The sequence below is a fragment of the Lentzea sp. NPDC006480 genome (assembly GCF_040611995.1).
Classification (GTDB): domain Bacteria; phylum Actinomycetota; class Actinomycetes; order Mycobacteriales; family Pseudonocardiaceae; genus Lentzea.
Window position 1 is genome coordinate 1 of record NZ_JBEXPJ010000047.1, and the last position, 51,929, is coordinate 51,929.

Consider the following 51,929-nt stretch of genomic DNA (forward strand, 5'->3'; position numbering starts at 1 on the left):
ACTGGAAGATCCTGACCTTGCTGCAGGCCGACGGGCGCCTGTCGTTCACCGCGCTCGGCCGCGAGGTGTCGCTGTCCTACCAGCTGGCGAGAAGATCGAAGTGGAAGCCGGCGACGAACAAGAAGAAGGCGAACCAACGGACGTGGTAGCCGGGGTTCTCGCGGTCGAGCAGCCGTGCCAGCGGGCGCAGCACGACGAACCCGAACGTCGCTCCCAGCAGTGAGCCGAGCAGCGAGACGACGTAGAACGCGAAGCCAGGGACGTAGATGAAGGGCAGGAACACGAGCAGCCACGGGTGAGCCATGACCGTCGCGATCGTCCGTTCCATCAGGCTGTCACTGACCAGTCCCGCGATGACGAACGCGGTGATCGCCAAGAGCACGAGCAGCTCGACGTTCTCGCTGACGCGGTACCGCTCGCGGAACTCCTCCTGCCGCTTGAGCTGCCCGAGCACGAGCGACGCCTTCGCCGTCCGCGACGCGCCGCGGATCGGAATGCCGCTGTGAACCAGTGCTGCCGGAAGTCGCGCCAGGCGTCCAGCGTGGCGAGCAGCCGCAGCTGACGCAGCCGGGTGGTCGCCACCCCTGCGGATCCGCCAGCCCATGTCCGCAGCCGCGGAGGTCCGATGATGTCCAAGAGCACGACGAGCCCCGCCAGGAACTGGGTGGCTTTGCGCACGCGGCCCCACCACACGAGCGGCATGCCCCACAGCACGACCTGCTGCATCGATGTGCCGGTGCTCCAGAGCCGCCAGGCCTCCCAGAGATCGACCTGCATCAGCCCAGATCTGCCCACCGCACGCGAACGCGGTTCGTGATCGGCTCCGAGTCGGAGGTCTGCACGAACTCCAGCCACGGTCCGGGCTCCGGTCGCACCGACGCCCAGCCCTCACCGCTGCGCACCACCGGATGCCCGGTCGCCTGAGCGGAAGCCAGCGGATCCGGCGAGTCGACGACGACCGCGGCGATCACCCCGGTGTACTCGGGCCGCGGCTCCAGCACGCAGAACTCGTTGCCCTGCGGATCGCGCAGCACCACCCAAGGCACGTCACGCTGCCCGATGTCCGCGTGTTCGGCGCCGAGCTTCAGGGCCCGCGCCACGATGTCCGCCTGATGTTCGGGCGACGACGAGGCCAGGTCGAGGTGCACCCGGTTCTTCTCGATCTTCGGGGCGTCGCTCCACACGAACGTCAGCTCGATCTCGTCACCGGCGAACTCGGACCAGAACGCGGCCAGAGCGGAGGGATCGGCTGCGTCGAACGTGATTTCCACGCGTGCGAGGGTACTGTCTCGCGGGTGGCGAAGCTGGTGCTCGGACCGCTCCTCAGGTTTGTGAACGAGACGTCCGCGACCGTCTGGGTCGAGACGGACGCCTCCTGCGAGGTCACGATCGCGGGCCACACCGGGCGCACGTTCCAGGTCGGCGGCCAGCACTACGCCCTGGTGAGACTGGAGAACCTGGGGCCGCGCACCGAGTACGACGTCAGACTCGACCAGGAACTCGTCTGGCCGGAACCCGGCAGCAAGTTCCCGAAACCCGTCATCCGCACCGGTGAAGTCACCAGGATCGCCTTCGGGTCGTGCCGCGCCGCGCCGAACCAGCCGGTCGGCCCCGACGCCCTCGACGCCTTCGCGCAGCGGCTCATGCGCACGCCGGAACAGGACTGGCCGCAGGCGCTGATCCTGTTGGGAGACCAGGTCTACGCCGACGAACCCACCGAAGCCACGAAGCAGTGGCTCAACGAACACCGTCACGGCACGCAGGAACCCGACGGCGAGGTCGTGCACTTCCGCGAGTACGCCCACCTCTACCACGAGACCTGGGGCGACCCGGAGATCCGCTGGCTGCTCTCGGTCGTGCCCTCGTCGATGATCTTCGACGACCACGACGTGCGCGACGACTGGAACACCTCCGCGGTGTGGCGCCATGAAATGGCCGACAAGCCCTGGTGGCGCGACAGGATTCGCGGCGCCATCTCGTCGTACTGGGTGTACCAGCACCTCGGCAACCTCGGCCCGGACGAGCTCGCCAGGGATCCCTTGTACGCCAAGGTGAAGGCCCAGGGCACCGACGTGCTGCCGCTGTTGGAGGAGTTCGCCGAAGAGGCGGACAAGGAGACAGGGGGCCGCAAGTGCACGTGGTGGAGCTTCCGCCGCGACTTCGGCCGCGCCCGGCTGCTGATGATCGACACGCGCTGCGGCCGCATCCTGGAGAACGACGAGCGGAAGATGGTCAGCGACGCCGAGTTCGAGTGGCTTGAGCGAAACTCCCAGGGCGACTACGACCACCTGCTCATCGGCTCGTCGCTGCCGTGGCTGATGCCGCACGCGCTCAGCCACTTCCAGTCCCTCAACGAGATCGGCGCGCGCAAGAAGGGCTGGCAGGGCAGAGCGGCGGAGAAGATCCGGCAGGCGGCGGACCTGGAGCACTGGCCGGCGTTCCGCGAGTCGTTCGACCGGCTCACCCGCATGATCGAGAAGGCGGCGAACAACGGCGCCGCAACGGTTTGCGTGCTCTCCGGCGACGTCCACCACAGCTACGTCGCCGAAGCCGACTTCCCCACGCCGACGAAGGCGACGGTGACACAGCTCGTGTGCTCGCCGGTGCACAACGAGCCGCCGAACGTGTTCCTGCCGATCTTCCGGCTGTCGTGGTCGGCTACCGCGGCCTGGGTGTTCCGCCGCCTCGCGACGCTCGCCGGCGTGCCGAAGGACCTGATGCGCTGGCGCAAGACCAGCGGCCCGCACTTCGGGAACTCCGTGGCACTGCTGGAGTTCGACGGCCGCCGCGCCCGTTACCGGCTGTTGTCGGCGACGGGGGCGGAGACCGCCAACGTGCTACTTGGTCGCGAGCCGCAGTAGCGCCCAGAGCTGCGCGATCGCGTCGTGGTCACCGATCACCTGGACCATCCGGTCGGGCAACCGTCCCCACAGCCAGCGGTACATCGTCATCGGGTTCGCGGAGACCTGAGCGTCGGCGACGTGCACGTCCTCCGGATCGACCACGCGCCACGCCGACGCCCCCTGCGGACCGCAGCGCGTGAGCCACAGGTGGTCCTGGACCTGGATCGTGACCAGGCTGTCCCGCGACCCCCGCACGCCGAGCACGTCGAGCTTGTGCCCCAGCCACAACGTGAGCACCTCGTCGACGCCGTCGATCGCGACCTCGTCGGTGACCGGGCCGACCTCCATGCCCGCGGCGCCCTGGACGTCCATGCGGTGCACCGTCGTCTCGTGCGCGAGCCGTCGCCGCCAGAAGCCGTAGTTCTGCTGCACCGGCCACCAGGTCGCGCACGGCTCGTCCTCCTCGTGCGCCTCCAACTCCGCGAGCACGGCCTCCGCGCCCGACCGCATGAACTCCAGCGGATCCTCGCCCTCCGCCGGGAACTCCTGCCATTCCCCGGCTTCGGGCTCGCGGCCGAGCCGGATCCACTCCAGTGCCGACCGGTAGCCGCTGCCGACGTGCCGGACCGTCTCCCCGAGATTGAGCCCGGGACACGCGGGCACGCCCTTGTGCGGTGGCTGGCCGATCGCGGACATGGCGAGCAGTTCCGCTTCACGACGCAGCACTTCCAGAGCGTTCACCGCGGGGCCTCATTTTTGGCCTCGTTCATCGCGCGGTCGACGAGCGTCACGAACTGATCGGTCTGGCGCACCAGGTCGTCGGCCGTGCGCGCGTTGACGTGCCTTGTGATGCCTGCGAGCACAGCAGCACGCGTTGACGACCACGACGCGAAGAACGTGGCCCACTCGCTCATCTCCGGCGCCATCGTGGCGAGCAGCACCCACGCGCTGGTCGGTTTCGAACGCCCGCGATGGGGTCGTCCGCGTAACGCGAGCACCGCGGCGGCAGCACGCAACGCGGCGAGATAGGCCGTCGCGAACCGCTCCGGCGGCTCGGGCGTGCGTTCGGACTCGGCGAGCGACTCGCGAGCCTGCTGCAGCAGCGCGAGCGCGGATGCGGGCGGTAACGGGATGGGGAAGTCGATTGCAGTCATCTCGGCCTCCTCGTGGCGTCGGTGAACGACGTCTCCGCCGAGGGGAAGCCGGCGGCTCCCGGAGGTGGGGTGCTTCCCCCACCCCACCTCCGGGGCATGGTGCGACTCGAACACATGTTCGAGTCATGTCCAGCGTAGCTCCCGGCCGATGGATTCCTCAACCCGCCCCACCACGTACGGGCCAGTCGTGGTCTGATGGTGATGTGAGTGCGCTCGAACACCCCGGAATCCGCAAAGTCGCGGAAGCCCTGCCGGCCGCCACCGCCGAACGCATCGTTGTGCTGCCGGACGCCGTGCGGACAGCGGCAGCCGCGGCGGACGCGGTGGGCGTGCAGGTCGGCGCGATCGCGAACAGCCTGCTGTTCGCTGCGGTGCGCGACGGCGTGGCGGCTCCGCTGCTGGTGCTGACCTCGGGCGCGCACCGCGCGGACACGTCGATGATCGCCGAACTGGTGGGTGCGGACGCGGTCAGACGCGCCGACCCGGAGTTCGTGCGTGAGCACACGGGCCAAGTGATCGGCGGTGTCTCGCCGGTCGGGCATCCCGGGCCGATCGAGACCGTGGTGGACAGGGCCCTGTCCGGCTACGAGGAGATCTGGGCCGCGGCGGGCCATCCGCACGCCGTGTACCCCACGACCTTCGCGGATCTGGTGGCACTGACGGGCGGGCGCGTGGCGGTGGTGTCGGCATGACGGCCTCGCCGCGCCTGGAGCGCATCGTCGAGATGTCCGCCTCCGAGCTCAACGTCCGGCTCGGCGAAGCACTCTCGTTGTACGTGACGGCGATGAACTACCCGCCCGGCACCGTCGAGCAGCGCGCCCCGATGTGGCTCGCGCACATGATGCGCGAGGACTGGCGCTGTGTAGTCGCGCTGGGGGAGCAGGACGAGCTCGTCGGCATCGGCTACGGCTACCGCGGCGCGGCCGGGCAGTGGTGGCACGAACAGGTGCGGCGCGGGTTGATGGCCGTCTCGTCGCCCGCCGTCGTCGACGACTGGCTCACCGACTACTTCGAGCTGACCGAGCTCCACGTGCTGCCGCGGGCCCAGGGCCGCGGCCTCGGCGAGGACCTGTTGCGCCACCTCATGGAGGGCGTCAGCCCGTCTCGCGTGCTGCTGTCGACGCCCGAGGGCCCGAGCAAGGCGTGGAAGCTCTACCGCCGTGTCGGCTTCGTCGACGTGCTGCGGCACTACCAGTTCACCGGCGACCCGCGCCCGTTCGCGGTGCTCGGCCGCGCGCTCCCGTTGGCCTGACTCGTTCTGAGCGCCACCCCCGAGCTGCTCGCGGCTCGGGGGTTTCTGCTGTTCAACGCTCAGTGGTTGCGATCACTGAGGCCCAGCCCTACGCTCACCAATATGCAATATATTGGATATGGGTCACTGAAGGAGCGAGCCGCGGCCGAGATCAGGTCGGCGATCGTGCGCGGCGACCTGGAGCCGGGCACGGCCATCAAGGACGTCGAGCTGGCCGAGAAGCTCGGCCTCTCCCGCACCCCGGTCCGCGAGGCGCTCGCGACGCTGACCGACGAGGGCCTCGTCGAGACCAAGGCGCACGCCTACACCAGGGTCACCGCGCTGGAAGCGGAGCCGGTGCTCGACGCGCTCACCGTCGTGCAGTCGATGCACTCGCTCGCCATGGGCCTGGTCATCGAGCGGAAGTCGTTGACACCCGACGACATCGCCGCGATGCGCGCCGCCAACAAGGCCTTCAAGAAGGCACTCGACGCCAACGACGCCGTCGCCGCGCTGGCCGCCGACGACGAGTTCCACGCCGTGGCCATCCGCTGCTGCGACAACTTCGCGATCACCGCGACCATCGACCGCTACACGCCGCTGATCCGCCGCGCCGAGCACAGCCGCTTCTCCTCGGCTCACGCCCGCCACTCGGTCACCCAGCACCAGCAGATCATCGACGCCTGCGAGCAGGGCGACTCCGTGCTGGCCGCCAGCCTGGTCGACCAGAACTGGGACACGCTGAAGGACGAGCTGTGAACAGATTCCCGCTGCTCTTCGGTCCCTCGCCGGTCCACCGCCTGGACCGCCTGTCCGCGCACCTCGGCGGCGCCTCCGTGTGGGCGAAGCGCGAGGACTGCAACTCCGGCCTCGCCTACGGCGGCAACAAGACCCGCAAGCTCGAATACCTCGTCGCCGACGCACTCGCCACCGGCTGCGACACGCTGGTGTCGATCGGCGGCATCCAGTCGAACCACACCCGCCAGGTCGCGGCGGCCGCGGCGCGAGCGGGACTGAAAGCCGTGCTGGTGCAGGAAAGCTGGGTCGAGTGGTCCGACGTCGGCAGCGACCGGGTGGGCAACATCCTGCTCAGCCGCATGATGGGAGCCGACGTCCGCCTGGTGGACGCCGAGTTCGGCATCGGCGTCAAACCGGCCTGGGAGAAGGCCATCGAGGACGTCCGCGCGGCGGGCGGCAAGCCCTACCCGATCCCGGCCGGCGCCTCCGACCACCCGCTGGGCGGCATGGGCTTCGCGAACTGGGCCGACGAGGTCCGCCAGCAGGAAGCCCAGCTCGGCGTCTTCTTCGACACCATCATCGTCTGCTCGGTCACCGGCAGCACCCAGGCGGGCATGGTCGCCGGTTTCGCCGGCGACACCAACCGCCGCGTGCTGGGCATCGACGCCTCCGCCAAGCCCGCCGAGACCCTCGACCAGATCACCCGCATCGCCCACAACACCGCCAAGCTCCGCGAGGTCACGGTGTCCGAGAAGGACATCCTCCTCGACGACCGCTTCCACGCCGGCACCTACGGCATCGCCGACGAGTCCACAGTGGACGCCATGCGCCTCGGCGCGAGCCTGGAGGGCATGATCACCGACCCGGTCTACGAGGGGAAGTCGCTGGCGGGTCTAATCCACCTGGTGTCGTCGGGCGAGATCGACCGCGACTCCACGGTGCTCTACGCGCACCTCGGCGGACAGCCCGCCCTGAACGCGTACAGCTCGCTCTTCCCCGCCTAGCCCCGCCTCACCGAGTGTCACTCGGGCGGGTGAACCTTGTCCCGATCGCCCCAGGTCAGCGTCTTGTTCAGCATGGCGGGCGAAAAACGATGTCCTGATTCGCCAGTTCGCTCCCCCCGCATATATGCGGAGCGCGGGCGTGCGGACCGGGGAACGCGGACTGGGAACAGGAGACACGGACTGGGAACACGGAACGCGAACTTGGGGACGCGGACTGGGACACGGACTAGGAACAGGGGACGTGGGCTGGGAACGCGGGCAGGCAACGCGGACTGGGGACGCGGACTGGAGACGCGGACTGGGGGCGCGGGCAGGCGACGCGGACTGGGGACGCGGACTGGGGACGTGGGTTGGCGACGCGAGCGGGAGCGTGGACTGAGGACGCCGGCTTGCGACGCGGGCCGGGAGTGTGGTCCGGGATGCGGGCTTGGGAGCGTGGTCGAGGGACCTGCGGGGTGCGCACCGGCGGCGCTGGGCGCGTAGGTTTGTCGCGTCGGTCCGTGGGGGAGAGCCGAGGAGGGTTCGGTCAGGCTCGTAGTCGCAGGCCTTTCGGGGTGGCGCGGAAGCCAGCTTCCTGCAGCACGGAGGCGAGGTGCGAGGTCAGGGCGACCTCGCCGTCGGCCCGCTGCACGGCCAGCTGACCCAGCCAGCCGTCGCGGACCGCCCGGCTCAGCGCGTTGGCGGCCACGCGCAGCGTCGGGTCGTCGTCGGTGAACGACAGCAGGGATTTGCCGCCCCGCTCGACGTACAGCGCCGGGCTGCCGTCGACCAGTACGGCCAGCGCGCCCGCCTTGCGCGCCGGGCGATGTTTGCCCTCTCCCAGTGGATCCGGCCACGGCAGCGCGGCGCCGTAGGGCTGGGCCGGGTCGGCCGCGGCGAGCACCACGGCGGCTTGGTCGTCCGCTGCCGGTTGGCCAGGCGGCCGCGACAGGGCCCGCAGCCGGTCGACCGCGCCCCGCGCCGCGAACTGGGCGGCGCCCAAGCCCTCGACGACGTAGCCGCGGATGACCTGGCCCGACTCCTCCATCGCCCGCAGCACCTTGTAGACGCCGCTGAACCCGCCCGTCACGCGCTCGGTGTCGAGGGCGCCGCGGGTCAGCACGCCGTGGCGTTCCAGGAAGGCTTCGGCTCGGGCGTGTGCTCGGCGGGTCGGATCCGAAGCCGGGGGCACCGCCAGCGACCAACGGCCGGCGGCGGTCGGCGGGCCGGTGCGCGACGGCATGTCCGGACGGGCGGCGCGCAACCGGGCGTAGCGGCCGCGTGGGGCGCTGCGGCGAGGCTTGTGGGCCGCGCCGCCGCCGGACACCAAGGCGCGCAACGGGGACAGGGTGTCGTTGGTGATCAGGCCCGCCCACACCAGGTCCCACAGCGCGCCGACGACCTCGGCGTCCGTGCACTCCACGGACAGCGAGACCCGGTCGACCACCTGCCGGAAGAACAGGGCTCCACCGGACAGAGCTTCCAGGAGCGCCGTGTGCAGCGGCGACTCCGGGATGGACTCCAGTACCAGGTCGGGCAGCAGCAGGTCGGCCACATCCGTTGGGGCCAAGGCGATCCAGCCGTCGCCGCCGGCCAGAGAGCCGCAGCCCGTCCACGTCACCTCGCCGGACGCGGTCAGCTCGTCCAGCAGCGCCGGGTAGTAGCCCGGCAACCGCGAGGGGAGCAGCAGCGACTCCAGGGCGCTTGCCGGAAGTGGTGCTCCCGCAAGCTGTTCGACGACAGAGAACACGTCGTCGACCGTCGGTGCCGAGCGCAGCCGGCGGCCCAGGCCGTGCCACGACGGCAGGAACCTGCCCAGCGCCGCGGGTTCGACCGGTTCGACCTCGGATCGCAGCCGGGCCAGCGACGCACGGCGCAGCCGCCGGAGCACGTCCGCGTCGCAGTACTCGGTGTGCGTGCCACCGGGCCGGAGTTCGCCGCGCACCAACCGGCCCGTGGCCGCCATCCGTTCCAGCACACCCGTCACCACGGCCACGCCCAAGCCGAACCGGGTAGCCGGTTCCGTTGCGGCGAAAGGACCGTGGGTGCGGGCGTAGCGGCTCAGCAGCTCGCCTAGCGGATCCGCGACCGGTTCGGTGAAGGCTTCCGGCACGCCGACCGGCAGGGCCACACCCAAAGCGTCGCGAACCTTGCCCGCGTCCTCGATCGAGATCGAGCGTTCCTCACCGGCGATCCGGACGCGGATCACCCGGCGCTCGGCCACCAGCTCGTCCAGCCACTCGCGGGGCACACCGCGTTCGAGCGCCTCGGCGTCGGAGAGATCTCCCAGGAACCGCAACAGGTCTGCGGCGTCCTCGGCATGGCGCGGGCGGCGATCCTCGGACAGACGTTGCAGGCTGCGTTCGACCTCGGCCACGACCTCCGGGTCCAGCAGCTCCCGGATCGCCTCGGAACCGAGCAGCTCCGCGAGCAAGGTCGAGTCGAGCGACAGCGCCGCCGCACGACGTTCCGCCAGCGGAGCGTCGAGCTCGTAGAGGAACATGCCCACGTAACCGAACAGCAGGCTGCGCGCGAACGGCGACGGCGACGGCGTCTCCACCTCGACCACGCGCACCCGGCGCGCGCGGACGTCCGACATCAGCTCGCGCAGGCCCGGCACGTCGTAGACGTCCTGCAGGCACTCGCGCATCGCCTCCAGGACCACCGGGAACCGCTCGTACTTCGCCGCCACCGACAGCAGCTGGGCCGAGCGCTGACGCTGCTGCCACAACGGAGTCCGCCGTTTCGGATCACGGCGGGGGAGCAGCAGCGAGCGGGCGGCGCACTCGCGGAACCGGGCCGCGAACAACGCCGAACCGCCCACCTCCGCGACCACGATCTGCTCGACCTCGTCCGGATCGAGCAGCACGTCCTCGGCGCCCGCCGTCACCTCCACGCCCTCGTAGTCGAGCGCATCGGGCAACCGCAGCACGATGCCGTCGTCGGAGTGCGCGGCCTGCACCTCGACACCACGGCGTTCGCGCAGCCGGGCCGCGATCGCCAACGCCCACGGCGCGTTGACCTGGGCGCCGAACGGGGAGTGCACCACGAGCCGCCAGTCGCCCAGCTCGTCGCGGAACCGTTCCACCAGCACGGTTCTGTCGTTCGGGACGTGCCGTGTCGCGTCCCGCTGCTCGCCCAGATAGGCCAGCAAGTTGTCCGTCGCCCACTGGTCCAGCCCGGCGGAAGCGGCCCGTTCGCGCGCGGCCGAATCCTCCATTGTGGACACTTCGCGGAGGAACTTGCCCATCGCCCGGCCCAGTTCCAGCGGGCGGCCCGGCGCGTCGCCCTTCCAGAACGGCATCCGCGCGGGCTGACCCGGCGCGGGCACGACAATCACTCGATCGTGGGTGATGTCCTCGACCCGCCACGACGACGTGCCCAGCAGGAACGTGTCGCCGACGCGCGACTCGTAGACCATCTCCTCGTCGAGCTCGCCGACGCGGGAGCCCGGACCGTTCTCCGACGGCGGCGTCATCACCGCGAACAGCCCGCGATCGGGGATCGTGCCGCCGGAAGTGACGGCCAGACGTTGAGACCCCGGCCGGCCGCGCAGTTCGGAGTTCACCCGGTCCCAGGTGATTCGCGGCCGCAGCTCACCGAACTCCTCGGACGGGTACCGGCCGGACAGCATGTCCAGCACGGCGTGCAGTGCCGAGTCCGGCAGCCCGGCGAACGGCGCGGCCCGCCGCACCAGCCCGGTCAGCTCCTCGACCGTCCACGTCTCCATCGCCACCATCGCGACGATGTGCTGAGCCAGCACGTCCAGGGGATTGCGCGGGAACTTCACGGCCTCGATCGAGCCGTTCTGCATCCGTTCCGCCACCACCGCGCACGACACCAGGTCACCGCGGAACTTCGGGAACATCACGCCCCGCGACACCGCACCGACCTGGTGACCGGCGCGACCGACGCGTTGCAGCCCCGAAGCGACCGACGGCGGCGCCTCGACCTGCACCACCAGGTCGACCGCGCCCATGTCGATGCCGAGCTCCAACGACGACGTCGCCACCACACACGGCAGCCGCCCGGACTTCAGGTCCTCTTCTACCGCGGTGCGTTGCTCTCGCGACATCGACCCGTGGTGCGCGCGGGCCACGGACGCGGTCTTCTGCACGGTCATCCCGGACTGGCCGATCGCCTCGGCGGGGAACGACTCCAGCTCGGCGGCTTCTTCGGCGAGCTCGTTCAGGCGCGCGGTCAGCCGTTCCGCGAGCCGCCGCGAGTTCGCGAACACGATCGTCGACCGGTGCGCCCGCACCAGTTCGAGCACACGTGCCTCGACCGACGGCCAGATGGACGTGCGTTGCTCGGCACCGGCAGCCGAGCCCGACACCTCACCCGTCGGCTGGCCGAGCAGCGCCATGTCCTCGACCGGCACCTCCACCTCGACCTGGATGGTCTTGGGGGTCTTCGGCTGCACCACCGACACCGGACGCCCGCCGGCGAGGAAGGTGCTGATCTCCTCGACCGGCCGCACCGTCGCGGACAGCCCGATCCGCTGAGCAGGCTTTTCGAGCAGTGCGTCCAGCCGTTCGAGTGACAACGCCATGTGCGCGCCGCGCTTGGTGCCCGCCACCGCGTGCACCTCGTCGATGATCACCGTCTCCACGCCGCGCAACGACTCGCGCGCCGAGGAGGTGAGCAGCAGGAACAACGACTCCGGCGTCGTCACCAGCACGTCCGGGGGAGTGCGCCCGAACGCTCGCCGCTCCTCCGGAGAGGTGTCGCCCGTCCTCATGCCCACGGTGATCGACGGCTCGGACAAGCCGAGCCGGTGCGAGGCCTGCCGAATACCGGCCAAAGGTGCGCGCAGATTTCGTTCGACGTCCACCGCCAGCGCTTTCAACGGTGACACGTAAAGCACCCGGCACCGTCGTTTCGGCTCCGCCGGGACCGAGGAAGAAGCCAGCCGGTCCAGTGCCCACAGGAACGCGGCCAGCGTCTTGCCCGAACCCGTGGGGGCGATGACCAGCGCGTGCTCGCCCGCCGCCGCGGCCGCCCACGCACCCGTCTGGGCCTGGGTGGGCGCGGCGAAAGCCCCGGCGAACCACTGCCTGGTCGCCGGTGAGAAAGCTTCCATCACGTCCATGCCGACCATCATGACAACCGGGTCTGACAATTTCTGATTGTGCAGGTCCGAGCACCTGTCGAAGGGCGCTGTGGCACGATCACCCGCAGTACGTCCTGCGAGGGGAGCACGGTGCGCGTCCTGTCCGTCGACCTGGGCACCGCCAACACGGTTGCGGTGCTGTCCGACCACGGTGTGGTGGATCTGGACGGAGGGCCCACCATGCCCTCGTCCGTCTACCTCGACGAGGACGGCACCCTGCTCGTCGGCAAAGAAGCGGAGCGGCGTTCGCGCCAGGACCCGTCGCGCTACGAGGCGAACCCGAAGCGCCACATCGACTCCGCGACGATCAAGCTCGGCGAGACGAACCTGCCGGTCAACGACGCGCTCGCGGCAATCTACGCGCGCGTGATGGAGGCCGTCACCCCGCTGCTCGGCGACACCCCGCTCGACGAGATCCGCCTGACGCACCCGGCGGAATGGGGCCCGACCAGGCGCAACAAGCTGCTGTCGTCGGCCAGGCTCGCCGGCATGACGGGCGAGCTGGTGCCCGTTCCCGAGGCCATCGCGGTGGCCTCGCTCGGCGGTGGCCGCCCGCTCGCGATCTACGACTTCGGAGCCGACACGTTCGACGTCTCCGTGCTCGACTCGGAGCACCGCATCCTCGCCGACGGCAGCCTCAGCGACGTCGGCGGCCTCGACATCGACCAGGCGCTGCTGGAACACATCGGCCGCAGCGTCTCGCACAAGGACCCGGCCGGCTGGCAGCGGTTGCTGCGCCCGGTCACCGTGGACGACCACCGCGCCCGGCTCGGCCTGCGCGAGGAGCTGCGCCTCGCCAAGGAGGACCTCTCCGAGCTGCCTCAGGTCGAGGTGATGATGCCGGAGCCGTTCGAGAAGGTCCTCGTCACCCGCGGCGAGCTGGAGGCGCTGATCCGGCCGAGCCTGATCCGCACCACCGAGCTCCTCATCACCACCGTGCACAAGGCGGGCGTCACGCCGCAGCACGTCTACCTCGTCGGCGGCTCCTGCCGGATGCCGCTGGTCGCGCAGGTCATCGCGGAGAAGGTCGGCATCGTCCCGACCAACCCGGACAACCCGGAGACGATCGTCGCGTCCGGCGCGCAGGTCGTGGACCGCGCGATGATCACGCTGAAGCCGGAGGACGACAAGCCCCGCTACGTCGAGCCGCCGACCGTGGTGACGGCGCCGGTCAGCCCGGCCGTCAGCGGCCCGCACCCGGTCGGCCCGCACGTCAGCGGCCCGAACCCGGTGATCAGCGGGTCGTACCCGAACCCGAACGTGAGCGGGCCGTACTCGGCGAGCGGCACCTACCAGCTGACTTCGCAGTACCCGATGAACCCGAACGTCAGCGGCAGCTACCCGATGAACTTCCCGCAGCAGCAGATGCCGCCGAAGAAGGACAACAAGAAGGTCCTCCTCGGCATCGGCGGCGCGGTGGTGGCACTGGCCCTCGTCATCGGCGCGGTGTTCGCGTTCAACGGCCCGGACCTGCCCAGCGCGGACGAGTGCAAGGACGACACCGCGCAGGACGGCCAGGGCTTCACCAAGTGCCTGCGCCAGCTCGCGGGCCACGTGCCGGACGGCGGCGGCTGCGAGAAGGCCGACTCCGCGCAGATCACCGGCATGGAGGAGATCAAGGGCACGGTCGTGAGCTGCACGATCCGCGACGGCTACGCGGTCCAGTACATCCTCACCGACAGCGTCACCGGCGCCGAGAACAACGTCGAGGCCATCGCGAAGTCGTTCCAGACCGACCGCGTCGAGGCCGACTGGACCGGCAACGGCCTGGAGGGCAGCTACCGCGCGGCCACGTCGAGCGGCACCGGCGTGCTGGTGTTCACGGCCAAGGGACGGCCCATGTTCGGCATCCTCACCAAGAACGCCGAGGAGAACGCGAACGAGCTCAAGCCGGACGAAATCGCCGATTTCTTCGAGCGGACCGTTCAACCGGGTGAGTAAGCGCCCCTGATGGACCTGTCGGCGCGCGGGTCCCGCGTGCCACCATCGCGATCATGGTGACCGTCGCGCCGCAGGTCGAACGCGTGCAGCGCAAGGTCGTCCGCGTGCTGACCGGCACCCAGATCCTGGGGTCGGCGGCCGTGACGATCGGCCTCGCGATCAGCACGCTGATCGCCGCGTCGCTGTCCGGGTCCGATGCCGTCGGCGGGCTCGCCCAGACCGCGGCCGTCGCCGGTGCCGCGCTGCTCGCCTTACCCGGTGCGCGTCTGGCGCAACGGCGTGGGCGTCGTCCCGCGTTGATCCTCGGCTACAGCATGGGCGCGCTCGGTGCCGTGATCGCCGCTGTCGCCGTGGGTGCCGGGGTGTGGCCCGTGTTGTTGGTAGGGCTGCTCCTGTTCGGAGGGGCCTCCAGCGCGAACTACGCGGCTCGTTATGCCGCAACGGATCTGGCGGATCCACAACGGCGTGCGCGCGAGCTCTCGCGGGTGGTGTGGGCGGCGATGATCGGCGCGATCATCGGGCCGAACCTGGCTGATCCCGCTGGACGGCTCGCGGCTCTTCTCGGTCTGCCCGTGGGTGTCGGGCCGTTCCTGCTTGCCGCCGTGGTGCTCGGCGCCGCGGTGCTGGTGATCCAGTTCGGGCTGCGGCCGGACCCGCTCGTGGTCGTGAGAAGCACTCGGCCGGTTGAATCTCCGCACTGCACCGGCGGTGGCACTCCAGGTGGTCTGAAGATCTGGGGAGCGCTCGGGCCGATGGCACGACTTGCACTCGTTGGAGTGATGTTGTGCCACACCGCGATGGTCGGGCTGATGTCGATGACACCGGTGCACATGAACCACGCCGGGTCGTCGTTGCGCGTGGTCGGCGTGGTGATCAGCCTGCACGTGGCCGCGATGTACGCCGCGAGCCCGTTGTTCGGGTGGATGGCGGACCGGCTGGGGCGGGTGCCGGTGCTCGCGATCGGCGCGTCGCTGGTGGTGGCGGCGTCCGGGATCGCCGGGATGGCGCCGTCGCACGACGCTCCGCAGCTCGCCGCGGGGCTGGTGCTGCTCGGGTTCGGCTGGTCCGCGGGGCTGGTGTCCGGGTCCGCGTTGCTCACCGAATCCGTGCGGGTCGAAGATCGGCCCGCCGCGCAGGGGCTGTCCGATCTGGTGATGAACGTCGGCGGGGCCGTTGGTGGCGCGGTGTCCGGGATCGTCGTGACGGCGTGGTCGTACGCGGCGCTCGGGCTGATCGTCGGGTTCACCGCGCTGCCGTTGCTCGTGGTGTGCCTCTTCGCGTCGCTGCGAAAGCCCGTTCGTTAGGGTCTTGCGGTGCGCATCACCATGTTCCGCAAACTCATGGCGGGGGAGTTCGGCCAGGTCAGGGCCGAGATGATCGCCCGCGACCACGTGCTGTCGTCGCTGGGAGGACGTACCGCCGACGACGCGTTGGAGGCGGGAATCGGCGCCAAAGAGGTCTGGGTCGCGGTCTGCGACGCGTTCGAAGTTCCGGAAAATCGACGCTGAGCCCGCGGTTCGGAGTGTCACGTGTGCTCGAACACGTGTTCGGCTACAGTGGCCCCGACCCCCGGCTTCGCAGAATTGTCAGACCCCGCCAGTAGCGTCAGGTCCAACATGACGAAGCAACGGCAGACGACAAAAGGTGGACCCAAGATGGCACCCGCAGCACCCGACCGGGACAAGGCGCTCGAGCTGGCCCTGGCGCAGATCGACAAGCAGTTCGGCAAGGGCTCCGTGATGCGCCTCGGTGAAGAGGGCCGTGCCCCGATCGCCGTGATCCCGACCGGCGCGATCGCCCTGGACGTGGCGCTCGGCATCGGTGGCCTGCCGCGCGGCCGGGTCGTCGAGATCTACGGTCCGGAGTCGTCGGGTAAGACGACCGTGGCGCTGCACGCCGTGGCGAACGCGCAGAAGGCCGGCGGCATCGCGGCGTTCATCGACGCCGAGCACGCGCTCGACCCCGAGTACGCGAAGAAGCTGGGCGTCGACACCGACGCGCTGCTGGTCTCCCAGCCCGACACCGGTGAGCAGGCGCTGGAGATCGCGGACATGCTCGTCCGCTCCGGCGCGCTCGACATCCTGGTCATCGACTCGGTCGCCGCCCTCGTGCCGCGCGCCGAGATCGAGGGCGAGATGGGCGACAACCACGTCGGTCTGCAGGCCCGCCTGATGAGCCAGGCGCTGCGCAAGATCACGGGTGCGCTCAGCGCGTCCAACACGACCGCGATCTTCATCAACCAGCTGCGCGAGAAGATCGGCGTGATGTTCGGCTCCCCGGAGACCACGACCGGTGGTAAGGCGCTGAAGTTCTACGCCTCCGTGCGTCTGGACGTGCGCCGCATCGAGACCCTGAAGGACGGCGGCGAGCCCGTCGGCAACCGCACCAGGGTCAAGGTCGTGAAGAACAAGGTCGCGCCGCCGTTCAAGCAGGCCGAGTTCGACATCCTCTACGGCAAGGGCGTCAGCCGCGAGGGCTCGCTCATCGACATGGGCGTCGACCAGGGCATCCTGCGCAAGTCGGGTGCCTGGTACACCTACGAGGGCGACCAGCTGGGCCAGGGCAAGGAGAACGCCCGCAAGTTCCTGCTGGACAACCCGGACATCGCGAACGAGGTCGAGAAGCGCATCAAGGACAAGCTCGGCATCGGCGCCACCCTCGACGCTGACGAGACGGTTCCCGCCGCTCCGGTCGAGTTCTAAGAGGTTCCTGGTTTGGACGAGGCTGAGGAGCAGCGCAAGGCACGCGACATCTGCTACGCGCTGCTCACCGCTCGGGCCCGATCCCGGCAGGAACTGTACGACGCGTTGCTGCGCAAGGGGATCAGCGCCGGTGCCGCCGAGGTCGTCCTCGGCAAGTTCGATCGCGCCGGTCTGATCGACGACGCGCAGTTCGCCGAGATGTGGGTGCGCTCCCGGCACACCTACAACGGCCTGGGCCGTCGTGCCCTCGCGATGGAGCTGCGCCGCAAGGGCGTCGCTGACGAGGTGGTGGCCGAGGCCGTCGCCGCGGTCGACGGCGATGCGGAGGAGGAGCGGGCCCGCGAGCTGGTCCGCAAACGTCTCCGCGCGCTGTCCGGGGTGGACGAGACGACCAAGATCCGCCGCCTGGTGGGTGCGTTGGCGCGCAAGGGATACGCCGAGGGTCTCGCGTATCGCGTGGTGCGCGACGAGCTCCGGGCTGCCGGTGACGAGGCGTCGGCGCTGGACGAGCCCTGGTCCTAGGCCAGGGTTTGTGGCTCGGCCGTGTGGTCGCCACCGCGGTAACAGCCCGGGGTGCCGCATGGTGGGTGCGTTGGCGCGCAAGGGTTGCACGAAAGGGCGTCGCTGGTGCCGGTGTCAGGTCTGCCGCTCGGCCGGCTTCCGGTGGACGAACAGGTCGACGCCCTGCGAGCGATCCTCGTCCGCAACGAGCTGCTGATGGAGGTCCTGCACCGCGCCGCGAAGCTCGACCTTCCCGGCTGGTACCTGACCGCCGGGTGCGTGTTCCAGACGGTGTGGAACGTCGTCACCGACCGGCCACCAGCAGCGGGCATCAAGGACTACGACCTGTTCTACTTCGACGACTCCGATCTCGGCTGGGACGCCGAGAACGAGGTCGTCCAGGCCGGCGAACGCGCGTTCCGCGATCTGCGGGGCAGGTCGAGATCCGCAACGAGGCCCGCGTGCACCTCTGGTACGAGGACCGCTTCGGAGTTCCCTGCGAGCCCCACACCTCCACCGAAGCGGCCATCGACTCCTTCGCGGCCACGACGTGCTGCGTCGGCGTCCGGCTCGGCGCAGCGGACAGGTGGTGGATCTACGCGCCGCACGGCCTTGCGGACGTGTTCAACCTCGTCGTCCGCCCGAACCCCGTGCTCGCCCCGCGCAGTGTGTACGAGGCGAAAACCCTGCGGTGGCGCGAACAATGGCCCGAGCTCACCGTGTTGCCCTGGCCGGTGCCGGTCGCCGAGGGCGGCTGATTACATCGTGCGCGAGTAGTCTGGTGTCGTGAGCACCACTCCCGACGCGCCGTCCGAGACCATTCCCACCGTCTCCGACCTGCTCTGCTTCGACCTGTACACGACGTCGCGAGCGGTCACGGGCTTCTACCGCCCGATCTTGGACAAGGCCGGCATCACCTACCCGCAGTTCCTGGTGATGCTGCTGCTGTGGGAGCGCGACTCGCGGCCGATCCGGGAGCTCGTCCACGAGCTCGACCTCGAGTACAGCACGCTGTCGCCGTTGATCAAGCGGCTGGAGAAGAGCGGGCTGCTGGTGCGCGTCACGCATCCCGACGACGAACGGTCCGTGCTCGTGCAGCTCACCGACAAGGGTCGTGACCTGCAGTGGATCGGCGGCGAGATGACCAGCAAGCTCGGTGAGGCGCTCGGCATGACCAACGACGAGATCGCCGTCCTCCGCAAGGCGTTGCACCGGGTCAAGCACGGCGCCGAGCGCTAGTCACCTATCGAGTGACCTGAATTACATCGCGCACGAGGTACCTCGTCGGGTAACTTACATCGTGCACGACCTAATCGAGCGCGATGCACCGCCACCACGGTGCCCGACGAGAGAGTGAGAGAGCAATGCGAGTTCGTAAGGTGTTCGCCGTTCTTGGGACCCTGCTGGCGCTGGCTGCTGTTGTCCCGTCGGGTGCCGGAGCCTCGGAGGAGACCGAGAAGTCCGGTGCCAAGAAGCCGACCGTCGTGCTGGTGCACGGCGCGTTCGCGGACGCATCCAGCTGGAACGGTGTCGTGGAACGCCTACAGCGCAAGGGATTCCCGGTCGTCGCGGTGGCGAACCCGCTGCGCTCGCTCACCGGTGACGCGACATACCTGCGCAAGGTGCTCGCCTCGATCGACGGGCCGATCGTGCTCGCCGGGCACTCCTACGGCGGCATGGTCCAGTCCGAGGCGGCCCTGGGCAACCCGAACGTGAAGTCGCTCGTCTACGTCGCGGCCTTCGCACCGGAGAAGGGCGAGAGCGCGCTGGAACTCTCGAACAAGTTCCCCGGCAGCACTCTCGGCGACACGCTGTCGACCATCGACATCGGCGACGGCACCAAGGACCTGGTGATCCAGCAGGACAAGTACTGGCAGCAGTTCGCGGCCGACGTCTCCCGCAAGGACGCGACGCTGGCGGCGGCGACGCAGCGGCCGGTCAACGACACCGCGCTGACCGAGAAGGCCGGCGAGCCCGCGTGGCACCAGATCCCGTCGTACTTCGTGGTGGCGGGCAAGGACAAGAACATCCCCGTCGCGGCCCAGAAGTGGATGGCCGAGCGCGCCTACGCCAAGGCTGTCGTCGAGGTCCGCAACGCCTCGCACTCGGTCGCCGTGTCTCAGCCGGAAACCGTGGCCGACCTGATTGTCCGCGCGGCGCGTTAGTAGAAGCAGAAAGCCGGGGCGCAGCAGGGGCGCCCCGGCTTTCGCCTTGTCCGGAGAACGCTACGGCTTCGTCACCTTGCAGCCCGGCAGCGCCAGGTTCAGCTTCGTGCCGGGGCCGAAGCACGAGACGAAGTCGAACGTCTGCTGGCCGTAGTTGATGCCCTTGCGGACGGTGACCTTGCCTGCGGCGTCGACCTCGCACGGGTTGTTCATCGTGCAGCGGCCGCCGCTCTCGTTGCCGGTGTTGTTGATGCCGACGACCTTGCCGCTCACGTTGTCGATGATCGGCGAACCCGAGGTGCCGCCGATGGTGTTGCACGACGGCGTGTAGCGGATCGAGTCGCGCCAGGTCCAGTCGGCTTCCTTGAGCTGGTAAACGAAACCGTCGACCTGGCAGGAGTAGATCCGCTTCCAGTAGCCGGAGACGACGCGGATGTCGGTCTTGGCCACGGGGTGCGAGGCCGACAGCTCCAGTGCGCGAATCCCGTACTGCTGCTGGATCTGCTCGTACGTCTGGTCGAGCTGGTAGAACGCGGCGTCGGTGCCGGTCATCGTCGCGTAGAGGAGCTTGGCGGTGGTCAGCGTCGCCACGGTGCCGGAACCGGCACTGTTGAGCAGCTTGACCGAGCGCCTCTCGGGCCGGTCGACGACGGCCAGGTTCGCCTTCATGAGCTGGTAGCAGTGGCCGTTCGTGAGCATGAGCGCCTTGTCCGCGGGAGCTGAGCTGGGCAGGCGGACGAGCGAGCCGGAGCAGTTGCTGAGTGCCACGGTTCCGGCGAAGTCGACGGCGGCCTGGGCGGGTGCCGTCGTCACGCCTAGTGCGGCGATCGCCGCGAGCAGGGTTACGACGAGTCGTCGTGCCATGTGCAGGGTTCCTTTCAGGGATGGCATCCAGCGCCAAGCCTGTACGGATCGTATCTACCTCGCTACCGACGGAAGTCGGCTGACGTGCCGTGAGTAACTCGATCGAGTGGCGCCCGAGTACGGCGCTAACGGGCCAAGCGGACCAATCGACGTGGTGGTCACACATCGCAACCGCCAGGAGCCGTGATGACCTATCCGACCCAGCCCGTATACACCCCGCCTCCGGTCGCACCGCAGAAGCCCACACGGTTCGGCGCGCTCGCGTGGGCGGCGGTGATCCTCGGGATCGTCGGTGTCGTCTGCTCGTGGGTCATCTTCCTCAACAACCTCACCGCCATCGCCGCGTTCGTCGGACTCGTGCTCGGTGTGATCGGGTTGTTCGGTACGCGCAAGGTCCTCGCCGTGATCGGTGTCGTCCTTTGCGTCGCCGCGATCGTCTTCACGGTGGTGGCCCAGCAGGCCGCGGTGAAGGAGCTCGACAACATCCTCAACGGCACCACGAACCAGACCGGTGCGGAGCCCCCGAAACAGGAGGCGCTCGTCAAGCCGCCGACCTGGGGCGAGCGGTACACGTGGGAGAACGGCCTCTCGGTCGAGGTCGCCGCGCCGGTCGCGTGCACGCCCGGCCAGTACGCGGCGCCGGCGAACATCGCCCGCGCGGTGAAGTTCAAGGTCACCATCACCAACGGCACCAGCGCGGCGTTCGAGACCGCGCTGCTGACGATCGGCAACGACGCGCAGTTCAACGGGCAGCAGGCGGAGCGGATCTTCGACAGCAGCGGGTGCGGCAGCACGTTCGACACGACGACCGTGTTGCCCGGCAAGACCTACACCTACGACGTCGCGTACTCCGTCGGCAAGCAGCCCGGTGAGATGCAGCTGGTGTTCGAGCCGAGCTTCAACTCCGACAAGGCCGCGTTCGTCGGTCAGGCGTAAACCGTTCGCGAGCGGGCGCTCGGACGGGTTACAAGTAGGGCATGTTGCGCAAGTACCCGCGAACGCCCCATCTGGAGGGCTCGCGCCTGCAACCGGGCGACGAGGACCTCGACCAGGTGCCGTTCCGCGCGATCGCGGGACGGCACCTCGTCGTCGAGGAGAAGCTCGACGGTGCCAACGCCGGCATCAGCTTCGACTCCTCAGGCACGCTGAAGTTGCAGTCACGCGGCCATTTCCTGACCGGCGGACCGCGCGAGCGCCAGTTCGCGCCGTTGAAGGCATGGGCCGCGACGCACCAGAGCGTGCTCTGGGAGCGGCTCGGCACGCGCTTCGTCCTCTACGGGGAATGGCTCTACGCCAAGCACACCGTGTTCTACGACGCGCTGCCGCACCACTTCTGCGAGTTCGACCTGCTCGACCGCGAGACGGGTGACTTCCTGTCCACACCGGAACGCCGCCGCGTGCTCGCCGGAACGCCGGTGGTGTCCGTGCCCGTGCTGCACGAGGGCCCGTTGCGGACGTTGAAGGACCTGACTTCGCTGATCGGCCCGTCCACCTGCCGCACCGCTGCGTGGCGTGACGCGCTGGTCGAGGCGGCGCTGGCGGCGGGGCAGGACGCGGAAGCCGTTGTCGCGGAAACGGATTCCGACGACCACATGGAAGGCCTCTACATCAAGGTGGAGGAGAACGGCCGCACCGTCGAGCGCTACAAGTGGGTGCGGCCGACGTTCCTCACCGCCGTGCTGGACTCGGGCAGCCACTGGCAGGACCGCCCGATCCTGCCGAACCGGGCGGTGTCCGGTGTTTGAATCACTCTGCCCCATCGGTCCACAGTGGACTCTCGACTGGGACGCCGTCCGCGCGGCGTTCCCATGGGTGCGTGCAATGGAAGGCGTGCCTCAGGACCCGATCCACCACGCGGAAGGCGACGTCGCCACGCACACCCGGATGGCGTGTGAGGCGCTCGTCTCGTTGCCGGAGTGGCGCGCACGTCCAGAGCCCGACCGCGTGCGCCTGTTCGCGACGGTGCTGCTCCACGACGTGGCGAAGCCGTTCCGCACCCAGATCGACGACGGCCGCGTCACCGCCCACGGCCACTCGCGCGCCGGGGATCTCCTGGCGCGCAAGCTGTTGTGGGAGATGGGCCGCCCGATCGCGTGGCGCGAGCAGATCGCGGCCCTGGTGCGCCACCACCAGGTTCCGTTCTGGGCGCTGGAACGTCCCGACCTCGACCAGATCGCGTTCCGGGTGAGCCTGGTCGCTCGCAACGACGACCTCGCGACGCTCGCCCGCGCCGACATCCTCGGCCGGATCTGCGGTGACGCCGAGTCGGTGCTGGAGAACATCGCGCTGTTCGAGGAGTACTGCCGCGAACGTTCGTGTCTCGACCGTCCGCGTCTCTTCCCGTCCGACCACGCCCGGTTCCAGTACTTCCGCACGCCCGGCCGCGACCCGGACTACGCCGCTTACGACGACACGCGCGTCGAGGTGACCGTGCTGTCCGGTCTGCCGGGGGTCGGCAAGGACCACTGGACAGCCGCTCATCGTCCAGGCTGGCCGGTCGTCAGCCTCGACTCCGTGCGCTCCCGGCTCGGCATCGCGCCCGACGGCGACCAACGCGCGGTAGCAGCCGCAGCGTTCGAGGAAGCGCGGGTGCTGCTTCGTGCGGGAGAACGGTTCGTCTGGAACGCGACCAACATCTCCCGCCAGCTGCGCGACCGCTGCATCGGCCTCGCCGCCGACTACCGCGCCCGGATCACGCTCGTCGGCCTCGAAGCTCCTCAATCGGTGATCCACTCGCGCAACCGCGCCCGCCCGGAACCGGTGCCGGCCGCGGTGATCGATCGGCTGATCGACAAGTGGGAAGCGGTCGACGTCACCGAGGCGCACGCCGTCGAACGGGTGGACACGGCACAAACCTAGACACGTACTCAGCGCCGGCCGCGATGCCTCATACAAGGGACCCCTGTGACCCTCCGGAGGCACTCGCCATGACCGACGTTCCGCTGACCAGATCCGTCCGCCTCATCTTCGAGTTCACCTCGGACGGCGTCCGGCTGTTGGAGCAGCATCCGGTCAACGCGACCGTCGGGCTCTTCCGCGAGAGTCACACTCCTCGAGACGCCGGTGACTACGTCGAGGTCCGCGACCACGGCGGCCGGACCCTCAGCCGCGTGCCGGTCCGGGCAGGCCTCGGCAGCAACGTCGAAACCTTTCCCCGAGATCCATATATCAGTTCGGACGCGCCGCGCGTGCTGACCGTCGTCGTCCCCGCTCCACCCGACGCCGACCACGTCGCCGTCGTCCGCGACACCCGCTCGGCCGGGGGCACCACCGGACCCGCCACCATCGAGGTCCTCGGCACGTTTCGCCTCTCACCCTGATTATGTCAACCCAGCACCCCGCCGACCTGCGCCTTAGCAATGACTCTTTGGACGACGTCGTCAAAAAACTCATTGCTAAGGCGGCAGGCGGTGGGTGATATATCGGGTGGCGAGGGCTGCGCAGCCGATATATCAGTTGGTGGGCAGGCGGCTAGCGGCGGTGTTCGCCGTGGTGGCCGACGGCTCGGACCAGCCAGAGGGTGCCCGCGGCGGCGACGACCAGGACGATGATCCCGGTGATGAAGCCGATGCTCGTGGGGGAGTCGTCGGGCTGTGCGGGTGGGCTGGCGATGGGCTGTTTCTGGGTGATGGCGGGGATGTCCGTCATCTGCAGGGAGTTCGACTTCACCAGGCCGGTGCCCTCCAGCAGGAGCATGTGCTTGAGCAGGAGCGTCAGACCGGTTTGAGCGGCGATGCGCGCGGGGACGCTCTTGGTCGTCGCGCGGGCCCGGGCGACCTGAGTGATCAGGGAACCGTCGGCGGCGCGGGACAGGTTCGCGTACATGCGGTCGAGCTCGTCGCCGGAACTCGACGAGATGGCGTTCGCCCACGACTTCTGCTCGGTGGTCGGTTCGGTCGGCAGGTCGACGCCGATCTGCGAGGCCGCCTCCGTGACCGCCGAGACGAGCTGGGTGTGTTCGGCGGCGAGCTGGCCCGCGACCTTGCGGACCTTCGCGTCCCGGGCCCGGTCGGAGCTCTCGCGGCTCGCCGGTTTCTGCCACAGCGAATGCTGGGTGAGCAGCACGAGCAATTCCCGGTCCGACGGTTCGATGTTCTGGCCGATGACGCGAACCGCGTTCACCTGTGCCTTGACCGCCACCAATTCCAGCGCCGACGGGTCGACCAGTCCAGTGTTCTCGAGGACCGTCATCGTGCGGATGAGCATTTGAACGGTTTGGTGGGCCAGCGTGCGAATTGTGGTGTTCTGCGTGGTGGCTCGCGTTTGCACGGCCATTACGAGAAGCCCGCCCTGGGTCTGGCGCACGATCGTCGCGTAGGCGCGGTCGTGGTTGTCGCCGGTGCGTTCTGCCATCTCGTTGATGAGTGACTGGTGTTCACTGCTCACGTCGTTCGGCAGCACCACGCCTAGTTCGCCGGCGGCTTTCAGCAGATCGACGTCGAGTCGAGAATGTCCTTCGAAGATGTCCCTTCCGGCGTTGCTGATACCCGCATTCGTGGTACGTGCCGGAGCCTCTTTGCTGATTGGCACGAGCCAAGAGTTCGCTTGGCGCAGAGATACCATGAAAGAGCGTTCCGAGGGTTGCACGTCGGTCGACTGCGCATTTGCCGGAACTGCTCCGATGAGCGCTCCCAGAAATACAGCCGACAAGACGGCAAACAGCGCTGCGTGCTGCCCCAGCGTGCCCAACCGGTGACGCATAGTGCCCGTTCCTCCCCGCGATCGAGCTGCCTTCGAAGGTAATACGCGCAGGTGGAGCCGTAGTTCACGGGACATGCGAAGATGCCTATGTGACGTGGATCACAGCGGAACTTGCGAACCATTGAGGCCGGATTTACGTACCCGAGAGGATTTCGTGTTCACGATGTAGGATGCGAAGGATTCCACTCGGCCACCGAGTCGCTAGGCCTGCCGCCCGAAGCGAAGCCGTCGCCGATATCTGGGGAGGTCGCAAGCTTCATGGTTGATCAGGGCAGGGTCGCACAAGCCCACCAGGACGACGAATTGCTCACGCTCCTCTACGGGCAGTTCCAGCGGATGCTGTTCTCGCAGGTCCTGTGTCTGACCAACTACGACCGTCAATGGACAGAAGATGTCGTCCAGGAGACGTTGATCAGGGCTTGGCAGAACTCCGCGCACCTTGTTCGTGAACCGGGGATGTTGCGCGGGTGGCTTTGTACTGTGGCTCGTCGCATTGTGATCGACGGATGGCGCAGTCGCCAGGCGCGGCCACAGGAAGTGGAATTGCTTCGTCCGGACATCGCCGAATCTCCGGACGACACAGAACAGACACTTTCCGTAATGGTCATTACTGATGTAGTACGCCAATTGAGTGATGAACACCGTTCAGCCATCTACGAAACGTATGTCATGGGACGAACTGTGAAGGAGGCGGCGATCGTTCTCGGAGTTCCAGAAGGAACCGTCAAGTCCCGGCTGTACAAGGCCATGCACACGATCCGCCGGGCGCTGCAGGACAGGAGCTAGCGGGATGGTGACCCGTCAACCACATCACGAGCACGTGTACGTAGTGGGACCAGGAGCCGCAGACCCAGGAGAAGACACCGAAAACCGCACGAGCCCCGACGGGCCGTGCGGTGATGTTGCGGCGTATGTGCTCGGGGTGCTCGACCCCGCCCAGCACGTGATCTTCTCCCGGCACCTAGCCGGGTGCGAGAGCTGCCGGCATGACGCGGCTGACTTCGGCATGTTCGCGCCGGTGCTGCGTCAGGTCGTCCATCCACCTGCCGGGCACCGCAGGTGTCACATCGCGGGTCACGTCACCCGCGGCATCCTGATGCTGGCGGCGGGCGTCGTGGTGGCCATCGCCGCGGTGCTGACGGTCGTGGAGTCGTTGTCCGCGAACACCGTCGATCCCGTCGAAGCCGGCACCCTGACGCGTGCGGAGTCTGCTCACGGTGAGCCGTTTCCGCTGTTCAGGCATGTATGAAGCGACCGGTGACCCGATGAGCGCGCAGGCCAGGCGGAGCCATCCGCTCACCAGCCTCGCCCAGATCATCGCGTTCTCCCGAACAGCTCACAGTTCCGTTAACCGTTACCTGTGGGTAAGTTTGCCCGACGACGAAGCGCAGGTCTCTACGGTCCTCACCGAAGGAACACCGAAACGTTTGACCTGTGGTCCTCTCGGTACCGAAGGCAGGGGTAGGTAGAGGTGACATCTCCACTGCTCGGCCGGGACGCGGAACTCGCAGCTCTCGGACGTTTGCTGGACGACGCAGTGCAAGGAACGGCCTCGTGCGTGGTCGTCACCGGAGGCTTCGGCATCGGCAAGTCCGCGCTGCTGGACGCGTTCACGGCCGAGGCCAGAGGCCGCGGGTTCACCGTCCGCCTGGCCAAGAGCGCCCGGCTGGAGAGTCACTTACCGGGGGCCGTAGTACGTCAGCTCGCCCCATGCCTCGCCAACGAACATGACCTCGAAGAGCTGTACGCACGCGCCGCGAACTCCGCGCGCAAGGCACCGATCCTGATGGTCATCGACGACGTTCACGTCGCCGACACGTTCTCCAAACGCGCGCTCGCCTACCTGCGGCCGCGGATGCAGGGCATGCCGGTCGTCATCGCTCTCGGTGCCTCCCAGGGCTACCTCTCCACGGACGAGGTGACGCTGCCCGAGATCGCCGGCGCCCACCCGCACCGCATCGACCTCGACGGCCTCGACGTCGCGGCGATCGCCCAGCTGACCGATCGAGATCCACAGCGCTGTCACGAGCTCACCGGCGGCAACCCCTATCTGCTACAAGCCTTGCTACGTGAGGAAGGCGAGGGCTCGGCCGCGGTCGGCGAGATGATCGGCATGCGGCTGCGCGAGTACACCGGCGCCGCCGAGGTCGCCCGCTCCGCCGCCGTGCTGAACGGTGACGCCGGCCTGGACCTGCTGTCCGCGCTGACCGGCTTCGACGCGCTGCCCGCCGTCGACACGCTCGTCCGGCTCGGCGTGCTCGCCGACACCGACCCGCTGACGTTCCGCTACCCGTTCGTGCGCAACAGCATCCTCGCCGACATGCCGATCGCCGTCCGGTCCGCCGCGCACGCCCGTGCAGCCTGGCTGCTGTTCGAGTCCGACGCCCCCGACGAACGCGTCGCCGAGCACGTGCTGAAGGCCCGGTCCGTCCGCCTGCCGTGGTCGGTCGACCTGTTGCGGGAGGTCGGTGGCGTCGAGCACCTGGAACGGGCATTGGACGAACATCTGTCCGATGAGGACCGCCTGTCCATCGAGGTCGAGCTCGGCCACGCCGAACACCTCGCGGACAACCGGGAAGGGCGCGACCGGGTCCGCGACGCGCTGACCGCCTGCGAGGACCCGCACCTCGCCGCGAACGCAGCCCTGTCGTTGATCCAGAACATGTGCACGGGCTCCGACGCGCACTTCGCGGTGTCGCTGGCGATCATGGTCGTCGCCCGGTTGCTGCCGGAGGACCGCGACCTGGTCTGGAACCTCGTCTGCACCACGTATCTCCTCGCCGCCAACCGCGACGCGCGGATGGCCAACTGCGCGGGCAAGTACTACGACGACCTCATCGGCGACATCCCGCAGGACCCGAGCCTGCGGCGCGCGCGGCAGGCGTTGCTCGCGGTCGGCAACGCCCGCAGCGGTGACTCGTCCGCCGAAGCCGTCGAGCACGCGCTGGAGGCACTCGACGGCGAGTGGGTCGACGTGTTCGGCGAGCCCTACCTGTTCACGTTCCTGGTGCCGGTGCTCGCCGACAACCCGGAGCACATCAACAAGTTCTGGCTCTCGCACAGCACCGCGCCGGTCTCCTACGACCCGCACCTGCGCCGCGGGATGCTGAGCATGGTCGCCCGTGCCGCCGCGTTCCACAACAGCGGTGATCTCGCCCGCGCGTACACGTTCCTGACGCCGCCGGTCTCCACGGGCAACGCCGACTGCCCCGCCGTCCTGCTGGCCATGGCGAAGCTCGCCGAGGTGTGCATCGAGATGGGGCAGTTCGACGAGGCCGCCCCGCTCGTCGCCGAGGACGGCGATCTGTTGCAGCACATCAACGTCGTCTACGCCCGTGGCCGGCTGAAGCTCGCGTCGTGCCACGCGGAGGGCGCGTTGGAGGACCTGCTGGAGGCCGGCCGGCGGCTCGCGGAACGGGAGATGCCGAACCCCGCGCTGGTGGCGTGGCGGCACCACGCAGTGCGCGCGTATTTGGCGCTGGGCAACAAGGACGACGCGGCACGACTCGCGCACGAGGAGCTGGATCTGGCCAAGCGGTGGGGTTCCACACGCGTTGTCGGGACCGCGTTGATGAGCGTCGGCATCAGCACCGACGACATCGATGTCCTGACGGAGGCAGAACAGCTGCTCGCCTCCTCACCGCACCGGTTGCTGCACGCCCAGTCGTTGTACTGGCTCGGGCATCACCTGCGCCGCAAGGGACGCACCGACGCGGCGGCCCCGCACCTGCGCCGCGCGTTCGAACTCGCGCGTCGTCTCAGCGCGCACCCGCTGGCCAAGCTCGCGGGCGACGAGGTGCGCGACGAGGACGATCAGGTGCAAGGCCTGACCAAGCAGGAGAACCGGGTCGCGCGGATGGCGGCGCAGGGTCTGACGAACCGGCAGATCGCCGAGACCCTGCACCTGACCCGCCGCACGGTGGAGCTGCACCTGTCGAGCGCCTACCGCAAGCTCGGCATCACGGGACGAGCTGAGCTCGTCGCCGCCTTGTGGTCCTGACGACGATCAGCAGGCCTGCCAGCAACGCCATCAGGATCACGCTGACCGCCGACGACAGCACCAGGAACTCGTTGAGCTGCCCGCCGGCGAGGTAGGCGCCGAGTGCGACCGCGACGACCGCGCACACGGCACGGTCCATGATGGACTCCATGGACAGAAGAGTTGCGCGGTAACGGGAGTCCGGGATCGCGTCGTTGAGGAGCTTCTTCTGGATGGGGAAGCTCATGCCCGCCGTCACGGAGAACAGGCACAGCAACACGATCGTCAGGATGCCGCCGGACGGCACGATGAAGCCGATCGACAACGCCATCACGATCGTCAGCAGGAACACCGACTTCGCGGGCCCGATCTTCTTCGACAGCCAGTGCGGCCGGGCGGCGGCGATCGCCTCGAAGATCGTCATCGCGGCGAGCACCGAGCCGTACCAGTTGACCGAGACGTGCTTCGACTCGAGCACCGGCTGGAACAGGTTCACCTGCAGGATCCGCACGAGCGTGAACATCGCGATGCCCTGGACCATGAGCAGCAGCAGCCAGCGCGAGGTCTTGAGCGAGCTGAACGCGCCGCCCACTCCCGCGAGCAGCTTGGACGTCTTGCCCTCCGGCCTCTTCCAGCCCGGAATCGGCGGAAGCTTCAGCGCGAGCACCACGGCGATCGCGGCGTTGATCGCGGTGAGCCAGTACGGCGACGGCATGTTCCACTGCATCAGCAGACCGATCACCGGCCAGTACACGATCTTGCCGACCAGGCTGTACGACCGGCCGACGCCCTCGACCTTGAGGTAGAGGTGCCCTGCGTCGTGCGCGTTGAGATATTCGTACAGGTACGCGCTCTGGGCGCCCGAGATCAGCGACCTGGCGAGCGCGATCAGCAGGAAGTGGATCAGGAACCCGGTGTAGTTGCCGGCGAAGACCGGCACCAGGTTCGCGCCCACCAGCACGCTCGCGCCGAGCCACAACGACGTGCGGTAGTCGAAGCGGTCCGCGACCATGCCGGTCGGAATCTCCATGAGGCAGAACGCGATGTAGTAGATCGACTGGATGCCGAAGATCTCGGCGTCGCTCATCCCGAGCTGCTTCTGGTACTCGTAGAAGATCGGGATCCACAGCAGCAGCCCGAAGAAGAACTGGAAGCCGTACGTCAGGCGGACGGCCCGCGCCACATCCGGAGTCGCCGGTACGCGAAGTCCCAGCATCAGATCGAGTACGGCCGCAGCTGCAGGACGTAGAGGATCTCGTCGGTGGCGAGCCACTCGATGTCGACGGGCGAGTCGAACGTGTAGTCCGGCGAGAAGTGCGACTGCAGCAACCGTCCGACGATCGCGAGCCGTTGCAGCTGCGCCTGGGCCTTGGTACCGAGGTCTTCCTTCGCGTCTCCGAGGGAGACCGTGCGGCCGCCGCCCTCCACCGTGGAGTAGAGGTACTGCATCGGCTGCTTCGAGCCCTCGACGACGTCGGTGACGTTCGGCGAGACGTTGATGTAGACGTTGCGGAAGTCGGTGCGGTTCATGGGGTTCGTGGTGACCATGACACCGCCGAAGTCCGCCTGGACCTGCTCCTGGACCACGACGCCCATGAAGCAGTCGTCCAGCGAGATGCCTGCTTGCTGGCGCAGTCGAACGCTGCGTGCGGACACCAGCGAGGCCCAGACCTCCTTGACCGACTCCACGATCTTCTCGGCGCTGGTGACGTGGTTGTACGACTCGTAGATGCCCGCGGCGGAGAAACCGGCGAGGTCCTCGGCGTTCGACGAGCTGCGCACCACGAACGTCCGGACCCCGGCCAGGTTCTCGCACAGCGCACTGTCCAGTTCGGACAGCAGGTAGTCCGGCACGCGGGTCTTGCGGATCAGCCGCTGCAGCTCTACGCACAACGGCTCGATCTCGCGGGCGTTGAGCTCCAGGGCCATCTTCAGCTTGCCGATGGCCTGCTGGATCTTCGGCGACGACTCCAGGAAGCCCTGGTGCATCGAGAACGGCAGCGCGACGCCGCGCGGCACCCGGACCCGTTCGGCGAGCAGCTGCTGGGAGGCGGCGAGCAGGTCGCCGTCGGTGTCGAGCAGCTTCGCCAGGTACGGCAGGAGGTTGTCGCGGGGCGGGCGCGGGACCGAGAAGAAGCCGAGCATGCGGCGCGACTCCTCAGCGAGCACGTGATGCAGCTCGCCGAGGTTCGCGGCCTTGGTGCCGTAGCGGTGGCTGTCGTTGTAGCGGATCTTGGCGAGGTTGAGGATCGGGTTGTAGGTGTCCTCGGGCTCCTCGATCGTGACGCGCTGGGCGTACCAGGCGGGACGCTGGCCGAGGTCCTGCGGTTCGTCGATCAGCCGCAGCCCGACGCTCGCGCTCTTCGGCGACACCTCGTACTCGACCCACTGGCCGTCCAGGTTCTCCCGGTCGATGAGGTCGAACGCACCGAGCTGGATGGCGTTCGGGATGGACCAGCCGGTCGCCAGGACGTTCGTGTGCGACAGGGGAGTGGTGTGGCTCGCGTTGATGATGCCGGCCAGCCGCGGAATGTCGTCCGGAACGCGGTGCATCACCACGATGTCGAACCACTCCAGCGAGTTCTCCCGGTACTCCTGCTCGGTGCGAAATGCGCGCAACCGGCCCTTCGTCGTCCCGGGATTCAACGCCACGAACTCGGCCGTGGAGAACAATTCGTGCGCCAGGATCCGTGGAAGCCTTTCCACCGGCAGCTCCGCCACCTCCTGTTCCTGGAGGTGGTTGGCGGGCTTGAAGAACAACGGGGTCGCGGCGTCGACGTTGCGCCGCACCTCGGCGTAGAAGAACTCGATCATGTCCGCCGACATGGTGTCGACCTCGACCGTCTCCAGCGAGAACATGCGCTTGTCCTCGCGCTTGTGCAGCGACAGGATGCCGAGGAAGAACCGCCGGTCAGAGGCGTGGTAGAAGCTCTGGTTGAACTCGTCGATGCGCGCTCGCATCTCCTGCTCGGCCATGCCCAGGATCTCCTGGCCGATGTAGATCGCGTGGAACTCGTGGCGCGCGTTGTTCAGGAAGTGGATCGTCTCGTTCTGACGGTCGAGGACCACCTTGACGAAGGAATAACCACCCAGACTGCCGGAAAGCTGGTTGAAAGCCGACATAGTCAGCTGCTCCCCGACCAACCCCGCGACGTCGGCTTCCTGGACAGTCACACCTGCTCCTCTCGTGCGTCATTGCAACGAGCAAGTGTGACACCTGGGAGATAGGCTTTATTCCTGTTGAAATCTCAATTGGTTGGAAGTCGATTCACTTTCCCTTAAACTTCCGTTAATAGGAGACCGGCGTCACCTCCCCTCGGGTGAACGATCCAACGGGGTGGGACGCCGGTCCTGGCATGCGGGAGAAGATCCCGGATGGTGATCTCGGTTACCCGAGCGCGGTGGCCTCACGGGCGAGGGTCTCGATGCGGTCCCAGTCGCCGGACTTGAGCGCGTCCTTGGGGGCCAGCCACGAGCCGCCGACGCAGCCGACGTTCGGCAGCGCGAGGTAGGTCGGCGCGGTCTGCGGCGTGATGCCGCCGGTCGGGCAGAACCTGATGTGCGGAATCGGTCCACCGATCGACTTCAGGTAGTCGACACCGCCCGCCGCCTCGGCGGGGAAGAACTTGAGCGCGTTGAGCCCGCGCTCCGCCAGCCGCATCACCTCGGACACGGTGGCCGCGCCCGGCAGGTACGGCAGCCCGGTCGCGTCGGCGGCGTCGAGCACCCGGTCGGTAGTGCCGGGCGTGACGAGGAACGCCGCCCCGGCCTTCGTGGCCTGTTCGGCGTGCTCCGGCGCCGTGACGGTGCCCGCGCCGATCACGATCTCCGGCACCTCGCGCGCGACGTTCTCGATCGCGGCGAGCGCGGCCGGGGTGCGCAGCGTCAGTTCGATGACGCGAATGCCGCCGCGCAGCAGCGCCTGGGCGAGCGGCACCGCGTGGTCGGCGTCGTCCACCACGACGACGGGGATGACGGGCGAGAGCGCGAGCAGGTCGGCTCCGGTGGTCGCCCTGGGCTGGTCGCCGTTGGTCACGGTGTCACTCCTTGCACGTCATGAAGATCGCAAACTGATATATCGCATATCGGCACGCTGGTGCCGGGTTCCGCCGCACGCATCCCGTCCACCGCCTGCTTACCACCCTCGGATGCAAAAAACGTTTGCGGACGAAGTCAAAAGACTCATTGCAAAGGCGGGCGGGGGAGGAGGCGCGGACGACGTGGGCGAGCGGCGGCTGGTCGGGCCTCGTTGCCCCCTTTGCAATGGGTCTTTTGACGACGTCGTCCAAAGTCTCATTGCTAAGGGGCAGGTCAGCGGTGGGTGGAGGGCGGTGTGGAGCGCAATATATTGGTTGAGGCGGTGGTTAGAGGTGGGTGACCGGGGCGAAGTGGTCGGCGGTGATGGGGCCGAACACGGTGGCGCCGCGGTCGGCGGGGCCGACGGTGCGGCGGAGGGCGGCGAACAGTTCGCGGCCTGTGCCGACCCATTCGCGACCGGTCGGCGGGAAGTCGACCAGGGGGCGGGAGGCGAGCTCCTCCGCTGAGACGTGGACCTCCAGAGTTCCCGTGGTGGCGTCGAGACGGACGACGTCGCCGTCGCGGACCCGGCCGAGCGGGCCACCGACGGCGGCTTCCGGGGTCAGCTGGATCGCGGCCGGGATCTTGCCCGAAGCGCCGGACATGCGGCCGTCGGTGACGAGGGCGACCTTGTAGCCGCGGTCCATCAGCACACCCAGCGGCGGCGTCAGCTTGTGGAGCTCGGGCATGCCGTTGGCCTGGGGTCCCTGCTGCCGGACGACGACGACCACGTCGCGGTCGAGCTCGCCCGCCTTGAAGGCCTCCTGGAACGCCTCCTGCGTGGTGAACACGCGGGCCGGGGCTTCGACGACGTGGTTCTCGGAAGCCACCGCGGAGACCTTGATGACCGAGCGGCCCAGGTTGCCCGACAGCATGCGCAGGCCGCCGTCGGCTGCGAACGGCTCGGAAGCGGGGCGCAGGACGTCGAGGTCCAGGGAGCGGCCGGGGCCGTCGACCCAGACCAGCGAGCCGTCGAGCAGCATCGGTTCCTGGCGGTAGCGGTCCAGGCCATGACCGACCACGGTGTTGACGTCGGCGTGCAGCAGACCGGCGTCGAGCAGCGTGCCGACCACGAACTGGACGCCACCTGCGGCCTGGAAGTGGTTGATGTCGGCGCTGCCGTTCGGGTAGACCCGCGCGATCAACGGCACCACGGCGGACAGGTCGTTCAGGTCGTCCCAGCTCAGCTCGATGCCCGCGGCGGCGGCGATGGCGACCAGGTGCATCGTGTGGTTCGTCGAGCCACCGGTGGCCAGCAACGCGACCACACCGTTGACCACGGCCTTCTCGTCGACGATGTGCGCGATCGGGGTGTAGCCCTCGCCGCGGGCCATCTCGACGGCGCGACGGCCGGCGTGCTCGGTCAGCGCACGACGCAGACCAGTACCGGGCGGGACGAAGGACGCGCCCGGCAGGTGCAGGCCCATGACCTCGACGACCATCTGGTTCGAGTTCGCGGTGCCGTAGAACGTGCAGGTGCCGGGGGAGTGGTACGAGGCGGCCTCGGCCTCCAGCAAATCCTCGCGCGAGGCCTTGCCCTCGGCGTAGAGCTGCCGGACGCGGGCCTTCTCCTTGTTCGACAGGCCGGACGCCATCGGACCCGCGGGCACCAGGATCGACGGCAGGTGGCCGAACGACAGCGCGCCGATCAGCAAACCGGGCACGATCTTGTCGCAGACGCCCAGCAGCACGGCGGCGTCGAACATCTCGTGCGACAAAGCCACACCGGTGGACATGGCGATGACGTCGCGGCTGAACAGCGACAGCTCCATGCCGTCACGGCCCTGGGTGATGCCGTCGCACATCGCGGGCACACCGCCCGCGAACTGGGACACGCCGCCGACCTCGCGCACGGCGTCCTTGATCCAGGCCGGGTACTCCTGGAACGGCTGGTGGGCCGACAGCATGTCGTTGTAGGACGAGACGATCGCGACGTTCGACTTGCGCAGCGCGCGCAGGGCCGCCTTGTCGCCGCCGGTGATCCCGGCGAAGCCGTGCGCCAGGTTGCTGCACGCGAAGCCGGACCGGGACGTGCCGTCCTGCGCGGCTGCGGCCACACGTTCGAGGTACACACGACGGGTGTCCGCGCTGCGGGCGGCAATCCTGCGTGTCACCTCTGTCAGTACGGGATGCAGTTCGCTCATGGTGGGTCTCCGGGTCATCACGGGCCGTGGTGGGGCCCTTTCGAGACGACAACGGTGGCGTCCCACGGACGGGCGTGACGCCACACACAGTAAGTCATTGCAGGTCGCCGACACAAAAACGATTCAGTAACTGGGACGGCACCAGTTTTGAATCTTGGCGTGTGGTGCTTGTCACATGGCTTGAGATTGGGCAGAGTGCGGGGCACGACCTTGGAACGGAGGTGTCCCCATGACGTCCACGGAGATCGTCGAACTACGACGGGTCATCGGTCAGATGCGGCACTGCGTCAGCTCGCTGCGCGCCAAGTACGGCGATGTGGCCTCGGTGCAACGCCTTGCCAACGACGTAGAACGCATGGACATCGACGCCACCGAACTCGTCGATCTCGGCACCACACCGAGGCAGCGGGAAGCGCCTCAAGTGGAACGCGAGGTCGTGGTCGTGCCCGACACGCCCTACGACGAGTCGCTCTGGAAGGACGCAGACGACGAAGGACTCGGTGGCTACCGCAACCGATCCTGAGCCGACCTGATCACACGGCCCCCGCCTGACGCGGGGGCCGTTCGGCGTTTCTTCCACAACGACGTGGACCCCCAGAAAGGTGAGTAATGGCGAGGGCAGAGATCGCCGCCAGGACTCTGCGCACGGACCGATGGTGGCTGCCACCGCTGACGACGTTCGTCGGCCTGCTGCTCATCTCGATCTACGCGGCGTTCCGCACGTTCCAGGGGGACTACTACTGGGTCGACCAGTACCACTACCTCACACCGATGTACTCCCCGTGCCTCACCGAGGAGTGCCTCCCCGCGGCATCGCACTTCGGCCAGTGGTTCCCGGCGCTACCGGGCTTCCTGACCCCGCCGGTGATCATCATCCCGTTCCTGCTGGGATTCCGGATCACCTGCTACTACTACCGCAAGGCCTACTACCGGGCCGCCTGGGCGTCGCCGCCCGCGTGCGCCGTGGCCGAGCCGCACAGCAAGTACACCGGTGAGACCAGGTTCCCGCTGATCGCGCAGAACCTGCACCGCTACTTCTTCTACGCGGCCTCGATCCTGCTGCTGATCAACATCTACGACGCGATCCTCGCGTTCGGCACCGGGCTCGGCCTCGGCAACATCATCCTGCTGGCCAACGTCGCGCTGCTCGGCGCGTACACGCTGTCCTGCCACTCGTGCCGCCACATCGCGGGCGGGCGGCTCAAGCACTTCTCCAAACACCCGGTCCGGTACTGGATGTGGACGCAGATCTCCAAGCTGAACAACCGGCACATGCTGCTGGCGTGGGCTTCGCTGATCTTCGTCTGCCTCACCGACCTGTACGTCGCGCTGGTCGCCTCGGGAACGATCTCCGACCTCCGCTTCATCAACTAAGGAGTGGTTTTGCCCGAGCTGGAAAGGCATTCGTTCGACGTTCTCGTGATCGGTGCCGGTGGCGCTGGGTTGCGTGCCGCGATCGAGGCCCGTGAGCACGGCCTGCGCACCGCCGTTCTCTGCAAGTCGTTGTTCGGCAAGGCCCACACGGTGATGGCCGAGGGTGGCATCGCCGCCGCGATGGGCAACGTGAACTCGTCCGACAGCTGGCAGGTGCACTTCCGCGACACCATGCGCGGCGGCAAGTTCCTCAACAACTGGCGGATGGCCGAGCTGCACGCACAGGAGGCACCGCAACGGGTCTGGGAGCTCGAGACCTACGGCGCGCTGTTCGACCGCACCAAGGACGGCCGGATCTCGCAGCGCAACTTCGGCGGCCACGAGTACCCGCGGCTCGCGCACGTCGGTGACCGCACCGGACTCGAACTGATCCGCACGCTGCAGCAGAAGATCGTCTCGTTGCAGCAGGAGGACTTCAAGGAGTTCGGCGACTACGACGCTCGCCTGCGGGTGTTCCAGGAGTTCACCGTCACCGATCTCGTCAAAGACGGTGACCGCATCGCGGGCGCGTTCGGCTACTGGCGCGAGTCCGGCCGGTTCGTGTTGTTCGAGGCACCGGCGGTGATCCTCGCGACCGGCGGCATCGGCAAGTCGTTCAAGGTCACCTCGAACTCGTGGGAGTACACGGGTGACGGCCACGCGCTGGCTCTGCGCGCGGGCGCCTCGCTGATCAACATGGAGTTCATCCAGTTCCACCCCACCGGGATGGTCTGGCCGCCTTCGGTCAAGGGCATCCTCGTCACCGAATCCGTGCGCGGTGACGGTGGCGTGCTGCGGAACTCCGACGGCAAGCGGTTCATGTTCGACTACATCCCCGAGGTGTTCAAGGACAAGTACGCCGACAACGAAGAAGAAGGCGACCGCTGGTACGCCGACCAGGCGAACAACCGGCGCCCACCGGAGCTGCTGCCGCGGGACGAGGTCGCGCGCGCGATCAACTCCGAGGTGAAGGCCGGCCGCGGGTCACCCCACGGCGGCGTTTTCCTCGACGTGTCAACGCGTCTGCCCGCCGAGGAGATCCGCCGCAGGCTGCCGTCCATGCACCACCAGTTCAAGGAACTGGCGGATGTGGACATCACCGCGCAGCCGATGGAAGTCGGCCCCACGTGTCACTACGTGATGGGCGGTGTCGAGGTCGACCCGGACACCGGATCCTCTTCCGTGGCAGGGCTGTACGCCGCCGGTGAGGTCTCCGGCGGCATGCACGGCTCGAACCGCCTGGGTGGCAACTCGTTGTCGGACCTGCTCGTGTTCGGGCGCAGGGCCGGTGCGGGTGCCGCCGAATACGTGCGGGCACTGGGATCCAGGCCGACCGTCTCCGAGGAGATCGTCACCGAGGCACGGGCCACCGCGCTGAAGCCGTTCCAGACCGAAGGCGGCGAGAACCCGTACACGCTGCACATGGAGCTGCAGCAGTCGATGAACGACCTGGTCGGCATCATCCGGCGCCAAGGCGAGATGGAAGAAGCCCTGCAGCGCCTGGAGAAGCTCAAGGAGCGGGCCCAGTCGCTCACGGTCGAGGGGCACCAGCAGTTCAACCCCGGCTGGCACCTCGCCCTCGACCTGCGCAACATGCTGCTGGTGTCGGAGTGCGTGGCCAAGGCCGCGTTGCTGCGGACCGAGTCGCGCGGCGGGCACACCCGTGACGACCACCCGGCGATGGACGCCGAGTGGCGCCGCAAGCTGTTGGTGTGCAACGTCGACGGGGATGGCGTGAGCGTCGAGGAGAAACCGCAGATCCCGATCCGCCACGACCTGCTGGACCTGTTCGACCGCACCGAGCTGGAGAAGTACCTCACCGCCGAGGAGTTGTCATGAGCTACCAGGGGAAGTTCCGGGTGTGGCGCGGTGACGACTCCGGCGGCGCGCTGGAGGACTTCACCGTCGAGGTCAACGAGGGTGAGGTCGTGCTCGACATCATCCACCGGCTGCAGGCCACGCAGGCGCCGGACCTCGCGGTGCGGTGGAACTGCAAGGCGGGCAAGTGCGGCTCGTGCTCGGCGGAGATCAACGGCCGTCCGCGCCTGCTGTGCATGACCCGGATGTCGACCTTCCAGGAGGCGGAGACGATCACGGTCACGCCGATGCGGACGTTCCCGATCATCCGCGACCTCGTGACCGACGTGTCCTTCAACTACACCAAGGCGCGCGAGGTGCCGTCGTTCGCGCCGCCGAAGGACCTGGCGCCGGGCGAGTACCGGATGCAGCAGGTCGACGTCGAGCGCTCGCAGGAGTTCCGCAAGTGCATCGAGTGCTTCCTGTGCCAGAACACCTGCCACGTGGTGCGTGACCACGAGGAGAACAAGGAGGCGTTCTCCGGGCCGCGCTTCCTGATGCGGGTCGCGGAGCTGGAGATGCACCCGCTCGACACCGCGGACCGCGTCGACCAGGCGCAGGAGCAGCACGGGCTCGGGCTCTGCAACATCACCAAGTGCTGCAGCGAGGTGTGCCCCGAGCACATCCACATCACCGACAACGCGCTCATCCCGATGAAGGAGCGCGTGGCGGACCGCAAGTACGACCCGATCGTCTGGCTCGGCAACAAGTTGTTCAAGCGCTGAAACTCTGAGGCACGACCAGCCGGGACTCGTAGGCCATCACCACGGCCTGCGCCCGGCTGGTCAGCCGCAGCTTCGTCATCACGCGGTTGAGGTGCGTCTTCACCGTGCCCTCGGTGACCGTCAGCTTCGCCGCGATGGCCGCGTTCGTCAGCCCAGTGCCGACCAACCTCAGCACCTCGCGTTCGCGGCCCGTGAGCTCGTCCAGACCCACCGAACTCCACGGCGCGACAGCCGTGTCACCACGCAGATAAGCCGCTACGAGCCGGCGCATCACCGTCGGGCTGAACTGCATCTCGCCGGACGCCACCGCGTTGATCGCGGCCAGCAAACGGGCGGGTTCCGACTCCTTCAGCACGAACCCGGCGGCACCCAGGCGCAACGCCTCGTGGATGTACTCGTCGAGGTCGACCGTGGTCAGGATGAGCACCCGTGACCCCGCGGCCAGCCGTTCGAGCGCGGCCAGGCGGACGTCCGTCAGCACCACGTCCGGACGCAACGACTCGGCGAGCAGCACCGCCGTGTCGCTGTCGGCGGTCTCCCCGACGACGGTCATGTCCGGTGTGGCGTTCAGCAAAGCGACCAGACCCGCTCTGAACAACGGCTGGTCGTCGACTACGAGCACGCGCGTCACAATGCCCCTCACTCATGTGACGTCACCGCGGTAGATCCCCCCAACCGGGAGCGTACCGCGAAAGTTGACGAGAGATCCACTGTTCGTGAGACGCCGTGGTTCGGCTCGCGTCGATACGTTCCGCGCATGCGCACCGCATCGGCCGACCTGCTCACCGCCCGGACGATCACCGCCGACGGCTCGGACGTCTACCTGCGCGTCACGTCCAGTCCCGTGGACCTGGAGATCCGGTGGTTCCGCGACGGCGACCTCCGGGTGGCGGGCAGCCCCGTGCTGTTCCCGGCTGGAGACCGGTCGCGGCGGCGGATCGGGTCGAACTTCCGCGCAGGGACGACGTTCTACCTGGCGGCTCTGGGGGACGAGCAGGACTGGTGCGGCGTCGTCGACTGGAACGTCTACTCCTGAGGGGAACTCCTGATGAAACGAGCACTCGTCGGTCTGCTCGCCGTGGGCTTCGCGATGCTGTCCGCCGTGCCCGCGCAGGCGGCGTCGACCACGATCACGGTGCCGTTCAAGCACAACGAGATCACGTGGTTCACCACCGCGCGGACGATCACCGTCGCGGGCTCGAACATCGACGCCCAGGTCGCCTACGGCGGCATCATGCAGCTCGCCTGGTACAAGTGCGGCGACCGCAACAACCGCGGCGCGTTCGTGCGGATGGAGGAGACGCGCACGCGCGTCGGTTCGAACTTCAAGGCGGGCACCAAGTTCTGCCTCGCCTCGAACAGCCCGTACACCTCGGGCACCGTCGGAGGAACGCTGTGGTGGAGCGGAAACTGACCGCACTGCTCGTCGTTCTCGCGTTGGCAGGCTGTGCGACGCCTCAACCGCAGTTCGTCGACCAGGGGCAGTACACGAAAGCCCTGCGGGACAGCGCTTCGAAGCTCACCTGGCCGGACGGCCGCACGCCGGACCTCGACGTGCTGGCCGAGAAGTCGGGACCAGGCCCGGACAAGGCGCCGGCGGGCAGCGAGCGGGTCGTCCTGGAGATGACCAACGCGTGCGCCTGGTATCTGGGCTGGGAGGACGCCCGCGAACGCGGTGACCAGGCGGCTGAGGGCAAAGCGCTGAGGGTGATGGACGAGGTGCTGCCGAAGTTCTCGCCGGAGGACCCGGACGGCCAGCGCTACGCTCGTGAGACCGCCGCGAAAGCCAAGGCGGGCAACGGTTCGATGGCAACGGACTACGTGGCGAACAACTGCGAGTCCGTGGTCTGGAAGTAGAGAACGGGGCGTGTCCGATGCGGATACGCCCCGTTCGCGGTGCGGGAGGTCAGACCGATGCCATCTCGGGAATGTCGTCGGCGTCCACGTGGATGACCTTCTTGTTGCGGCGGTTGCGCTTCTCCAGGTAGGTCGCGAGCCACGTCAGCAGCAGGCACAGTCCGATGTAGACCAGGGCGACCACGATCATCACCGAGATCATCGGCCGGCCGAAGTTCACCGCGTCACCACCGATGCGCGTGCCCCACCGCAGCAGCTCCTCGTACGTGATCAAGAAGCCGAGCGCGGTGTCCTTCAGCAGCACCACGAGCTGGCTGATGATGGTCGGCAGCATCGCCCGCAACGCCTGCGGCAGCAGCACGAACGTCATCACCTGCGTCTTGCGCATGCCCAGCGCGTACGCGGCCTCGCTCTGGCCCTTGGGCAGCGAGTTGATGCCCGCGCGGAAGATCTCCGCGAGCACCGAGCCGTTGTACAGCATCAGGCTGATCACGACCGCCGTGAACGCGGTCAGCTTGATCCCGGCCTGGGGCAGGCCGTAGTAGAAGAAGAACATCATGATCACGAGCGGGATCGCGCGGAAGACCTCCACGATCACCGCCGCGGGCGTGCGGATCCACGCGTGGTCGGACAGCCGGGCCGCCGCGAAGATCGCGCCGAACGCGAGCGCCAGCACCGCGCCGACGGCGAACGCGGACAGCGTGTTGCCGATCGCCTCGACCAGGGAGAGCTGGATCTGCTTGTAGTTGATCCAGTCGAGCCTGCGCGCGGTGAACTGGTCGGTGACGATGAACCGCATCACGACGTACACCAGCGCCGCGACGACCGCCGCGATGCCGACCACGGCCATGAGCTTGTGACGGATGCGGGCCTTCGGGCCCGGGACGTCGAACAGCACCATGCTCATCGGGCCACGCTCCACCGCTTCTCGAAGACCTGCTGGACGTACGTCAGCGGCAGCACCAGGATCACGAACCCGATGGCGACCCAGATGAGTCCGAAGAGGACGTCGTCACCCTGGTCCGCCAGCGCCTCGCGGATGTTGCCCGCCTGGAAGACGGCGAAGCCGGACGCGACCGTCGTGTTCTTCAGCAACGCGATCATGGTGCTCGTCATCGGCGGCACCACCGAGCGGAGCGCCTGCGGCAGCACCACGTTGCCGAGCATCTGCGTGAACGTGAGACCGAGCGCGCGCGACGCCTCCGCCTGGCCGACCGGCACCGTGTTGATGCCCGACCGCACGACCTCGCACACGAACGCCGCCGTGTAGAGCGTCAGCGCCACCAGCGCGGCGGTGTACTCGCTGATCTTCAGGATCTCCAGCAGCGGGTACGCGAACACGAAGAACACGAACACCAGCGTGAGCGGCGTGTTGCGCAGGACCGTCACGTACAGCGTGCCGATGCCCCGGAAGACCGGCACCGGGCTGACCCGCAGTGCGGCCAGGATCGTGCCCAGGACCAGCGACAGCACCGCGGAGACCGCGAAGAGCTGCAGCGTCTGGCCGAATGCGCGCAGGAACAGATCTAGGTTGTTGGTGAGGACGCTCATCGGTTTCCTTGCCGTCCGTCCGCCTTCAAAGGAACGGCCGGTGGACCCGCGTGGGATCCACCGGCCACGTGAAGAACCGTCAGTACCGGTCGATCTTCGGCTTCTGGGCGGACGAACCCGACTTGCCCAGGGTGCCGTCGTAGATCTTCTGCCAGGAGCCGTCGTCCAGCGAGGCCTGCAGGATGTCGTTCACCTTGCCGCGCAGGGCCGTGTCCTCCTTGGGCAGGCCGATGCCGTACGGCTCGCTGGAGAACGTCTTGCCGACGACCTTCAGCTTGCCCTCCTCGGCGGCCGCGTAGCCCTTGAGGATCGCGTCGTCCGTGGTGACCGCGTCGACCTCACCGTTGAGCAGCTTGGTGACGCACTGCGAGTAGCCCTGGAACTCGAGGACGTTGCCGGCCTCGGTCAGGTTCTCGTCCTTGATGCGCTTGGCCGGCGTGGAGCCGGTCACCGAGCAGACCTTCTTGCCCTTGAGCGTGTCCTTGCCGGTGATGTCGGTGTTGTCCTTCTTCACCAGCAGGTCCTGACCGGCGACGAAGTACGGGCCGGCGAAGCCCACCTTCTCCTTGCGGCCCGCGTTGATCGTGTACGTGCCGACGTAGTAGTCGACGTCGCCGTTGATCAGCGCCTGCTCACGCGCGGCGGACTGGATCGTCTTGAACTGGATCTTCTCGGGGTCGAAGCCCAGCTTCGCCGAGACCAGCCGCGCGATGTCGATGTCGAAGCCGCTGTACTTGTTCGTCGTCGGGTCCTTGTAGCCCAGGCCGGGCTGGTCTTCCTTGACGCCGATCACGAGGTTGCCGCGCGCCTTGGCCTTCTCGAACGTGGGCGAGCCGTCGACCTTGACGTCCTTGGCCACCTCGAACAGGCCGGCGGGCGCCGCCGTGTCGGTCGGGGAGCCCTCCTTGCCACACGCGGTCAGGGCCAGTGCGCCCGTCAGCAGCACCGCCGCAAGGGTGCGAACCCTCATCGTCCTTCTCCTGCCATTCGTTCGAAAAGTGGGCTGACTACTAGTGAGTCAGGATCTTGCCAAGGAAGTCCTTCGCGCGGTTGGACTTCGGGGCCGAGAAGAACGATTCGGGCGTGGAGTCCTCGACGACCTCGCCGTCGGACATGAAGATCACCCGGTCCGCGGCCTTGCGGGCGAAGCCCATCTCGTGCGTGACGACCAGCATGGTCATGCCGTCCTTGGCCAGGCCCGTCATGACGTCCAGGACCTCCTGGACCATCTCGGGGTCCAGGGCGGACGTGGGCTCGTCGAACAGCATCACCTTGGGCTTCATCGCGAGCGCGCGGGCGATCGCCGCACGCTGCTGCTGCCCACCGGAGAGCTGAGCCGGGAACTTCTCCGCCTGGTTGGCGATCCCGACGCGCTCCAGCAGCTCCATCGCGGTCTTGCGCGCTTCGGCCGCCGGCGTCCTGCGCACCTTCACCGGAGCGAGCATCACGTTCTCGACGATGGTTTTGTGTGCGAAAAGGTTGAAGGACTGGAACACCATGCCGACATCGGCACGAAGCCGGGCCAGTTCCTTTCCTTCGGCGGGAAGAGGCTGACCGTCGACCTCGATGAGACCGGAATCAATCGGCTCGAGGCGGTTGATGGTCCGGCACAGGGTCGACTTACCGGAACCGGACGGCCCCAGCACGACCACGACCTGCCCCTTCGGCACCTCCAGCTGCACGTTCTTGAGCACGTGAAGCGGGCCGAAGAACTTGTCCACACCCGCCACGCGAATCATCGGCGGGGTAGAGGCGGCAGTCATCCAGTCCTCCATTTGGGGTCGTCTGCGTTGGCGGAAACCTAGGTGTCCGCCACCACACCAGTCCAGGACATTGAGCAAGACTTAGGGTCTCAACTCTGTCACAGGCAGACATCGGTTGCCCGGGAGGTAGCGAAAGTGCGCGTGCTGCTCGTCGAGGACGACGACAGGGTCGCCGAGGCCTTGGTCCCCGCCCTGACCAGACGGGGTTTCCACGTGGACCGGCAGGCCACGGGCCGCGGCACGCTCGACCGCCTCACCGGCGTCGACGTGGTGCTGCTCGACCTCGGCCTGCCCGACATGGACGGCGTGACGCTGTGCCGCGCCATCCGCGCCGCGTCGGACGTCGCGATCATCGTCGTGTCGGCGCGTGGGGAGATCGACGACCGGATCCTCGGGCTGCACGCCGGGGCGGACGACTACCTGGTCAAGCCCTATGACGTGGGCGAACTGGTCGCGCGTGTGCACGCGGTCCGGCGTCGCCGCGGCGCTGATCCGGTCGGGGTCGGGTCGGTGTCGACGGAGGTGTTCGAGACCGGCGACGTGCGCGTCGACCTGGGGCGTCACGAAGTCACCGTGGCGGGTGACGCCGTCGCGCTTTCGCGCAAGGAGTTCCAGGTGCTCGCGCTGGTGATGGCGGCGGGCGGCGCGGTGTGCACGCGGGAGCGGATCCTCGCCGAGGTGTGGGGGAGGACGTGGTCCGGCGCCAACCGGACGCTCGACGTGCACGTGGCGACGCTGCGCACGAAACTCGGGCGGCCCGCGCTGCTGGAGACCGTGCGCGGGGTCGGGTACCGGTTGGGGCAGGTGTCGTGAGATTTCCGGAATTTTCACCTGATCGGGTTGGGTGACGGGGCGTGAGGTCTCGTCTGCTGGGGGTCGTGCTCGCCCTGATCGTGCTGGTGCTCGTCGGGCTCGGGCTGCCGCTCGGGCGCGGTGTCGCGGCCGCGGAGCAGCAGGAGCTGTTCCTCGACCGGCTCACCGACACCAGCCGGTTCGCGTCTCTGGCGCAGCGGCCGCTGATCGACGGCAAGCCGTCGCTGGTGCGGTCCGAACTGGAGCGGTACACCGAGCTGTACGACATCGGCGTGGCCGTGGTGTCGCGCGACGCGCCGACGGTGCCGCTGGTGGCCACGCGCAACGACATCGCGTTGGGGGAGCCCGCTGTCCAGGACCTCGTGAGCAAGGCGCTGGCCGGGCGGCTGCCGGTCGCGCCGCCGTTGTTCATGCCGTGGAGCGACACGCAGCTGGTGCTCGCCGAACCAGTGCTGGTCGACGGCGAGGTGCGGGGTGCGGTGATCACGTTCTCGCCGACCTCCAAGACGCGGTTCGAGGTGCTGGCGTGGTGGGGGCTGTTGCTCGCGGCGTCGCTGCTGGTGCTGGCGCTGGCGGTGCTGCTGGCGTTGCCGGTGGTGCGGTGGACGCTGCGTCCGGTGCAGGCTCTGGACGACGCCACGGGCAAGCTCCTCGCGGCGGTGGTGTCCGGCCGGCCGGTGCCGCCGGTGGGAGCGGAGAGCGGGCCGCCGGAACTGAGGCAGCTCTCGCGCTCCTTCGACCAGATGGCCGCGAACGTGAGCGATGTGCTTGCCGCGCAACGGGCCTTCGTCGCTGACGCGTCGCATCAGCTGCGCAACCCGTTGACCGCGCTGAAGCTCCGGCTGTCCAATCTGGAGGGTCACGTCGACGCCGAGGCCGAGGTGCACCAGGTCGAGGCGTTGAGCGAGACGGACCGGCTGAACCGGATCCTGGACGAGCTGCTGGCGATGGCCCGCGCCGAGTCCAGCTCGGTCGACCCGGTGCCGGTGGACGTCGACAAGTCCGTCGCGGCGCGGCTGTCGGCGTGGAACGCGGCCGCCGCGGCCAAGGAGGTCCACCTCGTGCTCGACGGTCAGCGCGTCGGCATGGCCCTCGCGCCGCCGCGGGGCGTCGAGACGATTCTCGACGCGCTGCTCGACAACGCGTTGAAGTTCACCGCCGAGGGCACGCTGATCGTCGTGGACGCGCGCAGGGCCGACGGCGTCGTCACGCTGTCCGTCGCGGACCACGGGCCGGGGTTGCAGCCGGACGAGCTCGACCGCGCGACCGACCGGTTCTGGCGCAGTCCGGCGCACCAGAACGTGCCGGGCTCGGGTCTCGGCCTCTCGATCGTGCGGCTGGTCGTCGAGCGCGTCGACGGCGTCGTCCGGCTCGAGTCACCCGAGGACGGCGGCCTCAAGGTCGTGATCGAGCTGCCTGCGGTCTGATATCCAATATATCAGCGGTTGATATATTGGATATCAGCGCCAAAATCAGACTTTGGTGTCGCGGTAGTAACGCATGGCGCCGTTGTGCAGCGGCACCGGCGACGTCTCGATGGCCGACCGCTGCTCGATCGTGCGGGCTGCGGAGTGCGCCTTGACCAGCTCGGGCTGGCCCTCGAACAGCTGCCGCACGAGCGCCTCGGCGACGTCGTCGGACGTGGAGGCGGTGACGAGCAGGAAGTTGCGCACCGTGAGCGTGATGACAGGCCCGGACTGCAGGTTGTACGTCGAGGCGGGCAGTGTCGCCGTCCCGTACACCGGATACTGCTGACGGAACGCCGACAGGTCGTCCTTGAGGTCGAGCATGCGCACCCCGAGCGACTTGGTGAGCCCGGTGATGGCCGGTGACGGCAGGCCGCCGGACCAGAAGAACGCGTCGAGCTTGCCCTCGGTCATCCACCGGGCCGACTCCTCCAGGCCGAGGTTCAGCGTCGTCTGCGGCGTGATCTGCAGCGACCTCAGCAACCGGTTCGCGATGATCTCGACACCCGACTCCTGTGCGCCGACCGACACGCGCATCCCGGACAGCTGCCCGATCTTCGTCACCGGCAGGTCGGCACGGACGATGACCTGCAGGTAGTCGTCGTGCATGCGGGCGAGCGCACGCAGCTTCGACGAGCCTTCGACCTCCTCCAGCGCGTCTGCCTGGGAGAAGCCGACCTGGGCCTGGTCGTGCACGAGCCGCGTGACGTTGTCCTTCGACCCGACCGTCACCACGACCTGGGGCCGCGCGATGCCGAGGCGCCCGCTCCAGATGTCCGCGAGGCCGTTGCCGAGCCGGTAGTAGACGCCGCCCTCGCTGCCGGTCGCCATCGTGAGCTTGACGTCCTCGACCGTGCTGCCGCAGCCCGTCAGGACCGTTGCGGCGGTCAACAGGCTCACGGCGGCATGCACTCGTCCCAGCACCTGCGCATCGTGCCACGGCGGCGTTCTACGCTTGCACCCGACGAAAGGTTGGTTGCAGTGACCCGCAGTTACCAGATTCGCACGTTCGGTTGCCAGATGAACGTGCACGACTCCGAGCGGCTCGCCGGTCTACTGGAGGACGCTGGCTACGAGCGGGCCGCCGAGGACGCGCAGGCCGACGTCGTCGTGTTCAACACCTGCGCGGTCCGCGAGAACGCCGACAACAAGCTCTACGGCACGCTCGGCCACCTCGCGCCGCAGAAGACCGCGAACCCCGGCATGCAGATCGCCGTCGGCGGCTGTCTCGCGCAGAAGGACCGCGGCGAGATCGTGCGGCGCGCCCCGTGGGTCGACGTCGTGTTCGGCACGCACAACATCGGCTCGCTGCCGGTGCTGCTCGAACGCGCGCGCCACAACGAGGAGGCGCAGGTCGAGATCCTCGAGGCGCTGGAGACGTTCCCGTCGTCGCTGCCGGCCACCCGCGACTCCGCCTACTCGGGCTGGGTGTCGATCTCGGTGGGCTGCAACAACACCTGCACGTTCTGCATCGTCCCGTCGTTGCGCGGCAAGGAGAAGGACCGCCGCCCCGGCGACGTGCTCGCCGAGGTGCAGACGCTCGTCGACGAGGGCGTGCTCGAAGTGACGCTGCTGGGCCAGAACGTCAACTCCTACGGCGTGGAGTTCGGCGACCGGCTGGCGTTCGGCAAGCTGCTGCGCGCGTGCGGCGGCATCGAGGGCCTGGAGCGCGTCCGCTTCACCTCGCCGCACCCCAAGGACTTCACCGACGACGTCATCGCCGCCATGGCCGAGACGCCGAACGTGTGCCACCAGCTGCACATGCCGCTGCAGTCCGGTTCCGACCGCCTGCTCAAGGAGATGCGCCGCTCCTACCGCACGGAGAAGTACCTGGGGATCATCGAGAAGGTCCGCGCCGCCATGCCGGACGCCGCGATCACCACGGACATCATCGTCGGCTTCCCCGGTGAGACCGAGGAGGACTTCCAGGGCACGCTCGACGTGGTGCGGCAGGCCAGGTTCACCTCCGCCTTCACGTTCCAGTACTCGAAGCGCCCCGGTACCCCGGCCGCCGACCTGCCGGACCAGCTGCCCAAGGCCGTCGTGCAGGAACGCTTCGACCGGCTCGTGGCGCTGCAGAACGAGATGACGCACCAGCTGAACATCGAGCAGGTGGGCCGCACCGTCGAGGTCCTGGTCGCGACCGGGGAGGGCAAGCGCGACGCCGAGACCCGCCGCATGAGCGGCCGTGCCCGGGACGGACGCCTGGTGCACTTCACGCCCGGCGAGACGGCTCCGCGTCCCGGCGACGTCGTCGAGACGGTCGTGACGTACGCGGCCCCGCACTACCTCGTCGCGGACGGCGAGCCGCTGACCTGGCGCCGCACCAAGGCCGGTGACCGCTCCGAGGCGGGCATCAAGCCCAAGACCCCCGGTGTGGGCCTCGGCCTGCCGTCGTTCGGTGCCCCGGCGCCGCTGCCCGCCGTGTCCGGGTGCGCGGCCCAGTGAGCGAAGAGGAGTACCTGCGCAAGGAGATCGACGCGGTGGAACAGCAGGCGGCCAGGCGCATCGACCCCGGCACCGGCGCGCTGACGATCTCGATCGCCGTGCTGGCGTTGCTGGTGTCGCTGGTGCTGCCGTGGGTCGGTGAGACCACGGGCCTGAGCGTCGTGCTCGGCGAGTCGACCGGCTTCGTGCCGCGGCTGTTCTCGTACTTCGCGTTCGGCGTCGGCGTGCTCGGCTCCGGCCTCGCGCTCGCGGTCCGCCGCTGGGGCATGGCGTGGGTGTGCACGCTGGGGCTGTTCGCGGGCTCGGTGACGGGCGTGCTGTCGATCTGGTCGCAGCAGACGACCGCGAGCAACAAGACGATCGGACCAGGTCCCGGCATCGGGTTGATCATCGCCGTGATCGCGGTGATCGTGCTGCTGGTGAAGTGGGTGAGGATCGCGGCTTCCCGGCCTCCCCAGCTGTAATGAAACTTCGCACCTTCCCGATTGCTTTGTCGTCAAACGGGAAGGTGCACTGGGATGACGGACGCCACGAACTCCACTGGCAACGTCGAGGGCGCCGCCGTCCAGATCGGCACCGTGGGCCGCGATCTCAACATCAACTACGGGACGCCGCCGAAACGCCCGCTGCTGCTCCGCGTCGCGGCGGTGGTCGTGGCCGTCGTGGTGGCGCTGCTCGTTCTCGTCTCGAACCTGGGCACTGCCAGGAGACCCTCGGACGTGATCGCGGCGCCGTCGTCGACCCCGCCACTCGCTTCGGTGCCCTCGACGACCGCTGTCCCGGTGACGACACAGCCACCCGTCGTGCCCAGGCCCCAGCCGCCGAAGCCGCCACCGCCGACGGCCACCCAACAGCCCGCGATCCAGCAGCCGGCGGACCCGAAACCGGCGAACGACGGACCCGGCTATCTGCTGCCGTCCGACAACGACCAGAAGGCGATCGACTTCTACGACAACGAGTTCCACGACGCCGTGATGTGGGACCGCCACCCGCCGGGGACGGACCCGAGCTACCAGCCGCACTGGGTGCGCGAGTTCACCGGCGCCGACGTCTTCCGCATCCGGAACGAACAGGTCAACCGCTGCCTGGAGCCGGTGAGCGACGGGCGTGGTGACCACGTGGTCGCGAAGGTGTGCTCGGGCGCGGAGTCGCAGCTGTGGCGCACGCAGAACGCCGTCCAGTTCGCGAGCGTGTCGTTCGGCGGCTGTCTTGCCGCCGTGGACGGCTCCTACAACAACGGCAACTGGCTGCACATCACGAACTGCACCGCCGGTCGGCCCGACCAGCGCTGGCGCGTCGTGGGCTGAACACGGCGAAGGCCTCCTCTCCACGCGGGAGAGGAGGCCTTCGGGCGTTCGGACTAGCGGGTCGCCAGCGCCTGCTCGGCGGCGGCGAGCCACTCACGCCACTGCGCGGCCTGGGCCTCGGCCTGCTCGGTGCGGCGCTTGTCGCCCGCGGCACGAGCCTTCGCGGCCTGCGCCTCGAACTGCTCCACGCGCTCGCGGAACTGCGCCACGCGGGCCTCGGCCTCGGGGTCGGAGCGACGCCACTGCGCGTCGACCGCGCCGCGGACCCGCTCCTCGATCGCGCGCAGCTTGCCCTCGAGGTCGCGGATGCGCTCGCGCGGCACCTTGCCGATCGCGTCCCAGCGCTCCTGGATCTTGTAGAGGGCGTTGCGCGCCGCCTCGAGATCCGTCGACGGGTCGATCGTCGCGGCCTCGGCGAGCAGCTCCTCCTTCAGCTTCGCGTTCGCCTCGAACTCGGCGTCACGCTCGCTGAAGGCCTCGGAACGCTTCTGGAAGAACGCGTCCTGCGCCGCCCGGAACCGCTGCCACAGCGCGTCGTCGGCCTCCTTGGGCGCACGCCCGGCGGCCTTCCACTCGACCATCAGCTCCTTGTAGCGACCGGCCGTGGGGCCCCAGTCGTCGGAGTCGATGAGCTTCTCGGCCTCTTCGACGAGCGCCTGCTTGGAGGACTTCGCGACCGATCGCTGGCGGTCGAGGTCCGCGAAGTGCGAGCCGCGACGGCGGTTGAACGCGTCGCGCGCCTTCGAGAACCGGCGCCACAGCTGCTCGTCGGTCTTGCGGTCGACGCCGCGGATGGTCTTCCACTCGTCGAGGATCTGGCGCAGCCGGTCGCCCGCGACCTTCCACTGCGTCGACTCGTTCGCGATCGACTCGGCCTCGTCGACGAGCGCCTGCTTGCGCACCACGGACTGGGCGCGGGCGGCCTCCTTGGCCTCCTTCGCCTTCTCCATGCCGGCCTCGGCCTGCACCAGCACGTGCTCGACGCGGGCGGCCAGCGCCTTCAGGTCGCCGACCACGGCGGCTTCGGCGAGCTGCTCCTTGACGTGCTTCGCGCTGGTCAGGGCGTGCTTGGGGTCGCCGGCGCCGGACTTGAGCCGCGACACGAGCAGCTCGACCTCGGTGCGCAGGTCGTCGAAGCGCCGCGCGAAGTGCGCGAGGCCCTCGACCGGCTCACCGGCCTGCCACGACCCGACGGCGCGCTCGCCGTCCTCGGTCTTCACGTACACGGTGCCGTCGGCGTCCACGCGCCCCCAGCGGTCAGGGTGGTCCGACGCCACGGGGACGGCCGGAGGCGCCGCCTGCGGTGCGGTCTCCTTCGGCGTTTCCTCGACTCCACCCTCGGTTGCGACCTCCACCGCGGGGGTGGTCTCGGTCACGGCCTCCGGTGTGCTGTCCTGCTCCGACATCGCCGGTTCCTCCCATCTGACGCCCGTGCCTGCCACGGGCGCCCCGCCACTGGCGGGGCCGATGCAATACGGGCGCTGGAGGGTCTCCCGTCCCCAGTTCCCCGCGCGCATTCAAACAGGTCAGAGCTCGACTCGGTGACCGAGGAGGGGCAGGCGGACGGCTCCTTCAGCTCGTCGGTGCCCGCGG

At 68.4% G+C, this 51,929-nt stretch carries 50 protein-coding genes and 1 pseudogene; 33 read left to right on the forward strand and 18 right to left on the reverse strand.

Features of this window, described 5'->3' with window-relative positions; translation table 11 throughout:
- Positions 1-76: 76 nt before the first annotated feature.
- Together ABZX92_RS20255 and ABZX92_RS20260 are read right to left on the reverse strand one after the other, a co-directional pair.
- Entirely contained in the window at positions 77-604 is a 528-nt protein-coding gene (locus ABZX92_RS20255; protein WP_355561352.1) for a hypothetical protein, read from the reverse strand.
- A 172-nt stretch (positions 605-776) separates the two neighbouring features.
- Positions 777-1,271: a VOC family protein gene (locus ABZX92_RS20260; RefSeq protein ID WP_355561355.1), complete on the reverse strand. Its 495-nt coding sequence runs from the start codon at positions 1,269-1,271 to the stop codon at positions 777-779.
- Positions 1,272-1,295: 24 nt separating this feature from the next.
- On the opposite strand from ABZX92_RS20260, the gene ABZX92_RS20265 reads away from it, so the two are divergent.
- Positions 1,296-2,861 carry an alkaline phosphatase D family protein gene (locus tag ABZX92_RS20265; RefSeq protein WP_355561357.1) on the forward strand — a complete coding sequence of 522 codons (1,566 nt, stop codon included), beginning with the start codon at positions 1,296-1,298 and terminating at the stop codon, positions 2,859-2,861.
- On the opposite strand, the gene ABZX92_RS20270 is transcribed toward ABZX92_RS20265, so the two are convergent.
- Together ABZX92_RS20270 and ABZX92_RS20275 are read right to left on the reverse strand one after the other, a co-directional pair.
- A complete protein-coding gene (locus ABZX92_RS20270; RefSeq protein WP_355561360.1) occupies positions 2,838-3,584 on the reverse strand; it encodes a maleylpyruvate isomerase N-terminal domain-containing protein in 747 nt (248 codons plus the stop codon). The two genes, ABZX92_RS20265 and ABZX92_RS20270, sit on opposite strands and share 24 nt — an antisense overlap.
- Positions 3,581-3,997, reverse strand: a complete 417-nt coding sequence (locus tag ABZX92_RS20275; RefSeq protein WP_355561363.1) for an SAV_6107 family HEPN domain-containing protein — start codon at positions 3,995-3,997, stop codon at positions 3,581-3,583. Before ABZX92_RS20275 ends, ABZX92_RS20270 begins: the two co-directional genes overlap by 4 nt.
- A 203-nt stretch (positions 3,998-4,200) precedes the next feature.
- On the opposite strand from ABZX92_RS20275, the gene ABZX92_RS20280 reads away from it, so the two are divergent.
- From ABZX92_RS20280 to ABZX92_RS20295, 4 genes are all read left to right on the forward strand, one after another.
- Positions 4,201-4,689, forward strand: a complete 489-nt coding sequence (locus tag ABZX92_RS20280; protein WP_355561365.1) for a YbaK/EbsC family protein — start codon at positions 4,201-4,203, stop codon at positions 4,687-4,689.
- Positions 4,686-5,249 (forward strand): GNAT family N-acetyltransferase, encoded by a 564-nt coding sequence (locus ABZX92_RS20285; RefSeq protein WP_355561369.1) that lies wholly within the window; start codon positions 4,686-4,688, stop codon positions 5,247-5,249. The genes ABZX92_RS20280 and ABZX92_RS20285 overlap by 4 nt, the downstream gene beginning before the upstream one ends.
- 102 nt (positions 5,250-5,351) lie before the next feature.
- Entirely contained in the window at positions 5,352-5,987 is a 636-nt protein-coding gene (locus ABZX92_RS20290; protein WP_355561372.1) for a GntR family transcriptional regulator, read from the forward strand.
- Positions 5,984-6,970 carry a 1-aminocyclopropane-1-carboxylate deaminase gene (locus ABZX92_RS20295; RefSeq protein WP_355561374.1) on the forward strand — a complete coding sequence of 329 codons (987 nt, stop codon included), beginning with the start codon at positions 5,984-5,986 and terminating at the stop codon, positions 6,968-6,970. The genes ABZX92_RS20290 and ABZX92_RS20295 overlap by 4 nt, the downstream gene beginning before the upstream one ends.
- 526 nt (positions 6,971-7,496) lie before the next feature.
- On the opposite strand, the gene ABZX92_RS20300 is transcribed toward ABZX92_RS20295, so the two are convergent.
- Complete coding sequence (locus ABZX92_RS20300; RefSeq protein ID WP_355561475.1) at positions 7,497-12,053, reverse strand: ATP-dependent helicase; 4,557 nt, start codon at positions 12,051-12,053, stop codon at positions 7,497-7,499.
- A gap of 99 nt (positions 12,054-12,152) precedes the next feature.
- On the opposite strand from ABZX92_RS20300, the gene ABZX92_RS20305 reads away from it, so the two are divergent.
- The 9 genes and pseudogenes from ABZX92_RS20305 to ABZX92_RS20345 all read left to right on the forward strand — a co-directional run bounded on the left by ABZX92_RS20305 (position 12,153) and on the right by ABZX92_RS20345 (position 19,371).
- Positions 12,153-14,003, forward strand: a complete 1,851-nt coding sequence (locus ABZX92_RS20305; RefSeq protein WP_355561377.1) for an Hsp70 family protein — start codon at positions 12,153-12,155, stop codon at positions 14,001-14,003.
- Between the two features lie 53 nt (positions 14,004-14,056).
- A complete protein-coding gene (locus tag ABZX92_RS20310; RefSeq protein ID WP_355561379.1) occupies positions 14,057-15,307 on the forward strand; it encodes an MFS transporter in 1,251 nt (416 codons plus the stop codon).
- A 9-nt stretch (positions 15,308-15,316) separates the two neighbouring features.
- Positions 15,317-15,511: a DUF3046 domain-containing protein gene (locus ABZX92_RS20315; protein WP_045309365.1), complete on the forward strand. Its 195-nt coding sequence runs from the start codon at positions 15,317-15,319 to the stop codon at positions 15,509-15,511.
- A gap of 147 nt (positions 15,512-15,658) precedes the next feature.
- On the forward strand, positions 15,659-16,705 hold the full coding sequence (gene recA / locus ABZX92_RS20320; protein WP_045309366.1) for a recombinase RecA: 1,047 nt from the start codon (positions 15,659-15,661) through the stop codon (positions 16,703-16,705).
- A gap of 12 nt (positions 16,706-16,717) precedes the next feature.
- On the forward strand, positions 16,718-17,227 hold the full coding sequence (locus tag ABZX92_RS20325) for a regulatory protein RecX (protein WP_355561382.1): 510 nt from the start codon (positions 16,718-16,720) through the stop codon (positions 17,225-17,227).
- A gap of 195 nt (positions 17,228-17,422) precedes the next feature.
- Positions 17,423-17,569: pseudogene (locus ABZX92_RS20330) on the forward strand (nucleotidyltransferase family protein); the annotation flags it as partial.
- A 98-nt stretch (positions 17,570-17,667) separates the two neighbouring features.
- Positions 17,668-17,964: a nucleotidyltransferase family protein gene (locus ABZX92_RS20335; protein ID WP_355561385.1), complete on the forward strand. Its 297-nt coding sequence runs from the start codon at positions 17,668-17,670 to the stop codon at positions 17,962-17,964.
- 28 nt (positions 17,965-17,992) lie between these two features.
- Positions 17,993-18,445 (forward strand): MarR family transcriptional regulator, encoded by a 453-nt coding sequence (locus tag ABZX92_RS20340; protein WP_355561387.1) that lies wholly within the window; start codon positions 17,993-17,995, stop codon positions 18,443-18,445.
- A 125-nt stretch (positions 18,446-18,570) separates the two neighbouring features.
- Positions 18,571-19,371, forward strand: a complete 801-nt coding sequence (locus tag ABZX92_RS20345) for an alpha/beta hydrolase (protein WP_355561390.1) — start codon at positions 18,571-18,573, stop codon at positions 19,369-19,371.
- 60 nt (positions 19,372-19,431) lie between these two features.
- On the opposite strand, the gene ABZX92_RS20350 is transcribed toward ABZX92_RS20345, so the two are convergent.
- A complete protein-coding gene (locus tag ABZX92_RS20350) occupies positions 19,432-20,235 on the reverse strand; it encodes a serine protease (protein ID WP_355561392.1) in 804 nt (267 codons plus the stop codon).
- 186 nt (positions 20,236-20,421) lie between these two features.
- On the opposite strand from ABZX92_RS20350, the gene ABZX92_RS20355 reads away from it, so the two are divergent.
- The 4 genes from ABZX92_RS20355 (at position 20,422) to ABZX92_RS20370 (ending at position 23,555) form a co-directional block, all read left to right on the forward strand.
- Positions 20,422-21,171: a hypothetical protein gene (locus tag ABZX92_RS20355; RefSeq protein WP_355561394.1), complete on the forward strand. Its 750-nt coding sequence runs from the start codon at positions 20,422-20,424 to the stop codon at positions 21,169-21,171.
- Between the two features lie 41 nt (positions 21,172-21,212).
- On the forward strand, positions 21,213-21,980 hold the full coding sequence (locus ABZX92_RS20360; protein ID WP_355561397.1) for an RNA ligase family protein: 768 nt from the start codon (positions 21,213-21,215) through the stop codon (positions 21,978-21,980).
- Between the two features lie 76 nt (positions 21,981-22,056).
- Complete coding sequence (locus ABZX92_RS20365; protein ID WP_355561400.1) at positions 22,057-23,094, forward strand: AAA family ATPase; 1,038 nt, start codon at positions 22,057-22,059, stop codon at positions 23,092-23,094.
- A 68-nt stretch (positions 23,095-23,162) separates the two neighbouring features.
- A complete protein-coding gene (locus ABZX92_RS20370; protein ID WP_355561403.1) occupies positions 23,163-23,555 on the forward strand; it encodes a hypothetical protein in 393 nt (130 codons plus the stop codon).
- 151 nt (positions 23,556-23,706) lie between these two features.
- On the opposite strand, the gene ABZX92_RS20375 is transcribed toward ABZX92_RS20370, so the two are convergent.
- Complete coding sequence (locus ABZX92_RS20375) at positions 23,707-24,936, reverse strand: DUF4142 domain-containing protein (protein ID WP_355561406.1); 1,230 nt, start codon at positions 24,934-24,936, stop codon at positions 23,707-23,709.
- Between the two features lie 258 nt (positions 24,937-25,194).
- On the opposite strand from ABZX92_RS20375, the gene ABZX92_RS20380 reads away from it, so the two are divergent.
- The 3 genes from ABZX92_RS20380 (at position 25,195) to ABZX92_RS20390 (ending at position 28,936) form a co-directional block, all read left to right on the forward strand.
- Positions 25,195-25,722 carry a sigma-70 family RNA polymerase sigma factor gene (locus tag ABZX92_RS20380; protein ID WP_355561408.1) on the forward strand — a complete coding sequence of 176 codons (528 nt, stop codon included), beginning with the start codon at positions 25,195-25,197 and terminating at the stop codon, positions 25,720-25,722.
- Between the two features lie 34 nt (positions 25,723-25,756).
- Positions 25,757-26,185: a zf-HC2 domain-containing protein gene (locus ABZX92_RS20385; protein ID WP_355561411.1), complete on the forward strand. Its 429-nt coding sequence runs from the start codon at positions 25,757-25,759 to the stop codon at positions 26,183-26,185.
- Between the two features lie 222 nt (positions 26,186-26,407).
- A complete protein-coding gene (locus ABZX92_RS20390) occupies positions 26,408-28,936 on the forward strand; it encodes a LuxR C-terminal-related transcriptional regulator (RefSeq protein WP_355561414.1) in 2,529 nt (842 codons plus the stop codon).
- Here ABZX92_RS20390 and ABZX92_RS20395 read toward each other — a convergent pair.
- The 4 genes from ABZX92_RS20395 to edd all read right to left on the reverse strand — a co-directional run bounded on the left by ABZX92_RS20395 (position 28,896) and on the right by edd (position 35,154).
- A complete protein-coding gene (locus ABZX92_RS20395) occupies positions 28,896-30,131 on the reverse strand; it encodes an MFS transporter (RefSeq protein WP_355561417.1) in 1,236 nt (411 codons plus the stop codon). The two genes, ABZX92_RS20390 and ABZX92_RS20395, sit on opposite strands and share 41 nt — an antisense overlap.
- Positions 30,131-32,089, reverse strand: a complete 1,959-nt coding sequence (locus tag ABZX92_RS20400) for a PEP/pyruvate-binding domain-containing protein (RefSeq protein ID WP_355561420.1) — start codon at positions 32,087-32,089, stop codon at positions 30,131-30,133. Before ABZX92_RS20400 ends, ABZX92_RS20395 begins: the two co-directional genes overlap by 1 nt.
- A 214-nt stretch (positions 32,090-32,303) precedes the next feature.
- Positions 32,304-32,951 (reverse strand): bifunctional 4-hydroxy-2-oxoglutarate aldolase/2-dehydro-3-deoxy-phosphogluconate aldolase, encoded by a 648-nt coding sequence (eda, locus tag ABZX92_RS20405; RefSeq protein WP_355561423.1) that lies wholly within the window; start codon positions 32,949-32,951, stop codon positions 32,304-32,306.
- A gap of 328 nt (positions 32,952-33,279) precedes the next feature.
- Positions 33,280-35,154, reverse strand: coding sequence for a phosphogluconate dehydratase (edd, locus tag ABZX92_RS20410; protein ID WP_355561426.1), 1,875 nt, complete (start codon positions 35,152-35,154; stop codon positions 33,280-33,282).
- A gap of 211 nt (positions 35,155-35,365) precedes the next feature.
- Here edd and ABZX92_RS20415 point away from each other — a divergent pair, with 211 nt between their 5' ends.
- The 4 genes from ABZX92_RS20415 (at position 35,366) to ABZX92_RS20430 (ending at position 39,131) form a co-directional block, all read left to right on the forward strand.
- Positions 35,366-35,659 carry a hypothetical protein gene (locus ABZX92_RS20415; RefSeq protein WP_355561429.1) on the forward strand — a complete coding sequence of 98 codons (294 nt, stop codon included), beginning with the start codon at positions 35,366-35,368 and terminating at the stop codon, positions 35,657-35,659.
- Between the two features lie 86 nt (positions 35,660-35,745).
- On the forward strand, positions 35,746-36,510 hold the full coding sequence (locus tag ABZX92_RS20420) for a hypothetical protein (RefSeq protein WP_355561432.1): 765 nt from the start codon (positions 35,746-35,748) through the stop codon (positions 36,508-36,510).
- Positions 36,511-36,519: 9 nt separating this feature from the next.
- Positions 36,520-38,388 (forward strand): fumarate reductase/succinate dehydrogenase flavoprotein subunit, encoded by a 1,869-nt coding sequence (locus tag ABZX92_RS20425; protein WP_355561435.1) that lies wholly within the window; start codon positions 36,520-36,522, stop codon positions 38,386-38,388.
- A complete protein-coding gene (locus tag ABZX92_RS20430; RefSeq protein ID WP_355561437.1) occupies positions 38,385-39,131 on the forward strand; it encodes a succinate dehydrogenase/fumarate reductase iron-sulfur subunit in 747 nt (248 codons plus the stop codon). The genes ABZX92_RS20425 and ABZX92_RS20430 overlap by 4 nt, the downstream gene beginning before the upstream one ends.
- Here the strand turns inward: ABZX92_RS20430 and ABZX92_RS20435 are convergent.
- Complete coding sequence (locus ABZX92_RS20435) at positions 39,121-39,753, reverse strand: response regulator transcription factor (protein ID WP_355561440.1); 633 nt, start codon at positions 39,751-39,753, stop codon at positions 39,121-39,123. The two genes, ABZX92_RS20430 and ABZX92_RS20435, sit on opposite strands and share 11 nt — an antisense overlap.
- Before the next feature lie 135 nt (positions 39,754-39,888).
- Here ABZX92_RS20435 and ABZX92_RS20440 point away from each other — a divergent pair, with 135 nt between their 5' ends.
- Genes ABZX92_RS20440 through ABZX92_RS20450 form a run of 3 tightly spaced genes read left to right on the forward strand, consistent with a single transcriptional unit; the run spans position 39,889 to position 40,988 of the window.
- The gene (locus ABZX92_RS20440; RefSeq protein ID WP_355561443.1) at positions 39,889-40,167 is read left to right on the forward strand and encodes a hypothetical protein; all 279 of its coding nucleotides are present in this window, start codon (positions 39,889-39,891) and stop codon (positions 40,165-40,167) included.
- Between the two features lie 12 nt (positions 40,168-40,179).
- Positions 40,180-40,545 carry a hypothetical protein gene (locus tag ABZX92_RS20445; protein WP_355561446.1) on the forward strand — a complete coding sequence of 122 codons (366 nt, stop codon included), beginning with the start codon at positions 40,180-40,182 and terminating at the stop codon, positions 40,543-40,545.
- On the forward strand, positions 40,530-40,988 hold the full coding sequence (locus ABZX92_RS20450) for a hypothetical protein (protein ID WP_355561449.1): 459 nt from the start codon (positions 40,530-40,532) through the stop codon (positions 40,986-40,988). Before ABZX92_RS20445 ends, ABZX92_RS20450 begins: the two co-directional genes overlap by 16 nt.
- A gap of 49 nt (positions 40,989-41,037) precedes the next feature.
- Here the strand turns inward: ABZX92_RS20450 and ABZX92_RS20455 are convergent, their stop codons facing one another.
- The 4 genes from ABZX92_RS20455 to ABZX92_RS20470 form a co-directional block, all read right to left on the reverse strand.
- Positions 41,038-41,895: an amino acid ABC transporter permease gene (locus tag ABZX92_RS20455; protein WP_355561452.1), complete on the reverse strand. Its 858-nt coding sequence runs from the start codon at positions 41,893-41,895 to the stop codon at positions 41,038-41,040.
- Positions 41,892-42,539, reverse strand: a complete 648-nt coding sequence (locus ABZX92_RS20460) for an amino acid ABC transporter permease (protein WP_355561455.1) — start codon at positions 42,537-42,539, stop codon at positions 41,892-41,894. Before ABZX92_RS20460 ends, ABZX92_RS20455 begins: the two co-directional genes overlap by 4 nt.
- Positions 42,540-42,618: 79 nt before the next feature.
- On the reverse strand, positions 42,619-43,509 hold the full coding sequence (locus tag ABZX92_RS20465; RefSeq protein WP_355561458.1) for a glutamate ABC transporter substrate-binding protein: 891 nt from the start codon (positions 43,507-43,509) through the stop codon (positions 42,619-42,621).
- Between the two features lie 40 nt (positions 43,510-43,549).
- Positions 43,550-44,278, reverse strand: a complete 729-nt coding sequence (locus tag ABZX92_RS20470; protein ID WP_355561477.1) for an amino acid ABC transporter ATP-binding protein — start codon at positions 44,276-44,278, stop codon at positions 43,550-43,552.
- Positions 44,279-44,437: 159 nt separating this feature from the next.
- Here ABZX92_RS20470 and ABZX92_RS20475 point away from each other — a divergent pair, with 159 nt between their 5' ends.
- Complete coding sequence (locus ABZX92_RS20475) at positions 44,438-45,115, forward strand: response regulator transcription factor (protein WP_355561461.1); 678 nt, start codon at positions 44,438-44,440, stop codon at positions 45,113-45,115.
- A 41-nt stretch (positions 45,116-45,156) separates the two neighbouring features.
- Positions 45,157-46,542 (forward strand): HAMP domain-containing sensor histidine kinase, encoded by a 1,386-nt coding sequence (locus ABZX92_RS20480; protein WP_355561464.1) that lies wholly within the window; start codon positions 45,157-45,159, stop codon positions 46,540-46,542.
- Between the two features lie 45 nt (positions 46,543-46,587).
- On the opposite strand, the gene ABZX92_RS20485 is transcribed toward ABZX92_RS20480, so the two are convergent.
- Entirely contained in the window at positions 46,588-47,505 is a 918-nt protein-coding gene (locus tag ABZX92_RS20485; RefSeq protein ID WP_355561467.1) for a TAXI family TRAP transporter solute-binding subunit, read from the reverse strand.
- A gap of 57 nt (positions 47,506-47,562) precedes the next feature.
- Here ABZX92_RS20485 and miaB point away from each other — a divergent pair, with 57 nt between their 5' ends.
- Genes miaB through ABZX92_RS20500 form a run of 3 tightly spaced genes read left to right on the forward strand, consistent with a single transcriptional unit; the run spans position 47,563 to position 50,336 of the window.
- Positions 47,563-49,029: a tRNA (N6-isopentenyl adenosine(37)-C2)-methylthiotransferase MiaB gene (gene miaB / locus ABZX92_RS20490; protein ID WP_355561469.1), complete on the forward strand. Its 1,467-nt coding sequence runs from the start codon at positions 47,563-47,565 to the stop codon at positions 49,027-49,029.
- The gene (locus tag ABZX92_RS20495; RefSeq protein ID WP_355561470.1) at positions 49,026-49,493 is read left to right on the forward strand and encodes a hypothetical protein; all 468 of its coding nucleotides are present in this window, start codon (positions 49,026-49,028) and stop codon (positions 49,491-49,493) included. Before miaB ends, ABZX92_RS20495 begins: the two co-directional genes overlap by 4 nt.
- A 54-nt stretch (positions 49,494-49,547) precedes the next feature.
- Positions 49,548-50,336 (forward strand): ricin-type beta-trefoil lectin domain protein, encoded by a 789-nt coding sequence (locus ABZX92_RS20500; protein ID WP_355561471.1) that lies wholly within the window; start codon positions 49,548-49,550, stop codon positions 50,334-50,336.
- A 53-nt stretch (positions 50,337-50,389) separates the two neighbouring features.
- Here ABZX92_RS20500 and ABZX92_RS20505 read toward each other — a convergent pair whose 3' ends face one another.
- Complete coding sequence (locus tag ABZX92_RS20505) at positions 50,390-51,742, reverse strand: DUF349 domain-containing protein (RefSeq protein ID WP_355561472.1); 1,353 nt, start codon at positions 51,740-51,742, stop codon at positions 50,390-50,392.
- Positions 51,743-51,929 lie beyond the last annotated feature (187 nt).

Bases quoted from the DNA above. Each gene is read 5' to 3' on its own strand.
- ABZX92_RS20310 (WP_355561379.1), top strand. From the start codon at position 14,057: ATGGTGACCGTCGCGCCGCAGGTCGAACGCGTGCAGCGCAAGGTCGTC.
- ABZX92_RS20375 (WP_355561406.1), bottom strand. From the start codon at position 24,936: ATGCGTCACCGGTTGGGCACGCTGGGGCAGCACGCAGCGCTGTTTGCC.
- ABZX92_RS20440 (WP_355561443.1), top strand. From the start codon at position 39,889: ATGCGCACCGCATCGGCCGACCTGCTCACCGCCCGGACGATCACCGCC.
- ABZX92_RS20420 (WP_355561432.1), top strand. From the start codon at position 35,746: ATGGCGAGGGCAGAGATCGCCGCCAGGACTCTGCGCACGGACCGATGG.
- ABZX92_RS20290 (WP_355561372.1), top strand. From the start codon at position 5,352: ATGCAATATATTGGATATGGGTCACTGAAGGAGCGAGCCGCGGCCGAG.
- ABZX92_RS20455 (WP_355561452.1), bottom strand. From the start codon at position 41,895: ATGAGCATGGTGCTGTTCGACGTCCCGGGCCCGAAGGCCCGCATCCGT.
- ABZX92_RS20395 (WP_355561417.1), bottom strand. From the start codon at position 30,131: ATGCTGGGACTTCGCGTACCGGCGACTCCGGATGTGGCGCGGGCCGTC.
- ABZX92_RS20360 (WP_355561397.1), top strand. From the start codon at position 21,213: ATGTTGCGCAAGTACCCGCGAACGCCCCATCTGGAGGGCTCGCGCCTG.
- ABZX92_RS20355 (WP_355561394.1), top strand. From the start codon at position 20,422: ATGACCTATCCGACCCAGCCCGTATACACCCCGCCTCCGGTCGCACCG.
- ABZX92_RS20365 (WP_355561400.1), top strand. From the start codon at position 22,057: ATGGAAGGCGTGCCTCAGGACCCGATCCACCACGCGGAAGGCGACGTC.
- ABZX92_RS20445 (WP_355561446.1), top strand. From the start codon at position 40,180: ATGAAACGAGCACTCGTCGGTCTGCTCGCCGTGGGCTTCGCGATGCTG.
- ABZX92_RS20380 (WP_355561408.1), top strand. From the start codon at position 25,195: ATGGTTGATCAGGGCAGGGTCGCACAAGCCCACCAGGACGACGAATTG.
- ABZX92_RS20415 (WP_355561429.1), top strand. From the start codon at position 35,366: ATGACGTCCACGGAGATCGTCGAACTACGACGGGTCATCGGTCAGATG.
- edd (WP_355561426.1), bottom strand. From the start codon at position 35,154: ATGACCCGGAGACCCACCATGAGCGAACTGCATCCCGTACTGACAGAG.
- ABZX92_RS20300 (WP_355561475.1), bottom strand. From the start codon at position 12,053: ATGATGGTCGGCATGGACGTGATGGAAGCTTTCTCACCGGCGACCAGG.
- ABZX92_RS20505 (WP_355561472.1), bottom strand. From the start codon at position 51,742: ATGTCGGAGCAGGACAGCACACCGGAGGCCGTGACCGAGACCACCCCC.
- ABZX92_RS20370 (WP_355561403.1), top strand. From the start codon at position 23,163: ATGACCGACGTTCCGCTGACCAGATCCGTCCGCCTCATCTTCGAGTTC.
- ABZX92_RS20470 (WP_355561477.1), bottom strand. From the start codon at position 44,278: ATGATTCGCGTGGCGGGTGTGGACAAGTTCTTCGGCCCGCTTCACGTG.
- ABZX92_RS20255 (WP_355561352.1), bottom strand. From the start codon at position 604: ATGGGCTGGCGGATCCGCAGGGGTGGCGACCACCCGGCTGCGTCAGCT.
- ABZX92_RS20345 (WP_355561390.1), top strand. From the start codon at position 18,571: ATGCGAGTTCGTAAGGTGTTCGCCGTTCTTGGGACCCTGCTGGCGCTG.
- ABZX92_RS20275 (WP_355561363.1), bottom strand. From the start codon at position 3,997: ATGACTGCAATCGACTTCCCCATCCCGTTACCGCCCGCATCCGCGCTC.
- ABZX92_RS20460 (WP_355561455.1), bottom strand. From the start codon at position 42,539: ATGAGCGTCCTCACCAACAACCTAGATCTGTTCCTGCGCGCATTCGGC.
- ABZX92_RS20500 (WP_355561471.1), top strand. From the start codon at position 49,548: ATGACGGACGCCACGAACTCCACTGGCAACGTCGAGGGCGCCGCCGTC.
- ABZX92_RS20465 (WP_355561458.1), bottom strand. From the start codon at position 43,509: ATGAGGGTTCGCACCCTTGCGGCGGTGCTGCTGACGGGCGCACTGGCC.
- ABZX92_RS20285 (WP_355561369.1), top strand. From the start codon at position 4,686: ATGACGGCCTCGCCGCGCCTGGAGCGCATCGTCGAGATGTCCGCCTCC.
- ABZX92_RS20430 (WP_355561437.1), top strand. From the start codon at position 38,385: ATGAGCTACCAGGGGAAGTTCCGGGTGTGGCGCGGTGACGACTCCGGC.
- recA (WP_045309366.1), top strand. From the start codon at position 15,659: ATGGCACCCGCAGCACCCGACCGGGACAAGGCGCTCGAGCTGGCCCTG.
- ABZX92_RS20350 (WP_355561392.1), bottom strand. From the start codon at position 20,235: ATGGCACGACGACTCGTCGTAACCCTGCTCGCGGCGATCGCCGCACTA.